This window comes from Pseudomonas sp. FP818 (assembly GCF_030687335.1).
In the GTDB taxonomy this organism is placed as follows: Bacteria; Pseudomonadota; Gammaproteobacteria; order Pseudomonadales; family Pseudomonadaceae; genus Aquipseudomonas; species Aquipseudomonas shahriarae.
In genome coordinates this window covers 3,420,435-3,476,408 of sequence record NZ_CP117427.1, presented here as the reverse complement: position 1 = coordinate 3,476,408, position 55,974 = coordinate 3,420,435, and the positions used below count along the sequence as shown (strand labels likewise).

General features: G+C 59.4%; 56 protein-coding genes and 1 tRNA gene (2 of these 57 running past the window's edge). 18 read left to right on the top strand and 39 right to left on the bottom strand.

Going from position 1 to position 55,974, the window contains the following annotated elements; all coding sequences use genetic code 11:
• The 20 genes from nuoL to PSH80_RS15405 form a co-directional block, all read right to left on the bottom strand.
• On the bottom strand, positions 1–1,010 hold the 5' portion of the coding sequence (gene nuoL, locus PSH80_RS15500; protein ID WP_029293339.1) for an NADH-quinone oxidoreductase subunit L. 844 nt of this gene lie to the left of the window's left edge; only the first 1,010 of its 1,854 coding nucleotides appear in the window; its start codon is at positions 1,008–1,010; the stop codon falls past the left edge of the window.
• Positions 1,007–1,315, bottom strand: a complete 309-nt coding sequence (gene nuoK / locus PSH80_RS15495; protein ID WP_003174727.1) for an NADH-quinone oxidoreductase subunit NuoK — start codon at positions 1,313–1,315, stop codon at positions 1,007–1,009. The genes nuoL and nuoK overlap by 4 nt, the downstream gene beginning before the upstream one ends.
• 2 nt (positions 1,316–1,317) lie before the next feature.
• Positions 1,318–1,821, bottom strand: coding sequence for an NADH-quinone oxidoreductase subunit J (gene nuoJ, locus PSH80_RS15490; protein ID WP_017476146.1), 504 nt, complete (start codon positions 1,819–1,821; stop codon positions 1,318–1,320).
• A 9-nt stretch (positions 1,822–1,830) separates the two neighbouring features.
• Positions 1,831–2,379, bottom strand: a complete 549-nt coding sequence (nuoI, locus tag PSH80_RS15485; protein ID WP_003174725.1) for an NADH-quinone oxidoreductase subunit NuoI — start codon at positions 2,377–2,379, stop codon at positions 1,831–1,833.
• Positions 2,380–2,390: 11 nt separating this feature from the next.
• A complete protein-coding gene (gene nuoH / locus PSH80_RS15480) occupies positions 2,391–3,398 on the bottom strand; it encodes an NADH-quinone oxidoreductase subunit NuoH (RefSeq protein ID WP_198799369.1) in 1,008 nt (335 codons plus the stop codon).
• A complete protein-coding gene (gene nuoG / locus PSH80_RS15475) occupies positions 3,395–6,109 on the bottom strand; it encodes an NADH-quinone oxidoreductase subunit NuoG (protein ID WP_128593589.1) in 2,715 nt (904 codons plus the stop codon). The genes nuoH and nuoG overlap by 4 nt, the downstream gene beginning before the upstream one ends.
• A 135-nt stretch (positions 6,110–6,244) precedes the next feature.
• Positions 6,245–7,600, bottom strand: coding sequence for an NADH-quinone oxidoreductase subunit NuoF (gene nuoF / locus PSH80_RS15470; protein WP_057441397.1), 1,356 nt, complete (start codon positions 7,598–7,600; stop codon positions 6,245–6,247).
• A complete protein-coding gene (gene nuoE, locus PSH80_RS15465; protein ID WP_057441399.1) occupies positions 7,597–8,094 on the bottom strand; it encodes an NADH-quinone oxidoreductase subunit NuoE in 498 nt (165 codons plus the stop codon). The genes nuoF and nuoE overlap by 4 nt, the downstream gene beginning before the upstream one ends.
• 2 nt (positions 8,095–8,096) lie before the next feature.
• Positions 8,097–9,881, bottom strand: coding sequence for an NADH-quinone oxidoreductase subunit C/D (gene nuoC, locus PSH80_RS15460; protein ID WP_033896875.1), 1,785 nt, complete (start codon positions 9,879–9,881; stop codon positions 8,097–8,099).
• A 72-nt stretch (positions 9,882–9,953) separates the two neighbouring features.
• Complete coding sequence (locus PSH80_RS15455) at positions 9,954–10,628, bottom strand: NADH-quinone oxidoreductase subunit B family protein (RefSeq protein ID WP_012724951.1); 675 nt, start codon at positions 10,626–10,628, stop codon at positions 9,954–9,956.
• Between the two features lie 10 nt (positions 10,629–10,638).
• Positions 10,639–11,052: an NADH-quinone oxidoreductase subunit A gene (locus tag PSH80_RS15450; RefSeq protein WP_003219575.1), complete on the bottom strand. Its 414-nt coding sequence runs from the start codon at positions 11,050–11,052 to the stop codon at positions 10,639–10,641.
• Positions 11,053–11,723: 671 nt separating this feature from the next.
• Entirely contained in the window at positions 11,724–13,049 is a 1,326-nt protein-coding gene (gene aceA / locus PSH80_RS15445) for an isocitrate lyase (protein ID WP_003219577.1), read from the bottom strand.
• Positions 13,050–13,558: 509 nt separating this feature from the next.
• A complete protein-coding gene (locus PSH80_RS15440) occupies positions 13,559–14,284 on the bottom strand; it encodes a secretin N-terminal domain-containing protein (protein WP_057960015.1) in 726 nt (241 codons plus the stop codon).
• Between the two features lie 240 nt (positions 14,285–14,524).
• Positions 14,525–14,947, bottom strand: coding sequence for a GNAT family N-acetyltransferase (locus PSH80_RS15435; protein WP_057441403.1), 423 nt, complete (start codon positions 14,945–14,947; stop codon positions 14,525–14,527).
• Entirely contained in the window at positions 14,940–16,109 is a 1,170-nt protein-coding gene (locus PSH80_RS15430) for a cupin domain-containing protein (protein ID WP_115128480.1), read from the bottom strand. The genes PSH80_RS15435 and PSH80_RS15430 overlap by 8 nt, the downstream gene beginning before the upstream one ends.
• A gap of 84 nt (positions 16,110–16,193) precedes the next feature.
• Positions 16,194–17,564 (bottom strand): adenylosuccinate lyase, encoded by a 1,371-nt coding sequence (gene purB / locus PSH80_RS15425; RefSeq protein ID WP_038441746.1) that lies wholly within the window; start codon positions 17,562–17,564, stop codon positions 16,194–16,196.
• Between the two features lie 125 nt (positions 17,565–17,689).
• Positions 17,690–18,313 carry a high frequency lysogenization protein HflD gene (gene hflD, locus PSH80_RS15420; RefSeq protein WP_005789104.1) on the bottom strand — a complete coding sequence of 208 codons (624 nt, stop codon included), beginning with the start codon at positions 18,311–18,313 and terminating at the stop codon, positions 17,690–17,692.
• Positions 18,310–19,434 carry a tRNA 2-thiouridine(34) synthase MnmA gene (mnmA, locus tag PSH80_RS15415; protein ID WP_169990596.1) on the bottom strand — a complete coding sequence of 375 codons (1,125 nt, stop codon included), beginning with the start codon at positions 19,432–19,434 and terminating at the stop codon, positions 18,310–18,312. Before mnmA ends, hflD begins: the two co-directional genes overlap by 4 nt.
• A gap of 59 nt (positions 19,435–19,493) precedes the next feature.
• Positions 19,494–19,940, bottom strand: coding sequence for an NUDIX hydrolase (locus PSH80_RS15410; RefSeq protein WP_128593586.1), 447 nt, complete (start codon positions 19,938–19,940; stop codon positions 19,494–19,496).
• Between the two features lie 212 nt (positions 19,941–20,152).
• Complete coding sequence (locus tag PSH80_RS15405) at positions 20,153–22,378, bottom strand: NADP-dependent isocitrate dehydrogenase (RefSeq protein WP_115128477.1); 2,226 nt, start codon at positions 22,376–22,378, stop codon at positions 20,153–20,155.
• A gap of 495 nt (positions 22,379–22,873) precedes the next feature.
• Between PSH80_RS15405 and icd the strand changes: the two genes are divergently transcribed.
• On the top strand, positions 22,874–24,130 hold the full coding sequence (icd, locus tag PSH80_RS15400) for an NADP-dependent isocitrate dehydrogenase (RefSeq protein ID WP_057441442.1): 1,257 nt from the start codon (positions 22,874–22,876) through the stop codon (positions 24,128–24,130).
• 79 nt (positions 24,131–24,209) lie between these two features.
• On the opposite strand, the gene cspD is transcribed toward icd, so the two are convergent.
• On the bottom strand, positions 24,210–24,500 hold the full coding sequence (gene cspD, locus PSH80_RS15395; protein ID WP_120734442.1) for a cold shock domain-containing protein CspD: 291 nt from the start codon (positions 24,498–24,500) through the stop codon (positions 24,210–24,212).
• 223 nt (positions 24,501–24,723) lie between these two features.
• Here cspD and clpS point away from each other — a divergent pair, with 223 nt between their 5' ends.
• Positions 24,724–25,092, top strand: coding sequence for an ATP-dependent Clp protease adapter ClpS (gene clpS, locus PSH80_RS15390; protein WP_029293391.1), 369 nt, complete (start codon positions 24,724–24,726; stop codon positions 25,090–25,092).
• A 29-nt stretch (positions 25,093–25,121) separates the two neighbouring features.
• Positions 25,122–27,392, top strand: coding sequence for an ATP-dependent Clp protease ATP-binding subunit ClpA (clpA, locus tag PSH80_RS15385; RefSeq protein ID WP_057445275.1), 2,271 nt, complete (start codon positions 25,122–25,124; stop codon positions 27,390–27,392).
• Between the two features lie 211 nt (positions 27,393–27,603).
• Here the strand turns inward: clpA and infA are convergent, their stop codons facing one another.
• The 3 genes from infA to aat all read right to left on the bottom strand — a co-directional run bounded on the left by infA (position 27,604) and on the right by aat (position 29,366).
• On the bottom strand, positions 27,604–27,822 hold the full coding sequence (gene infA, locus PSH80_RS15380) for a translation initiation factor IF-1 (protein ID WP_002553999.1): 219 nt from the start codon (positions 27,820–27,822) through the stop codon (positions 27,604–27,606).
• A gap of 100 nt (positions 27,823–27,922) precedes the next feature.
• The gene (locus tag PSH80_RS15375) at positions 27,923–28,630 is read right to left on the bottom strand and encodes an arginyltransferase (protein ID WP_120733463.1); all 708 of its coding nucleotides are present in this window, start codon (positions 28,628–28,630) and stop codon (positions 27,923–27,925) included.
• 55 nt (positions 28,631–28,685) lie between these two features.
• The gene (aat, locus tag PSH80_RS15370; RefSeq protein ID WP_057441414.1) at positions 28,686–29,366 is read right to left on the bottom strand and encodes a leucyl/phenylalanyl-tRNA--protein transferase; all 681 of its coding nucleotides are present in this window, start codon (positions 29,364–29,366) and stop codon (positions 28,686–28,688) included.
• Positions 29,367–29,887: 521 nt separating this feature from the next.
• On the opposite strand from aat, the gene PSH80_RS15365 reads away from it, so the two are divergent.
• Genes PSH80_RS15365 through cysG form a run of 6 tightly spaced genes read left to right on the top strand, consistent with a single transcriptional unit; the run spans position 29,888 to position 37,376 of the window.
• Positions 29,888–32,296 (top strand): DNA translocase FtsK, encoded by a 2,409-nt coding sequence (locus PSH80_RS15365; protein WP_057441416.1) that lies wholly within the window; start codon positions 29,888–29,890, stop codon positions 32,294–32,296.
• Positions 32,297–32,353: 57 nt separating this feature from the next.
• Positions 32,354–32,977, top strand: coding sequence for an outer membrane lipoprotein chaperone LolA (gene lolA, locus PSH80_RS15360; protein WP_057960009.1), 624 nt, complete (start codon positions 32,354–32,356; stop codon positions 32,975–32,977).
• Between the two features lie 10 nt (positions 32,978–32,987).
• A complete protein-coding gene (locus PSH80_RS15355; RefSeq protein WP_305417371.1) occupies positions 32,988–34,313 on the top strand; it encodes a replication-associated recombination protein A in 1,326 nt (441 codons plus the stop codon).
• Entirely contained in the window at positions 34,310–34,684 is a 375-nt protein-coding gene (gene crcB / locus PSH80_RS15350; protein WP_057441422.1) for a fluoride efflux transporter CrcB, read from the top strand. The genes PSH80_RS15355 and crcB overlap by 4 nt, the downstream gene beginning before the upstream one ends.
• 16 nt (positions 34,685–34,700) lie before the next feature.
• Positions 34,701–35,981, top strand: coding sequence for a serine--tRNA ligase (serS, locus tag PSH80_RS15345; RefSeq protein ID WP_057441423.1), 1,281 nt, complete (start codon positions 34,701–34,703; stop codon positions 35,979–35,981).
• The gene (cysG, locus tag PSH80_RS15340) at positions 35,982–37,376 is read left to right on the top strand and encodes a siroheme synthase CysG (RefSeq protein WP_305417367.1); all 1,395 of its coding nucleotides are present in this window, start codon (positions 35,982–35,984) and stop codon (positions 37,374–37,376) included. It abuts the gene before it with no gap.
• 66 nt (positions 37,377–37,442) lie between these two features.
• Here the strand turns inward: cysG and PSH80_RS15335 are convergent, their stop codons facing one another.
• The 7 genes from PSH80_RS15335 to PSH80_RS15305 all read right to left on the bottom strand — a co-directional run bounded on the left by PSH80_RS15335 (position 37,443) and on the right by PSH80_RS15305 (position 41,653).
• The gene (locus PSH80_RS15335; protein ID WP_170044282.1) at positions 37,443–38,438 is read right to left on the bottom strand and encodes a glutathione S-transferase family protein; all 996 of its coding nucleotides are present in this window, start codon (positions 38,436–38,438) and stop codon (positions 37,443–37,445) included.
• An 88-nt stretch (positions 38,439–38,526) separates the two neighbouring features.
• Positions 38,527–39,528: a glycosyl transferase family protein gene (locus tag PSH80_RS15330; protein WP_305417364.1), complete on the bottom strand. Its 1,002-nt coding sequence runs from the start codon at positions 39,526–39,528 to the stop codon at positions 38,527–38,529.
• Positions 39,525–39,860 carry a TusE/DsrC/DsvC family sulfur relay protein gene (locus PSH80_RS15325; protein WP_169961316.1) on the bottom strand — a complete coding sequence of 112 codons (336 nt, stop codon included), beginning with the start codon at positions 39,858–39,860 and terminating at the stop codon, positions 39,525–39,527. Before PSH80_RS15325 ends, PSH80_RS15330 begins: the two co-directional genes overlap by 4 nt.
• Positions 39,857–40,150: a sulfurtransferase complex subunit TusB gene (gene tusB / locus PSH80_RS15320; protein WP_128593583.1), complete on the bottom strand. Its 294-nt coding sequence runs from the start codon at positions 40,148–40,150 to the stop codon at positions 39,857–39,859. Before tusB ends, PSH80_RS15325 begins: the two co-directional genes overlap by 4 nt.
• Positions 40,150–40,500: a sulfurtransferase complex subunit TusC gene (gene tusC / locus PSH80_RS15315; RefSeq protein ID WP_169961315.1), complete on the bottom strand. Its 351-nt coding sequence runs from the start codon at positions 40,498–40,500 to the stop codon at positions 40,150–40,152. The genes tusB and tusC overlap by 1 nt, the downstream gene beginning before the upstream one ends.
• Position 40,501: 1 nt before the next feature.
• Entirely contained in the window at positions 40,502–40,894 is a 393-nt protein-coding gene (gene tusD, locus PSH80_RS15310) for a sulfurtransferase complex subunit TusD (protein ID WP_057960002.1), read from the bottom strand.
• An 87-nt stretch (positions 40,895–40,981) separates the two neighbouring features.
• Positions 40,982–41,653, bottom strand: coding sequence for a Bax inhibitor-1/YccA family protein (locus PSH80_RS15305; RefSeq protein ID WP_029293588.1), 672 nt, complete (start codon positions 41,651–41,653; stop codon positions 40,982–40,984).
• A gap of 152 nt (positions 41,654–41,805) precedes the next feature.
• On the opposite strand from PSH80_RS15305, the gene PSH80_RS15300 reads away from it, so the two are divergent.
• Positions 41,806–41,896: transfer RNA gene (locus tag PSH80_RS15300), tRNA-Ser, on the top strand.
• 232 nt (positions 41,897–42,128) lie between these two features.
• On the opposite strand, the gene PSH80_RS15290 is transcribed toward PSH80_RS15300, so the two are convergent.
• Entirely contained in the window at positions 42,129–42,491 is a 363-nt protein-coding gene (locus PSH80_RS15290) for a ligand-binding protein SH3 (protein ID WP_128593582.1), read from the bottom strand.
• Positions 42,492–42,842: 351 nt separating this feature from the next.
• Between PSH80_RS15290 and PSH80_RS15285 the strand changes: the two genes are divergently transcribed.
• Positions 42,843–44,096 (top strand): ferric reductase-like transmembrane domain-containing protein, encoded by a 1,254-nt coding sequence (locus tag PSH80_RS15285; protein ID WP_198818261.1) that lies wholly within the window; start codon positions 42,843–42,845, stop codon positions 44,094–44,096.
• 142 nt (positions 44,097–44,238) lie between these two features.
• On the opposite strand, the gene PSH80_RS15280 is transcribed toward PSH80_RS15285, so the two are convergent.
• From PSH80_RS15280 to PSH80_RS15270, 3 genes are all read right to left on the bottom strand, one after another.
• Positions 44,239–44,802, bottom strand: coding sequence for a histidine phosphatase family protein (locus tag PSH80_RS15280; RefSeq protein WP_128593581.1), 564 nt, complete (start codon positions 44,800–44,802; stop codon positions 44,239–44,241).
• 498 nt (positions 44,803–45,300) lie between these two features.
• The gene (locus PSH80_RS15275; RefSeq protein WP_128593580.1) at positions 45,301–46,140 is read right to left on the bottom strand and encodes an endonuclease; all 840 of its coding nucleotides are present in this window, start codon (positions 46,138–46,140) and stop codon (positions 45,301–45,303) included.
• 68 nt (positions 46,141–46,208) lie between these two features.
• The gene (locus PSH80_RS15270) at positions 46,209–46,676 is read right to left on the bottom strand and encodes a helix-turn-helix domain-containing protein (RefSeq protein WP_169990001.1); all 468 of its coding nucleotides are present in this window, start codon (positions 46,674–46,676) and stop codon (positions 46,209–46,211) included.
• A gap of 71 nt (positions 46,677–46,747) precedes the next feature.
• On the opposite strand from PSH80_RS15270, the gene PSH80_RS15265 reads away from it, so the two are divergent.
• Positions 46,748–47,269: a DUF2938 domain-containing protein gene (locus PSH80_RS15265; protein WP_057959915.1), complete on the top strand. Its 522-nt coding sequence runs from the start codon at positions 46,748–46,750 to the stop codon at positions 47,267–47,269.
• On the opposite strand, the gene PSH80_RS15260 is transcribed toward PSH80_RS15265, so the two are convergent.
• From PSH80_RS15260 to PSH80_RS15250, 3 genes are read right to left on the bottom strand one after another with little or no spacing between them, the layout of a single operon-like run.
• Positions 47,222–47,470, bottom strand: a complete 249-nt coding sequence (locus tag PSH80_RS15260; RefSeq protein WP_057959914.1) for a DUF6434 domain-containing protein — start codon at positions 47,468–47,470, stop codon at positions 47,222–47,224. The two genes, PSH80_RS15265 and PSH80_RS15260, sit on opposite strands and share 48 nt — an antisense overlap.
• Positions 47,471–47,524: 54 nt before the next feature.
• Positions 47,525–48,046 carry a GNAT family N-acetyltransferase gene (locus PSH80_RS15255; RefSeq protein ID WP_216312087.1) on the bottom strand — a complete coding sequence of 174 codons (522 nt, stop codon included), beginning with the start codon at positions 48,044–48,046 and terminating at the stop codon, positions 47,525–47,527.
• A gap of 50 nt (positions 48,047–48,096) precedes the next feature.
• Positions 48,097–48,702 (bottom strand): hypothetical protein, encoded by a 606-nt coding sequence (locus tag PSH80_RS15250; RefSeq protein WP_057959912.1) that lies wholly within the window; start codon positions 48,700–48,702, stop codon positions 48,097–48,099.
• 145 nt (positions 48,703–48,847) lie between these two features.
• Between PSH80_RS15250 and PSH80_RS15245 the strand changes: the two genes are divergently transcribed.
• Positions 48,848–49,051: a hypothetical protein gene (locus PSH80_RS15245; RefSeq protein WP_057959911.1), complete on the top strand. Its 204-nt coding sequence runs from the start codon at positions 48,848–48,850 to the stop codon at positions 49,049–49,051.
• Between the two features lie 214 nt (positions 49,052–49,265).
• Positions 49,266–49,598 (top strand): DUF2790 domain-containing protein, encoded by a 333-nt coding sequence (locus tag PSH80_RS15240; RefSeq protein WP_057959910.1) that lies wholly within the window; start codon positions 49,266–49,268, stop codon positions 49,596–49,598.
• A 314-nt stretch (positions 49,599–49,912) separates the two neighbouring features.
• Here the strand turns inward: PSH80_RS15240 and proP are convergent, their stop codons facing one another.
• Entirely contained in the window at positions 49,913–51,415 is a 1,503-nt protein-coding gene (gene proP, locus PSH80_RS15235; RefSeq protein WP_057959909.1) for a glycine betaine/L-proline transporter ProP, read from the bottom strand.
• A gap of 273 nt (positions 51,416–51,688) precedes the next feature.
• Between proP and PSH80_RS15230 the strand changes: the two genes are divergently transcribed.
• From PSH80_RS15230 to PSH80_RS15215, 4 genes are all read left to right on the top strand, one after another.
• Complete coding sequence (locus PSH80_RS15230) at positions 51,689–53,023, top strand: EAL domain-containing protein (RefSeq protein ID WP_057959908.1); 1,335 nt, start codon at positions 51,689–51,691, stop codon at positions 53,021–53,023.
• Between the two features lie 381 nt (positions 53,024–53,404).
• On the top strand, positions 53,405–54,070 hold the full coding sequence (locus PSH80_RS15225) for a response regulator transcription factor (protein ID WP_057959907.1): 666 nt from the start codon (positions 53,405–53,407) through the stop codon (positions 54,068–54,070).
• Positions 54,071–54,183: 113 nt separating this feature from the next.
• Positions 54,184–54,849: a response regulator transcription factor gene (locus PSH80_RS15220; RefSeq protein WP_057959906.1), complete on the top strand. Its 666-nt coding sequence runs from the start codon at positions 54,184–54,186 to the stop codon at positions 54,847–54,849.
• On the top strand, positions 54,846–55,974 hold the 5' portion of the coding sequence (locus PSH80_RS15215; RefSeq protein WP_081044264.1) for an ATP-binding protein. 1,259 nt of this gene lie beyond the right edge of the window; the window shows 1,129 of its 2,388 coding nt (coding positions 1–1,129); its start codon is at positions 54,846–54,848; its stop codon lies off the right edge, out of view. The genes PSH80_RS15220 and PSH80_RS15215 overlap by 4 nt, the downstream gene beginning before the upstream one ends.

Genomic DNA, 55,974 nt, shown 5'->3' with positions numbered 1-55,974 from the left:
AGGTGGAAGATCGCGCCGTCCCAGGCGCCGACGCCCAGGGCCAGGAACATGTAGCCGATCTGGCTCATGGTCGAGTAAGCGAGGATCCGCTTGATGTCGGTCTGCACCAGCGCGGCGAAGCCGGCCAGCACCAGGGTCACGCCACCCACCAGGCCCACCAGGTGCAGGATTTCCGGCGCCAGGGTGAACAGGCCGTGGGTACGGGCGATCAGGTAGACACCGGCGGTCACCATGGTGGCGGCGTGGATCAGTGCCGAAACCGGGGTAGGACCGGCCATGGCGTCTGCCAGCCAGGTTTGCAGTGGCAGTTGTGCCGACTTACCGACAGCGCCGCCCAGCAGCATCAGGGTCGCCAGGGTGATCCAGAAGTCGCCGACCTGGAATTTCTGCGGTGCCAGCACCAGCAGTTCCTGGATATTCAGCGTGCCCACCTGTTGGAACAGGATGAACAGGCCGATGGCCATGAACACGTCGCCGATCCGGGTCACGACAAACGCCTTGAGTGCCGCGTTACCGTTGTTGCGGTTGCTGTAGTAGAAACCGATCAACAGGTACGAGCACAGGCCCACGCCTTCCCAGCCGAAGTACAGGAACAACAGGTTATCGCCCAGCACCAGGAACAGCATGCTGGCGATAAACAGGTTGGTGTAGGCGAAGAAGCGCGAGTAACCGGCCTCACCGCGCATGTACCAGGACGCGAACAGGTGGATCAGGAAGCCCACGCCCACCACCACGCCGAGCATGGTGATCGACAGGCCGTCGACGTAGAGGGCGAAGTCAGGCTTGAAGCCTTCGACCGCCATCCACTGCCACAGCACCAGGGTGTAGTGACCCGCTTCTGGTGGCGCAACGTTGAATTGCCAGATGACGTAGGCGGCGACAATCGCCGACAGGCCAATGGAACCCACGCCGACCAGGGCCGAGAGGTTTTCCGACCAGCGTCCACGGGAGAACGACAGCAGCAGGAAACCGATCAGGGGAAATACGAAAGTCAGAAAGATCATGTTCATCCGCGCATCTCACTGGCAGCGTCGATATCAAGCGTGTGGAAGCGACGATACAGTTGCAGCAGGATCGCCAGGCCAATACTGGCCTCGGCGGCTGCCAGGCTGATCACCAGGATGAACATCACTTGCCCATCCGGCTGGCCCCAACGCGCACCCGCCACGATGAAGGCCAGTGCAGCAGCGTTCATCATGATTTCCAGGCTCATCAACACGAACAGAATGTTACGGCGAACCATCAGGCCGACCAGGCCAAGGCAGAACAGGATGCCGGCGACCGCCAGACCATGCTCCAAAGGGATAGCAGGCATCGTCATTGCTCCTTGGCTTCGTTGCGGCCCAAGTGGAAGGCAGTGATGGCTGCAGCGAGCAGCAGCATCGAAGCCAGTTCGACCACCAGCAGGTACGGGCCGAACAGGCTGATGCCCACGGCCTTGGCGTCTACGGTGGTGTGGCCGATGGCCTGGCCGCTCTGGTGAGCGAACAGTACATACAGCAGTTCAGCCAGCAGCAGCGCCGCCAGGATCACCGGGCCAAGCCAGATGCCGGGCTTGAGCCAGACGCGCTCCTGGGCGACCGAAGCCGGCCCCAGGTTGAGCATCATCACCACAAACACGAAAAGCACCATGATGGCGCCAGCGTAGGCGATCACTTCCAGGACACCGGCAAACGGTGCGCCGAGGCTGAAAAAGGTCATGGCCACGGCGATCAGCGAAATGATCAGGTAGAGCAGGGCGTGCACGGGGTTGGTGTTGGTGATCACGCGAAGCGTGGACACCACTGCAATACCCGATGCGAAATAGAAAGCGAATTCCATCTTTCTTCCTTAAGGCAGCAAGCTCTTCACGTTGATCGGCTCGGCTTCGTTTTGTGCGGCGCCCTTGGGCTTACCGGCAACGGCCATACCTGCAACACGATAGAAGTTGTAATCAGGGTTTTTACCGGGACCAGAGATCAACAGATCTTCTTTCTCGTACACCAGGTCCTGACGTTTGAACTCGGCCATCTCGAAATCCGGTGTCAGCTGGATTGCGGTGGTCGGGCAAGCTTCCTCGCAGAGGCCGCAGAAAATGCAGCGCGAGAAGTTGATGCGGAAGAAGTCCGGGTACCAGCGACCGTCTTCGGTTTCAGCTTTCTGCAGGGAGATACAGCCAACCGGGCACGCCACGGCGCACAGGTTGCAGGCTACGCAACGCTCTTCGCCATCAGGGTCGCGGGTCAGTACGATACGGCCGCGATAACGCGGCGGCAGGTACACCGCTTCTTCCGGGTATTGCAGGGTGTCGCGTTTGCGAAAGCCATGGCCGAAAACCATCACCAGGCTTCGCAACTGGGTACCGGTACCCTTAACGATGTCGCCAATATATTTGAACATGGGTCAAATCCTCACTGAACCGCGCCCGCTGGCGTGTTCAACAACACAACGGCAGCAGTCACCAGCAAATTGATCAGGGTCAGCGGCAGGCAGAAGCGCCAGCTGAAATCCATCACCTGGTCGTATCGTGGACGCGGAATGGAAGCGCGCAGCAGGATAAACAACATGATGAAGAACGCGGTCTTGAGGAAGAACCAGAAGAACGCCAACTGCGGCAGGATGCCGAACGGACCGTGCCAGCCGCCGAAGAACAGCGTGACCAGCAGGGCCGAGATCAAGATGATGCCGATGTACTCACCGACGAAGAACATGCCCCATTTCATGCCGGCATATTCAATGTGGTAACCGTCGGCCAGTTCCTGTTCCGCTTCGGGCTGGTCGAAAGGGTGACGGTGAGTCACGGCCACGCCAGCGATGAAGAAGGTACAGAAGCCGAAGAACTGCGGAATGATGAACCACAGGTTCTGTGCCTGGTACTCGACGATGTCGCGCATGTTGAACGAGCCCACCTGCACCACGATGCCCATCAGCGCCAGGCCCATGAACACTTCGTAGGACACAGTCTGGGCCGAGGCCCGCAAGCTGCCCAGCAGGGCGAACTTGTTGTTACTGGCCCAGCCGGCGAACAGCACCGCGTAGACCGACAGACCGGCCATGGCGAAGAAGAACAGCAAGCCGATGTTCAGGTCCGCCACGCCCCAGGTCGGGGTGATCGGGATGATCGCGAAGGCGATCAGCAAGGCGCTCATGGCCACGACCGGTGCCAGGGTGAAGATCACCTTGTCGGCAAACGGCGGGGTCCAGTCTTCCTTGAAGAACATTTTCAGCATGTCGGCAGCGATCTGGAACATACCAAATGGGCCAACGCGGTTCGGACCGTAACGGTCCTGCCACCAGCCCAGCAGGCGACGTTCGACGAAGCTGAGCAGGGCGCCCGCGACGACCACGGCCAACAGGATCACGATGGCCTTGACGACCGAGATGATCACGTCGATCACTTCAGGGGTGAACCAGATCATTGCGCTGCCTCCTGCAGACCGTCAACGGTTTGGCCAAAGATCGCAGGAGGAATCCCGGCGAGGCCTTTTGGCAGTGCAACCAGGCCAGCACCCAGCTCGTCGTTGATGCGCAGCGGCAGACGCAGGGTCTGGCCGGCTACGTTCACGCTGAGCAGGGCACCGTCGTTGACGCCCAGGCGATCGGCTTCGGACTTGGCCACGGACACGTAGGCTTGTGGAATGCGCTCTTGCACCGGTGCGGCTTTGGAAGAGGTCTCTTCGCTGCCGAACAGGTGGAAGAACGGCACAACCTGCCAGGTGCCCTGGGCCGGGTTGAACGGACGCGGTACTGCAGCGAACCAGTTCAGCGAATCGCCGGTGCTTTCGATCAGGCGGGTGCCTGGGTCGCCAGCGCGGATATGACCACCGACTTCGTCCTGGAACTTGTTCCAGGCCTGCGGCGAGTTCCAGCCCGGCGACCAGGCAAATGGCACCTGCTGACGGGGCTCGACCGAACCCGAGTAGCCTTCCATGGAGAAGGCGAACGCGGTGTCGTTGTCTTGCGGGGTACGCGGTTCGTGCACGCTGATATCAGCGCGCATGGCGGTACGCCCGGAGTAACGCAGCGGTTCACGGGCCAGCTTCATGCCCTTGATGCGGAACGCGGCGGACGGTGCGGCATCGACGATACGCGCCAACTGCGGTGCGCTCGCGGCGACGGCTGCGGTGACGTGGTCGAGCTGGGTCCAGTCGATCGGCTGGTTCAGCAGGGTTGCGCGCAGGGCATGCAGCCAGCGCCAGCCTTCGTGAACCAGGATGCTGGCGTCCATGTACTTTGGATCGAACACCTGGAAGAAGCGCTGGGCGCGGCCTTCCTGGCTGACCAGGGTCCCGTCGCCTTCGGCGAAGGTGGCGGCTGGCAGCACCAGGTGGGCGCGGTCGCTGGTGGCGGTCTTCTGGTGATCGGCGACGATCAGCACTTTGGCAGCATTCAGCGCGGCATCGACCTTGGTCGCATCGGTGCGGGTGTACAGGTCGTTTTCCAGTACCACGATGGCGTCCGCAGTGCCGTCGATCACGGCTTGCAGGGCACTGTCCAGGGACTCGCCACCGAGCATGGCCAGGCCAAGGCTGTTGGCTTCCGGCACGACCAGGCTGATGGAGCCGTTCTTCTCGCGCAGCTTCAAGGCTTTGGCGATGTTGGCGGCGGCCTCGATCAGCGCCTTGGAACCCAGCGAGGTACCGGCAATGATCAGTGGACGCTTGGCCGCCAGCAGGGCATCGGCGATGCGCTGGGCCAGGGCTGCAGCTTCTGCGTCCAGGCCTTCGACGGCAGGGGCGCTGGCGTCGAGGGCGTGGGCCACGGCGAAACCGATGCGAGCCAGGTCGTCGGGCGCTGCGTGTACGCATTCTTCGGCGATATCGTCGAGCTTGGTTTCAGCCAGGCTGGCGATAAACAGCGGGTTCAGCGCGTGCTGGCCGATGTTTTTCACCGCGGCGTCGAGCCACGGCTGGACGCGCATGGCGTCGGCCATTTCTTCGGCCTTGCCTTTGACCGACTGGCGCAGCGACAGGGCGATACGTGCGGCGGTCTGGGTCAGGTCTTCACCGAGCACGAAAGTCGCGTCGTGGTCTTCGATGTCGCGCATGTTCGGTACTGGCAGCGGGCTGTCATTGAGCACTTGCAGGACCAGGCGAATGCGCTCCAGCTCACCGGCTTCGATACCGCTGTAGAAGTGCTCGGCGCCTACCAGCTCGCGCAACGCGTAGTTGCTTTCGAGGCTGGCGCGTGGCGAACCGATACCCACGATGTTGCGCCCGCGCAGCAGGTCAGCGGCTTTATCCAGCGCCGCGTCCAGGCTCAGCTTGGCGCCATCGGCCAGCAATGGCTGGCGAGGGCGGTCTTCGCGGTTGACGTAGCCATAGCCGAAACGGCCACGGTCGCACAGGAAGTACTGGTTGACCGAACCGTTGAAGCGGTTTTCGATGCGACGCAGTTCGCCATAGCGCTCGCCCGGGGAGATGTTGCAACCGCTGGAGCAGCCATGGCAGATGCTCGGCGAGAACTGCATGTCCCACTTGCGGTTGTAGCGCTCGGAGTGGGTCTTGTCGGTAAACACACCGGTCGGGCAGACCTCGGTGAGGTTGCCGGAGAACTCGCTTTCGAGCACGCCGTCTTCAACGCGACCGAAGTACACGTTGTCGTGGGCGCCGAATACGCCCAGGTCGGTGCCGCCGGCGTAGTCTTTATAGAAGCGCACACAGCGATAGCAGGCGATGCAGCGGTTCATTTCGTGGGAAATGAACGGGCCGAGGTCCTGGTTCTGGTGGGTACGCTTGGTGAAGCGATAACGGCGCTCGTTGTGGCCGGTCATCACCGTCATATCTTGCAGGTGGCAGTGACCGCCTTCCTCACAGACCGGGCAGTCGTGGGGGTGGTTGGTCATCAGCCATTCGACAACGCTGGCGCGGAACGCCTTGGATTCATCATCGTCGATGGAAATCCAGGTGTTGTCGGTGGCCGGCGTCATGCAGGACATAACGATACGACCACGGGTGTCGTTTTCGTCGGTGTACTGCTTGACCGCACACTGGCGACAGGCACCGACGCTACCAAGCGCGGGGTGCCAGCAGAAATAAGGGATGTCGAGGCCTAGTGACAGACACGCCTGTAACAGGTTGTCCGCCCCATCGACTTCGAGCGCTTTGCCGTCTACGTGGATAGTGGCCATGGTTCAAAGTTCTTCGTTGGCCCGTTGTCAGCGGGCGTGGCTAATGGAATCTTGTTATTCATGTGCATCAACACAGCCTTCAAGGCGTCAGCACATGACAAGGCGAAGGGCACGGACCCTTCGCCTATTGAAGCGTTACGCGCCGACTACGATCGGCTTTGCCAGAGGCGGGACGGCGGCGCTTTTGGGCGCGATGCCGGCTTCGAACTCCGAGCGGAAGTACTTGATTGCGCTGCCCAGTGGCTCCACGGCGCCCGGTGCGTGAGCACAGAAGGTCTTGCCCGGGCCGAGGAAACCCACGAGGCCCAGCAGGGTCTCGATATCCCCCGGCTGGCCTTCGCCTTTCTCGATCGCCATCAGGAGCTTGACGCTCCATGGCAAGCCATCGCGGCACGGGGTGCAGAAGCCACAGGATTCGCGAGCGAAGAACTGCTCCATGTTGCGCAGCAGCGAGACCATGTTCACGGTGTTGTCCACCGCCATCGCCAGGCCGGTACCCATCCGGGTGCCCACCTTGCCGATGCCGCCGGCATACATCTGTGCGTCGAGGTGCTCGGGCAACAGGAAACCGGTGCCGGCGCCGCCTGGCTGCCAGGCCTTGAGGGTGTAGCCGTCGCGCATGCCGCCGGCGTAGTCCTCGAACAGCTCACGGGCGGTCACGCCGAATGGCAGTTCCCACAGGCCAGGGTTCTTGACCTTGCCGGAGAAGCCCATGAGCTTGGTGCCCATGTCTTCGCTGCCTTCGCGGGCCAGGGATTTGTACCAGTCCACGCCGTCGGCGATGATCGCCGGCACGTTGCACAGGGTCTCGACGTTGTTCACGCACGTAGGCTTGCCCCACACGCCAACGGCGGCAGGGAAGGGCGGCTTGGAGCGTGGGTTGGCGCGGCGGCCTTCGAGGGAGTTGATCAGGGCGGTTTCTTCACCGCAGATATAACGCCCGGCGCCGGTATGCACGAACAGTTCGAAGTCAAAACCCGAACCGAGGATGTTCTTGCCCAACAGGCCTGCGGCCTTGGCTTCGGCCACGGCACGGTTCAGGTGCTTGGCGGCGGTGGTGTATTCGCCACGCAGGAAGATGTAGCCCCGGTAGGTTTTCAGCGCACGGGCACTGATCAGCATGCCTTCGATCAGCAGATGGGGCAGTTGCTCCATCAGCATGCGGTCTTTCCAGGTGTTGGGCTCCATCTCATCCGCGTTGCACAGCAGGTAACGGATGTTGATGGATTCGTCTTTAGGCATCAGGCCCCACTTCACACCCGTGGGGAAGCCTGCACCACCGCGACCTTTAAGGCCTGCGTCCTTCACGGTCTGGACGATATCGTCCTGGGCCATGTCGGCAAAGGCTTTGCGCGCTGCGGCGTAACCGTTCTTGGCCTGGTACTCGTCAAGCCATACCGCCTCGCCGTCGTCACGCAGGCGCCAGGTCAGCGGGTGAGTCTCGGCCGAACGCTTGATCAGGTTGGCGGGACCAAAGGAAGTCAGGGTCATGGGTAGCCCTCGAGCAATTGGGTGACGCCAGCAGCCTGGACGTCGCCGAATGTGTCGTCGTCGATCATCAACGCCGGCGCCTTGTCACAGTTGCCCAGGCAGCACACCGGCAGCAGCGTGAAGCGACCGTCTGCAGTGGTTTGGCCCAGGCCGATGCCCAGCTTGCTCTGGATCGCGTCGACCACCGACTCGTGGCCACCGATGTAGCAGACCATGCTGTCGCACACGCGAATGATGTGGCGGCCGACCGGCTGGCGGAAGATCTGGCTGTAGAACGTCGCCACGCCTTCCACATCGCTGGCCGGGATGCCGAGGATCTCGCCGATGGCGTAGAGGGCACCATCGGGCACCCAGCCACGTTCCTTCTGGACGATCTTCAAGGCTTCGATAGACGCCGCGCGCGGGTCTTCGTAGTGATGCAGCTCGTGCTCGATGGCCGAGCGCTCGGTTTCACTCAAGGTGAAACGGTCTGTCTGGATAAGCGTGCTGTTCATGCTTAGCGGTCCACGTCGGCCATAACGAAATCGATACTACCCAGGTACGCAATCAAGTCCGCGACCATCTCGCCTTTGATCACCGAAGGGATCTGCTGCAAGTGGGCAAAGCTTGGGGTACGAATCCGGGTGCGGTAGCTCATGGTGCCGCCATCGCTCGTCAGGTAATAACTGTTGATACCCTTGGTCGCTTCAATCATCTGGAAGGACTCGTTGGCCGGCATGACCGGGCCCCACGAGACTTGCAGGAAGTGCGTGATCAGGGTTTCGATGTGCTGCAGGGTGCGCTCTTTAGGCGGCGGCGTGGTCAGCGGGTGATCCGCCTTGTACGGGCCGGCCGGCATGTTGCGCATGCACTGCTCGATGATTTTCAGGCTCTGGCGCATTTCTTCGACGCGCACGATGCAACGGTCGTAGGCATCGCCGTTGGCCGCCAGCGGGACTTCGAACTCGAAGTTCTCGTAGCCGGAGTACGGGCGCGCCTTGCGCAGGTCGAAATCGCAACCGGTCGAACGCAGGCCAGCACCGGTGACACCCCACTCCAGGGCCTCCTTGGTGTTGTACTGGGCGACGCCGATGGTCCGGCCCTTGAGGATGCTGTTATCCAGCGCAGCCTTTTGGTACTCGTCCAGACGCTTGGGCATCCAGTCGATGAATTCCTTGACCAGGCGCTCCCAGCCGTTCGGCAGGTCGTGGGCCACACCGCCGATGCGGTACCAGGCCGGGTGCAGGCGGAAGCCGGTGATGGCTTCGATGACCTTGTACGCACGCTGACGGTCGGTGAAGGTGAAGAACACCGGGGTCATGGCGCCGACGTCCTGGATATAGGTACCCAGGAACAGCAGGTGGCTGGTGATCCGGAAGAACTCGGCCATCATGATGCGGATGGTGTCGACGCGGTCCGGAACCTTGATCCCGGCCAGCTTCTCGACCGAGAGCACGTACGGCAGGTTGTTCATCACGCCGCCGAGGTAGTCGATACGGTCGGTGTACGGGATGAAGCTGTGCCAGGACTGGCGTTCGGCCATTTTCTCGGCACCACGGTGGTGGTAGCCGATGTCCGGTACGCAGTCGACGATTTCTTCGCCGTCCAGTTGCAGGATGATGCGGAAGGCACCGTGGGCCGAAGGGTGGTTCGGGCCCAGGTTGAGGAACATGTAGTCCTCGTTGGTGCCGGAGCGTTTCATGCCCCAGTCTTCCGGACGGAAGCGTGCCGCTTCTTCTTCAAGCTGTTGCTTGGCCAGGTTGAGGCTGAACGGATCGAATTCGGTGGCGCGGGCAGGGAAGTCCTTGCGCAGCGGGTGACCTTCCCAGGTTGGCGGCATCATGATGCGCGTCAAGTGCGGGTGGCCCGGGAAGTCGATGCCGAACATGTCCCAGACTTCGCGTTCGTACCAGCTGGCGTTCGGCCAGATACCGGTCACGGTCGGGATGCTCAGGTCGCTTTCCGACAGGGCGACCTTGATCATCACGTCGCTGTTACGTTCCAGCGACATCAGGTGATAGAACACGGTGAAATCAGCGCCGCTCGGCAGCCCCTGGCGCTTGGTGCGCAGACGCTCGTCCACGCCATGCAGGTCATAGAGCATGACGTACGGCTTGGGCAGGTTGCGCAGGAAGGTCAGGACTTCGACGAGCTTGGCACGCGCCACCCACAGCACCGGCATACCGGTGCGTGTGGCCTGGGCAGTGAAGGCGTCAGGGCCAAAACGGTTATTGAGTTCGACGACCACATCCTGGTCGTCTGCCTTATAAGGCGGGATGTACAGAGCACTGCCTGTAGTCATGGTTTTTTATCGCTTTCGGTCAACGTAAAGAATGAAGCCAGGTTTTCGTTCTATAAAAGAAGCGGTTCTGGATCAGACTTCGTCGGGGCTGCGCAGGTTGGTGACTGCGATTCGCTGTTCGCGGCGCTGTTCCTTTTGTGACGGCATCTCGGCGCGGTACACGCCTTGATCGCCGACAACCCAGGACAGTGGGCGACGCTCCTTGCCAATCGACTCCTGCAGCAGCATCAAGCCTTGCAGGAAAGCTTCAGGGCGGGGCGGGCAGCCAGGCACGTAGACGTCCACGGGCAGGAACTTGTCGACCCCCTGAACCACGGAGTAGATGTCGTACATGCCACCGGAGTTGGCGCACGAACCCATGGAGATAACCCACTTCGGCTCGAGCATCTGCTCGTAGAGACGCTGGATGATCGGCGCCATCTTGATAAAGCAGGTACCGGCGATAACCATGAAATCCGCCTGACGCGGCGATGCCCGGATAACCTCGGCGCCAAAGCGCGCGATGTCGTGGGGCGCCGTGAAGGCGGTGGTCATTTCCACGTAGCAGCACGAAAGGCCGAAGTTGTACGGCCACAGGGAGTTCTTACGCCCCCAGTTGACCGCGCCACTCAGCACGTCTTCCAGCTTGCCCATGTAGATGTTTTTGTGGACTTGGTCTTCTAACGGATCGGAGACGGTTTCCCGCTCGCCGATGGGGTACTGATCGTTAGGAGCATCCGGGTCGATCCTGGTGAGATTGTATTGCATCGCCAAAGCCTCATTGTTTCAGCTTCGCTTGCCGCTTGCGACGAGCTTCCGGAGCCCAGTCAAGGGCGCCCACTCGGAACAGGTAGACAAGACCTGCCAACAGAATTGCTATGAAAACGAGAGCTTCGACGAATCCGGTCCAGCCGCTTTCGCGGACGGACACAGACCAGGCAAAGAGAAAGAGGGCTTCGATATCGAAGATCACGAACAGCATCGCGACCAGATAGAATTTGGCTGAGAGCCGCAAGCGGGCGCCACCTGTAGGTAGCATGCCGGACTCGAACGGTTCGTTTTTGCTGCGGCCCCAGGCTTTTGACCCGAGGAGGCTGGAAACACCGAGCATGAAGGCGCAGAGGCCGACAACACCGAGGAGGAAAATGGCAAAGCCCCAGTTGTGGGCCATGAGTCCTGTCGCTTCGGTCATGCTGGAAATCCTTAACAGAGAGCAAAGGTCTCTGAGCTCGAAAAAGTAACGACGCAGTGACGATATGTCGCAGCGCAATCAATCGCGGTGATTTTATGGCTAAACACCTAGCAAGTAAAATTCCTGTGGCTAAATTATTCGCTGAAATAAGGACATAGTGCACCTTTGTGGGGCTGTAGCCCAGACGCTGCGGGCATTAGCTTGATTTTAATCAATTGTGTTTTGTTTAGGGTGTAACGAAGTTTTATTGCTCTAAATGATAATGAATATTGTTTGCGAGAGTTTTAAGCGGGTGTTGAGTGCGTCGCGGGGAAAGTTGTTGTTACTTGCCCGTATGGCGCAAGTTGCCAGCGCGCAACTTTTAACTGATTTTTCCTAAGCCAATACCGCTCTGGATCAAGGTTTTGCTCAAAAAGTCGTTTTGACTCGGTTTCTGTGGGAGTCGGGCTTTTCGGATCGCCGCATCGCCGCGATGGCGGTGGGGCATTAGGCAAATGGGTGGCTGAAACGCCGCTACCGCAGGCAGGCCAGCTCCCACATCGGGTTTCGGGAGGGGGGCAGTAACCTTTCGCCCAGGCAAAAAAAACGCCCCGAACCAGTCGGGGCGTCAGATCGTGCGGCACTGCGGTTAGCTTTCTATCGGGCCCGCAATGGCCGTGTACTCAGGTCACTTAGTGAAACTGTTCTTCTTCGGTCGAGCCGGTCAGCGCGGTCACGGACGAGGTGCCGCCCTGGATCACGGTGGTCATGTCGTCGAAGTAGCCGGTGCCCACTTCCTGCTGGTGCGCCACGAAGGTGTAGCCTTTGGCGGCGTCAGCGAATTCCTGCTCTTGCAGCTTCACGTAGGCAGTCATGTCGTTGCGGGCGTAGTCGTGCGCCAGGTTGAACATGCTGTGCCACATGTTGTGAATGCCGGCCAGGGTGATGAACTGGTGCTTGTAGCCCATGGCGGACAGTTCGCGCTGGAACTTGGCGATGGTCGCGTCGTCCAGGTTCTTCTTCCAGTTGAAAGAAGGCGAGCAGTTGTAGGACAGCAGTTGGTCCGGGTATTCCTTCTTGATCGCCTCGGCGAAGCGACGGGCTTCGTCCAGGTCTGGCTTGGCGGTTTCGCACCAGATCAGGTCGGCGTACGGTGCGTAGGCCAGGCCGCGGGCAATTGCTTGATCCAGGCCGGCGCGTACCTTGTAGAAGCCTTCCTGGGTGCGCTCGCCAGTCACGAACGGCTGGTCGTACGGGTCGCAGTCCGAAGTCAGCAGGTCAGCAGCGTTGGCGTCGGTACGGGCCAGGATGATGGTCGGCGTGCCGGCAACGTCAGCTGCCAGACGGGCAGCGGTCAGCTTCTGTACGGCTTCCTGGGTCGGAACCAGTACCTTGCCGCCCATGTGGCCGCATTTTTTCACGGAAGCCAGTTGGTCTTCGAAGTGCACGCCGGCGGCGCCTGCTTCGATCATGCTTTTCATCAGCTCGTAGGCGTTCAGTACACCACCGAAACCGGCTTCGGCGTCAGCCACGATTGGCGCGAAGTAGTCGATGTAGCCTTCGTCGCCCGGACCTTTACCGGCTTTCCACTGGATCTGGTCGGCGCGGCGGAACGAGTTGTTGATGCGCTTGACCACGGTCGGCACGGAGTCCACCGGGTACAGCGATTGGTCAGGGTACATGGACTCGGCGGAGTTGTTGTCCGCAGCCACTTGCCAGCCGGACAGGTAGATCGCCTGGATACCGGCCTTGACTTGTTGCACAGCCTGGCCGCCGGTCAGGGCGCCCATGCAGTTGACGAAATCTTTCTCGGGGCGGAAGGACGGCTTGGCGCCCTGGGTAACCAGCTTCCACAGCTTCTCGGCGCCCAGTTTTGCAAAGGTGTGCTCAGGTTGAACCGAGCCGCGCAGGCGGACGACGTCAGCAGCGGAGTAAGCGCGAGTCACGCCTTTCCAGCGTGGGTTTTCAGCCCAGTCTTTTTCAAGGGCTGCAATTTGCTGTTCGCGTGTCAGTGCCATGGGGAAAAACCTCGTCGCGTCTTTTGTGGAAAAACTACTGGGTTGAAAATTCCGTTTTGCCAGCCACGCATTCAGTACGTGGTTATGGCTGCTCGCTGACCAGAAGCTTAGGCGGTCAAGTTGGGCTTGGCGGGGAAGGCGACGGGATGAACGATAGGCTCAAGGGAGAAAGTGAGCAGGTAGAGGCGAACCGAGAACAGTCTTCGGGCGTCGTGGGCCTTTGTACGATCCAACAGTGTGTTGCCGGGTTACCTGGTTAGCTTCCGTCCCTCGGGACAACTTCGTTCCAGTCGCAACCTCGTCAAACACGCCTTGTGGGCGGTACAGACACGAATCGGCTCAGGTGGGTAACTTGGAGCGACGATCCGAAGGCCCTTGCCAGGGCCCCTGATTAGCGGGAGCGAGGCCATCATGCCCATGCTTTTTTGGATCGTCAAATGTTTTGTAGTGCTTTTTTTATGGCACTACATCTTTGGTCTAATACGACTAATCAGTCAGTTTTTGGTGCTTCAGTTCAAGGTGTCGACTTTGACCCGCACTGTCAGGTCATCCCGGCCCTGGGTCGAGTAGGTGCGGGTCGCGCCCTGTTTGTCGGCCTGGGTCTGGCGATTGATGCCGGCCAGCGTGATCCACTCACCCAGGCGCCCGCTGACGGTTGTGTCGGTACTTTGCACGTTCACTACATCGGGACGCTCCTGGCTCATGCGGTCACGATTGGTGCTGATGCTCAGGTGCACGGTCTCGCCGGTGACGCTGGCGGTGACATAGAAGCCCTGGGTGACGTTGCGGTACTGGGTCTGGTTTTGCGGGCGGCCATAGGCGTCGGGCTGGGTGGTGGTCAGTGGCACGCTCTGGCCGACCTGGATCAGTGCGGGCACGCCTTCGCTGGCCTGGATCTGCTGGATCCCGCCGTCACGGCTTTCGGTGCTGTAGGTGATGACCTGGCGGTTGGCCTGCTGATTGTTTTCGTTGGTGTCGACGGTGATCAGCAAGCGTTTGGAGGGTGTATCCAGTTGTGCGAGCAGGGCGCGCAGGGCCTGGATCTTGTCGGGCTCGGCATTGACGATCAACTGATTGCCGTAGGCGCTGACAGTGCCGTCCTTGCCAATGAAATTCTGCGCCACGGGTAACAGGTCGGCGCTGGCGCGGTTGTTCAAGGGTACGACTTCGGTGGCTGCCATTGCCGAAAAGCTGACGGCCATGAGCAGGCTGGCGACTAGGGTGCGTAGGGACATGTCCGTTATCTCTGCAAGTCATTTGGGCTTGATGGTGCCAGTTTATCGGCCCGGCGGGGCGCAAGTTGAATCGTAGACGGCAAAAGGCCCTGGCATCGGTGGATGGCAGGGCCTTTTTGGGGGGCTGCTAATGACGCCTTCGCGAGCAAGCCCGCTCCCACTTTTGACCGCATTTCAGGGGTCGAGCTCGATCAAGTGTGGGAGCGGGCTTGCTCGCGAAGGGAGCGACTGGGTCTAAAGTCAGCCCTCGCGCTCCATATCAACATGGGGAATCCCGACTTCCAGGAATTCCCCGCTGACGATCTTGAACCCCAACCGCTCATAGAACGGCGCGGCATACACCTGTGCACTGAGGAACTGCCGGCTCTGGCCGCGTTTCTCGGCCTCGCCAATCACCGCTTCCATCAGTTTGTCGCCGACCTTCAGCCCGCGCCAGTCCTTGAGGACTGACACGCGACCGATCTCGCCGCTGGGCAGCAGGCGCGCCGTGCCAATGGGGAAGTCGCCTTCGAACGCGAGGAAATGCATGGCCCCGGCGTCGTCTGCGTCCCATTCCAGCTCAGGTGGAACCGATTGTTCAGCGATAAATACCGCTTCACGAATGCGCCGAATCTCGGCGATATCCTTTTGCCAGTCCGCGACACTTACGTGAATTTTATTCATCGGCAAACCCCAGGCTTCCTTGCTTGACCAGTTCGCACAGCAGGTCGCGGCCATCTTCATCAACCAGCCACGGGCCCAGGTTGTCGACGTGCAGGGCGTCGGCCGCGCAGATCAACTTCAGCAGTTCGCGCAGTTTGCCCGGCAGGTAACGGCTCTGGCCGCTGGCGAACAGCAATACATCGTCGTCCACTTCCGACCAGGCCAGGCGCGCGCTCGGGTTGCGGATCAGGACTGCACCGTCTTCCAGGCTGCTGATCACTTCATCCTGCGCCAGCTCTTCGGGGCCGGCGACCAGTTCCGGGTAGCGCGGCTCGGTCATGAATTGGCCGAACCAGGTCAGCAGCATGCGCTCGTCGCTCATGTGCTCGGCCAGCAGGCTTTTCAGGCGGTCGAGGGCGTCGCTCTGGATCTGGTGCGGGTCACTGACGGGCTGGACATCGGCGTCGGTGTAGCGCTCTTCATCCGTCAGGTACTGGCTGAGGAAGTCGGTGAAGTGGGTCAGCACTTCGGCGGCGCTCGGTGCGCGGAAGCCGACCGAGTAGGTCATGCAGTCATCTTCGGCGATGCCGAAGTGCGCCAGGCGCGGCGGCAGGTAGAGCATGTCGCCAGGCTCCAGCACCCATTCGGCGCTCTCTTCGAATTCGGCGAGGATGCGCAGGTCGGCGTGTTGCAGCAGCGGGCTCTCCGAGTTGCACATCTGGCCGATCTTCCAGTTGCGCTTGCCTTGGGCCTGCAGCAGGAACACATCGTAGTTATCGAAGTGCGGGCCTACGCTGCCACCAGGGGCGGCAAAGCTGATCATCACGTCGTCGATGCGCCAGCTTGGCAGGAAGCGGAACTGCTCCAGCAGCTCGGCCACTTCCGGTACGAACTGGTCGACCGCCTGCACCAGCAGGGTCCACTCGCGCTCGGGCAGGGTGCTGAAGGCATCTTCGGCAAATGGGCCGCGACGCAGCTCCCACGGGCGCTCGCCGTGCTCGATCACCAGGCGCGACTCGACTTCTTCTTCCAGCGCCAGGCCGGCCAGTTCGTCGGCGTCGATCGGGCTTTCGAAATCAGGGATGGCCTGGCGGATCAGCAGTGGTTTTTTCTGCCAGTAGTCGCGCAGGAATTCCCGTGCCGTGATGCCGCCCAGAAGTTGAAGAGGAATATCAGGATTCATGTGTAACCTATTGAAAAAAAGCACTTTTCAGACGGGAATAAAAACGCCCGGCGCTGCCGGGCGTCTTAAGGGGTCAAGCCGCAATCAGATGCGTTTGGCTTGGTCTACAGCGTTGCCGATGTAGTTGGCCGGGGTCAGCAGTTTCAGCTCGGCCTTGGCCGCAGCTGGCATGTCCAGGCCGTCGATGAAAGTTTGCAGTGCTTCAGGGCTGATGCCCTTGCCGCGTGTCAACTCTTTCAGCTTCTCGTACGGGTTTTCGATGTTGTAGCGGCGCATCACGGTCTGGATCGGCTCGGCCAGGACTTCCCAGCAGGCGTCCAGGTCAGCGGCGATTTTCTGCGCGTTGAGCTCCAGCTTGCTGATGCCTTTGAGGCTGGCTTCGTACGCGATCACGCTATGGGCAAAGCCCACGCCGAGGTTGCGCAATACGGTGGAGTCGGTCAGGTCGCGCTGCCAGCGGGAGATCGGCAACTTGCTGGCGAGGTGCTGGAACAAGGCGTTGGCGATGCCCAGGTTGCCTTCGGAGTTTTCGAAGTCGATCGGGTTGACCTTGTGCGGCATGGTCGACGAGCCGATTTCGCCTGCGATGGTGCGCTGCTTGAAGTAGCCCAGGGAGATGTAGCCCCAGATATCGCGATCGAAGTCGATCAGGATGGTGTTGAAGCGCGCAATGGCGTCGAACAGCTCGGCGATGTAGTCGTGGGGTTCGATCTGCGTGGTGTACGGGTTGAAGCCCAGGCCCAGCTCGTCTTCGATGAAGGCGCGGGCGTTGGCTTCCCAGTCGATCTCAGGGTAGGCCGACAGGTGGGCGTTGTAGTTGCCTACGGCGCCGTTGATCTTGCCCAGCAATGGCACGGCAGCCACTTGCGCGATCTGGCGCTCCAGGCGGTACACCACGTTGGCCAGTTCTTTACCCAGGGTGGTCGGCGAGGCTGGCTGGCCGTGGGTGCGCGACAGCATCGGCACGTCGGCGAAGCGGATGGCCAGTTCGCGGATGGCGTTGGCGGTCTGGCGCATCAGTGGCAGCATCACGTCATCACGGCCTTCGCGCAGCATCAGGGCGTGGGACAGGTTGTTGATGTCCTCGCTGGTGCAGGCAAAGTGGATGAACTCGCTGACCTGGGCCAGTTCCGGCAGCTTGGCCGCTTGTTCTTTGAGCAGGTACTCGATGGCTTTGACGTCGTGGTTGGTGGTGCGCTCGATCTCTTTCACACGCTCGGCGTGCTCCAGGGAGAAGTTTTCCGCCAGGGTGTTGAGTACCGCGTTGGCTTGCGCAGAAAACGCCGGCACTTCGCTGATGGCGGGGTGAGCGGCCAGGCGCTGGAGCCAGCGCACTTCAACCAGTACACGAGCACGGATCAGGCCGTATTCGCTGAAAATAGGGCGCAGGGCCTGGGTTTTGCCGGCGTAGCGGCCGTCAACAGGGGAAACCGCAGTGAGCGAAGAGAGCTGCATGGGGTGTTCTCGGACAGTCGGGCAACGAAATGGGGCGCGTATCATACATGAAAAAATCCGCCGGTCCGTTGCCAACTGACCGGCGTATTACGCGTAACGGCTTGAAAATAGCCCGTGGCTGCGACTTATTCGTTGCGCATCAACGGGTAAAGCTCTTTGAGCAATTTGCGACGGCTGATGACCAACTGCCAACGATGACCGCCCAACTGTCGCCACAACCGCGCCGAACGGATACCGGCCAGCAGCAGGGCGCGGATTTTCGAGGCGTTGTTGGGCTGTTGCAGGTTGCGCATGTCGCCGTGGACCTGGATCCGCTGGCGCAAGGTGCTCAAGGTGTCCTGGTACAAAGCGCCACAGGCGGCGATCACGTTCTCGTGGGCCGGGCCGAAGTGCTCGACCTGGGACTGGATCTGCGGCAGGCGCTTGCCGATGGTTTCCAGCAGGTCGTCGCGCTTGGCCAGTTGCCGCTCAAGGCCGAGCATCGACAAGGCATAGCGCAGCGGCTCGCGTTGCAGGGTGCTGGGGTCGCGCTCGAGGGCGCCGATCAGCGCGCGATAACCTTCACGCAGGCTCAGGTCGTCGCCGCCGTACACATCCAGGGTGTCCTTCGGGTCGACCACCAGTAGGCTGCCGAGCATGCAGGTCAGGCCGGCCTCGGTGACCTGGCCGGTCTTGGCGATCTTGTCCACCAGCACTGCGGCGAGAAACACGCCGCCCAATGCCGTCAATTGCTCCTGGGTCGGGCTCATGCCGGGGTGCTCCAGGGTTCGGCGACTTCAATCACGCCGCCCCCCAGGCAGATCTCACCGTCGTAGAACACTACGGACTGGCCGGGCGTGACCGCACGTTGCGGGTCATCGAAGGTGGCACGGTAGCCATTGGTGGTTTTTTCCAGGGTGCAGGGCTGGTCGCTCTGGCGATAGCGCACCTTGGCGGTCAGGCGGCGCGGAGCGCTCAGGTCGATCGGGTTGACCCAATAGATCTCCGAGGCCAGCAGCGCGCCGGAGAACAGCAGGGGATGCTCGTTGCCCTGGCCGACGATCAGCACGTTATGTTGCAGATCCTTCACCAGCACGTACCACGGCTCTTCACCGGCGTCCTTCAAGCCGCCAATACCCAGGCCCTGGCGCTGGCCGATGGTGTGGTACATCAGGCCGTGGTGACGGCCGATGACTTCGCCTTCGGTGGTCTTGATCTCGCCCGGTTGCGCCGGCAGGTACTGCTTGAGGAAGTCACTGAAGCGGCGTTCGCCGATAAAGCAGATCCCGGTGGAATCCTTCTTCTTGGCGGTGGCCAGGCCGTGTTTCTCGGCAATCTTGCGTACTTCGGGCTTTTCCAGTTCGCCCACCGGGAACAGGGTCTTGGCGATCTGTTCACCGCCGACGGCGTGCAGGAAGTAGCTCTGGTCCTTGTTCGGGTCCAGGCCCTTGAGCAATTCGGTGCGGCCATCAACATCGCGACGGCGCACATAGTGGCCAGTGGCGATCAGGTCGGCGCCGAGGATCATGGCGTAGTCGAGGAACGCCTTGAACTTGATTTCGCGGTTGCACAAGATGTCCGGGTTCGGCGTGCGACCGGCCTTGTATTCGGCCAGGAAGTGCTCGAACACATTGTCCCAGTACTCGGCGGCGAAGTTGGCGGTGTGCAGCTTGATGCCAATCTTGTCGCACACGGCCTGGGCGTCCGCCAGGTCGTCCATGGCGGTGCAGTATTCCGTTCCATCGTCTTCTTCCCAGTTCTTCATGAACAGGCCTTCCACCTCATAACCCTGCTCCATGAGCAGAACGGCGGAAACGGAAGAATCCACGCCGCCGGACATACCGACGATGACGCGCTTCTTTTGTGTGTCAGAAGGGGCTGGATCACGCATAGGATTTCAACGGGTGTCTTTAAAAAGGACGCGATTCTAGCAGGCCCGAGCCCGCAAGGCTAAAGAGAAGGACGGATCAATTCGAGACTGTGGCAGTGGCCGGCCAGATAATCGTCAATACAACGCATGATCAGCTCGCTGCGCCAGTCATCGCGCAAGGCCATCAACTCGTCACGGGTCAGCCAGCGGGCGCGCACGATGCCTTCGTCCAGTTGATAGTCCGGGTGGTGTTGCAAGGCCTTGGCGACAAAGCACACGCGCTGGTAGGTCACGCCATTGCTGGGAGCGGTGTACAGATAGATGCCGACGATGCCGGTGGCTGCGACGTCCCAGCCGGTTTCCTCGAGGGTTTCGCGCACGGCGGCTTCGGTCAGGGTTTCGTGCGGGTCGAGATGGCCGGCAGGCTGGTTGAGCACGGTGCGGCCGCCCTTGAGCTCTTCGACCATGAGGAAGCGGCCATTGTCTTCGACGATGGTGGCGACGGTGATGTGGGGTTGCCAGGTCATAGCGGCCTCGAATTCGGTGGGGTTGGGCCTAATCAGTGTGGGAGCTGGCTTGCCTGCGATGGCGGTGGCTCGGCTACATCTGTACCGACTGGCAGACTGCTATCGCAGGCAAGCCAGCTCCCACATTTGCTCGGGTTTTTTCATTAAAGCGGTGTTGGACACAAAGACAAACCCCGGCACATGGCCGGGGTTTGTGATGTCGCCCTACAGCATTACTTCAATGCAGCAATCGCCGCATTGAGGGTAGCGCTCGGACGCATAGCCTTGCTGGTCAGCTCAGGATTCGGCGCGTAGTAGCCGCCGATGTCCACTGGCTTGCCCTGCACGGCGTTGAGTTCGGCAACGATGGTTGCCTCGTTCTCGGCCAGGGTTTTTGCCAGTTGAGCGAACTGCGCCTGCAGCGCGGTATCTTCAGTCTGGGCGGCCAGGGCTTGTGCCCAGTACAGCGCCAGGTAGAAGTGGCTGCCGCGGTTGTCGATGTTGCCGACTTTGCGCGATGGCGACTTGTTGTTGTCGAGGAACTGGCCGGTGGCCTGGTCCAGGGTCTTGGACAGTACCAGGGCTTTCGGGTTGTTGTAGTTCACACCCAAATGCTCAAGGGAGGCTGCCAGGGCCAGGAACTCGCCCAGGGAGTCCCAACGCAGGAAGTTTTCTTCCAGCAGTTGCTGCACGTGTTTTGGAGCCGAACCGCCAGCGCCGGTTTCGAACAGGCCGCCACCGTTCATCAGCGGCACGATCGACAGCATCTTGGCGCTGGTGCCCAGTTCCATGATCGGGAACAGGTCAGTCAGGTAGTCGCGCAGTACGTTGCCGGTCACCGAGATGGTGTCCAGGCCCTTGCGGGTGCGTTCCAGGGTGAACTTCATCGCGTCGACCGGCGACATGATGCGGATGTCCAGGCCTTCGGTGTTGTGGTCTTTCAGGTAGGCCTGAACTTTCTCGACCACGACGCCGTCGTGGGCGCGCAGCGGGTCCAGCCAGAAAATTGCTGGCGTGTTGCTGGCGCGGGCGCGGTTGACGGCCAGTTTGACCCAGTCCTGGATCGGCGCGTCTTTGGTCTGGCACATGCGGAAGATATCGCCGGCTTCAACCGACTGTTCCATCAGCAGCTTGCCCTTGCTGTCGGTGACGCGGACTACGCCGTCAGCCTTGATCTGGAAAGTCTTGTCGTGGGAACCGTACTCTTCGGCTTTCTTCGCCATCAGGCCAACGTTTGGCACGCTGCCCATGGTGGTTGGGTCGAAGGCGCCATTAGCCTTGCAGTCTTCGATGACCGCCTGGTAGATGGTGGCGTAGCAGCGATCCGGGATCACGGCCTTGGTGTCGTGCAGCTGGCCGTCGGTGCCCCACATTTTGCCGGAGTCACGGATCATGGCTGGCATCGAGGCGTCGACGATCACGTCGCTCGGCACGTGCAGGTTGGTGATGCCTTTGTCGGAGTTGACCATCGCCAGGGAAGGGCGAGCGGCGTAGACCGCCTGGATGTCGGCTTCGATCTGCGCTTGCTGGTCGGCCGGCAGGGCCTTGATGCGAGCGTACAGGTCGCCGATGCCGTTGTTCAGGTTGAAGCCGATCTGTTCCAGCACGGTAGCGTGCTTGGCCAGGGCGTCTTTATAGAACTCGGCAACGATCTGGCCGAACATGATCGGGTCGGAGACCTTCATCATGGTGGCTTTCAGGTGAACCGACAGCAGTACGCCTTGTTTCTTGGCGTCTTCGATTTCGGCGGCGATGAAGCTGCGCAGGGCGTTCTTGCTCAGCACGGCGCTGTCGAGGATCTCGCCGGCCAGTGCGGTGGTCTTTTCTTTCAGGACGGTGGTGCTGCCATCCTTGCCGATCAGTTCGATCTTGACCGCATCGGCGGCTTCGATCTGTACGGCTTTTTCGCTGCCGTAGAAGTCGCCGTTGCTCATGTGAGCGACGTGGGACTTGGAGTCAGCAGCCCAGGCACCCATTTTGTGCGGGTGCTTGCGCGCATAGTTCTTGACCGATAGTGGGGCGCGGCGGTCGGAGTTGCCTTCGCGCAGGACCGGGTTTACGGCGCTGCCCTTGACCTTGTCGTAACGTGCACGGGTTTCTTTTTCCGCGTCGGTGGTTACGGTTTCCGGGTAGTCCGGCAGGGCGTAGCCCTGGGCCTGCAGTTCCTTGATCGCGGCTTGCAGCTGCGGGGTCGAGGCGCTGATGTTAGGCAGCTTGATGATATTGGCTTCGGGGGTCACGGCCAGGGCGCCCAGTTCGGCGAGGTGGTCCGCAACGGCCTTGGTGCCCAGTTGCTCGGGGAAGCTTGCGAGGATGCGCCCTGCGAGGGAGATATCGCGGGTTTCCACTTCAATATCAGCGGAAGCGGTGAAGGCCTCTACGATAGGCAGCAGTGAATAGGTGGCGAGGGCTGGGGCTTCGTCGGTGAAGGTATAGATGATCTTCGAGCGGGTGGGCATATTCGGATTAACTCTCTTCTTTGCTAAAAGCGTGCGCGGAAACTCGAGATGCGCCGGGTAAAGCGCGTTCGTTCAAAGTCATCCATGAGCCGAATGTCGATGTTTCTTCGCGGTGATGTTGGGTTGCATCAGTCGAGCGTCAAGCGGGTGGGCTACGGTGGCAGCCCGGCTTTTTCAGGCGCAGGTGCTCGATATAGAGCGGTCGGCCGTCGTGACTCTTTGGTCAGCGGCGGCATTATACATAGGTCGCTATGCTTACGCCGAGCCTTCATACAAAAGGTGGATCGTCCATTGGTCTAAAGGTCGCATGGACCGGATTGCGCCTAAAGTCGCACGCAGTGCTCAAGTTTGGCGTTTTTCCCTTTTGTTTCAAGGTTGTAGGCGACTAAATCTATCGTTTTCGCAGCAAATGTACCGGGCGCAAGGTTCCAGTCCACATTCAACTGGAGTAGGCTCGGGCACAGCCAGATGTTCAATCCACAAACGGAGTTCAGCATGGGATACAAGAAGATTCAGGTTCCGGCAGTCGGCGACAAAATCACCGTCAACGCAGACCATTCTCTCAATGTTCCTGACAACCCGATCATTCCCTTCATCGAAGGTGACGGTATTGGCGTCGACATCAGCCCGGTGATGATCAAGGTGGTCGATGCAGCTGTTAACAAGGCTTACGGCGGCAAGCGCAAAATCTCCTGGATGGAGGTGTATGCCGGCGAGAAGGCGACTCAAGTTTACGACCAGGACACCTGGCTGCCCCAGGAAACCCTGGACGCGGTCAAGGACTACGTGGTTTCCATCAAGGGCCCGCTGACCACGCCGGTCGGTGGCGGTATCCGCTCGCTGAACGTTGCCCTGCGCCAGCAGCTGGACCTGTACGTCTGCCTGCGTCCGGTGCGTTGGTTCGAAGGTGTGCCAAGCCCGGTCAAGAAGCCCGGCGATGTGGACATGACCATCTTCCGTGAGAACTCCGAAGATATTTACGCCGGTATCGAGTGGAAGGCCGGTTCGCCCGAAGCAACCAAGGTCATCAAGTTCCTCAAAGAGGAAATGGGTGTCACCAAGATCCGTTTCGACCAGGATTGCGGGATTGGCATCAAGCCGGTTTCCAAAGAGGGCACCAAGCGCCTGGCGCGCAAGGCCCTGCAATATGTAGTGGATAACGACCGTGAGTCGCTGACCATCGTGCACAAAGGCAACATCATGAAGTTCACCGAAGGTGCCTTCAAGGAGTGGGCCTACGAAGTGGCGGCCGAAGAGTTCGGCGCGACCCTGCTCGATGGCGGGCCGTGGATGCAGTTCAAGAACCCGCGCACCGGCCGCAATGTGGTGGTCAAGGATGCGATTGCCGACGCCATGCTCCAGCAGATCCTGCTGCGCCCGGCCGAATATGACGTGATCGCCACCCTGAACCTCAATGGTGATTACCTCTCCGATGCCCTGGCGGCAGAAGTGGGCGGTATCGGTATTGCACCGGGCGCCAACCTGTCCGACACCGTGGCGATGTTTGAAGCCACCCACGGTACTGCGCCTAAGTACGCGGGCAAGGACCAGGTCAACCCGGGTTCGCTGATTCTGTCGGCGGAAATGATGCTGCGCCATATGGGCTGGACCGAGGCGGCCGACTTGATCATCAAGGGCACCAACGGGGCGATTTCGGCCAAGACCGTGACCTATGACTTCGAGCGCCTGATGGACGGCGCCAAGCTGGTGTCGTCGTCGGGCTTCGGCGATGCGTTGATTTCGCATATGTAAGTCGAAGGCTATGAAAAACGGCCATCCTGATTGCTCGGGATGGCCGTTTTTTTATGCGTGGTATCTGCTCGGTGGCGGATCAGGCCGTTTGTTTCTTTTTCGAATGAGCGGATTTATCTGCCTTGTCGTGCCTGTCTTCGTTGGTTTTTCCAGGCTCGGCTGCGCAGATGGCGACAGCATGCAGGCCCTTGGGTCCCTGGACGATTTCAAAGGACACTAATTGACCTGCTTTAAGGGTCTTGTATCCGTCCATCGTGATCGCCGAGTAATGCGCAAAAAGATCATCCTCTTTGCCGTCTTCGTTAATGAAGCCGTAGCCCTTGGCATTGTTGAACCATTTGACCTTGCCACTGATCTTGACGCCAGACATACCCATATCCCTCTGCACCAGACTCCATCACTGGAGTATCATCCAGTTTATCCGTCCTAACCCGAATAAATAAGGTTGACTGCGCGGACCTTTTTTACCCACTGTGGGTTCTATTGGTTGTAACACCGTTTTGCCGATAGTCAAGGTGACCAGTCGGTCGGAGTTGAATTTCTGACAGGTCGCCCCCATCACTGTAAATGCACAACAGACGAACCTTTCTTTCATGCATGCATTCAGCCAGATTCGACTAACATTCAATCAGGATCGCCCGGATCATCTAGAAGACGATGACGGTTCTGCAGGCATCGCTGTTCAAGAGGCCAAGCCTGCTTTACAGGCGCCGCCGATGTACAAGGTGGTTTTGTTCAATGATGACTACACGCCGATGGATTTCGTCGTCGAAGTACTCGAGGTGTTTTTTAATCTGAACCGCGAGTTGGCGACCAAGGTAATGCTGGCCGTTCACACAGAAGGACGGGCAGTATGTGGAGTGTTTACCCGCGACATCGCCGAGACCAAGGCCATGCAGGTCAACCAGTACGCCAGGGAAAGCCAGCATCCGCTACTCTGTGAAATCGAGAAGGACGGTTAACTCCGACCACTTGGGTATGAGGTGAAGCTATGTTAAACCGCGAGCTCGAAGTCACCCTCAATCTTGCCTTCAAGGAGGCCCGTTCGAAGCGTCATGAATTCATGACCGTCGAACACCTGCTGCTGGCACTTTTGGATAACGAAGCTGCCGCCACCGTTCTGCGTGCGTGCGGCGCCAACCTCGACAAACTCAAGCATGACCTGCAGGAGTTCATCGACTCCACCACGCCACTGATCCCCGTGCATGACGAGGACCGTGAGACCCAGCCAACCCTGGGCTTCCAGCGGGTGTTGCAGCGTGCTGTCTTCCATGTGCAGAGCTCCGGCAAACGCGAAGTGACGGGCGCCAATGTCTTGGTTGCCATCTTCAGCGAACAGGAAAGCCAGGCCGTGTTCCTGCTCAAGCAGCAGAGCGTGGCGCGCATTGATGTCGTCAACTACATCGCCCACGGCATCTCGAAAGTGCCAGGGCATGGCGATCATTCCGAGGGTGAGCAGGATATGCAGGACGACGAGGGCGGTGAGTCTTCTTCTTCAAGCAACCCGCTGGATGCCTACGCCAGCAATCTCAACGAACTGGCGCGCCAGGGGCGGATTGATCCGCTGGTGGGGCGTGAGATGGAAGTTGAGCGTGTTGCGCAGATCCTCGCGCGTCGTCGCAAGAACAACCCTTTGCTGGTGGGCGAGGCGGGCGTGGGCAAGACCGCGATTGCCGAAGGCCTGGCCAAGCGCATTGTTGATAATCAGGTGCCTGACCTGCTGGCCAACAGCGTTGTCTACTCCCTGGACCTGGGCGCGCTGCTCGCCGGGACCAAGTACCGTGGCGACTTTGAAAAGCGTTTCAAGGCGTTGCTTGGCGAGCTGAAAAAGCGTCCGCAGGCGATCCTGTTCATTGATGAAATCCACACCATTATTGGCGCCGGTGCGGCTTCCGGTGGGGTGATGGATGCGTCCAACCTGCTCAAGCCGCTGCTGTCTTCGGGTGATATCCGTTGCATCGGCTCGACCACGTTCCAGGAGTTTCGCGGGATCTTCGAAAAAGACCGTGCACTGGCGCGTCGCTTCCAGAAAGTCGACGTGTCCGAGCCTTCGGTCGAAGACACTATTGGCATCCTGCGGGGCCTGAAAGGGCGTTTCGAAGCGCACCACGGCATCGAGTACAGTGATGAGGCGCTGCGTGCGGCCGCCGAGCTGGCCTCGCGCTACATCAATGACCGGCATATGCCCGACAAGGCCATCGACGTGATCGACGAAGCCGGGGCCTACCAGCGCCTGCAGCCGGTAGAGAAGCGCGTGAAGCGCATCGAAGTGCCGCAGGTCGAGGATATCGTGGCGAAAATCGCGCGAATTCCGCCAAAACACGTCACCAGCTCCGACAAAGAGCTGCTGCGTAACCTGGAGCGCGACCTCAAGTTGACAGTGTTTGGCCAGGATGCGGCGATTGACTCGCTGTCGACGGCGATCAAGCTGTCCCGGGCTGGCCTCAAGTCGCCGGACAAACCGGTGGGTTCGTTCCTGTTTGCCGGGCCTACCGGCGTCGGCAAGACCGAAGCGGCGCGGCAGTTGGCCAAGGCCATGGGCATTGAGCTGGTGCGGTTCGACATGTCCGAATACATGGAGCGGCACACCGTGTCGCGCCTGATCGGTGCACCTCCGGGCTATGTCGGCTTCGATCAGGGCGGTCTGTTGACCGAGGCGATTACCAAGCAGCCGCACTGCGTACTGCTGCTCGATGAAATCGAAAAGGCCCACCCGGAAGTCTTCAACCTGCTGCTGCAGGTCATGGACCACGGGACCCTGACCGACAACAACGGGCGCAAGGCGGACTTCCGCAACGTGATCGTGATCATGACCACCAACGCCGGTGCCGAGACGGCCGCGCGGGCTTCCATTGGCTTTACTCATCAGGATCACTCTTCCGACGCCATGGAAGTGATCAAGAAGAGCTTCACGCCGGAATTCCGCAACCGCCTGGACACCATTATCCAGTTTGGTCGCCTCAGCCATGAGGTGATCAAGAGCGTGGTGGACAAGTTCCTTACCGAGCTTCAGGCGCAGCTGGAAGACAAGCGCGTGCAGTTGGAGGTGACGGAGGCGGCACGCAGTTGGATCGCCGAGGGCGGCTACGACGCGGCAATGGGCGCCCGCCCAATGGCGCGTCTGATCCAGGACAAGATCAAGCGGCCATTGGCCGAAGAGATCCTGTTCGGCGAGCTCTCCGACCATGGTGGCGTGGTGCATATCGACTTGAAGGATGGCGAGCTGACCTTCGACTTCGAGACCACTGCTGAAATGGCCTGATCGCAACACAACAAAAAGGCGCTTCGGCGCCTTTTTGCTATTTCTCAAGCGCTGCAATCAAAATGTGGGAGCGGGCTTGCCCGCGATAGCGGTGTATCGGTGCCAGATGTATTGCCTGACACACAGCTATCGCGAGCAAGCCCGTTCCCGCATTAATTTTATAGCGCGCACAAAAACGCCCGGCATAACCGGGCGTCTTGTATTGACTTGTTTAGCGAGCGCGGTAAGTGATGCGCCCTTTGCTCAAGTCATAGGGCGTCAGCTCGACGCGCACTTTGTCACCGGTAAGAATACGAATGTAGTTCTTGCGCATCTTGCCGGAGATATGCGCGGTTACGACGTGCCCATTTTCCAACTCCACACGAAACATGGTGTTGGGCAGGGTGTCGACGACAGTGCCTTCCATTTCGAAGCTGTCTTCTTTCGACATGCAGTAAAGCCCTCGGTATCCAGTGAATGGCCCGGTGCAACTGCGCCAGGCAAAAGCGGCGTGCATTGTGCCCGAAAAAGGGTGTTTAAGCCAAGGGGTTCTAGTTAAGCGTGACCCATCTTTGATTAATTAGCAGCTCAATGGGCCGATATTGGGTCTTGTAATTCATCTTTTTGCAGTTTTTTATCCAGTATCCGAGGTACACCGCGTCCAGGTTTTGCCGGGAGGCTTCACTGATTTGCCACAAAATCGCAAAGCGCCCGAGGCTGCGGCGCTCTTCGGCGGGTTCGTAAAAGGTGTAGACCGCCGATAAGCCATTGGGCAGCAGGTCGGTGACCGCGACCGCCAGCAGCTTTCCCTCAAGGCGGAATTCGTAAAAACGCGAGAACGGCAGGTCGCGCACCAGGAACGTGGAAAACTGATCACGACTGGGTGGGAACATGTCACCGTCGGCGTGGCGTTGTTCGATATAGCGCTGGTACAGGTCGAAGTACTCTTCGCTGAAGCCGGGCTTGGCGGGGGTCACGATCAGGTCGGCATTGCGCTTGAGGATGCGTTTTTGATTGCGATCGGCTAAAAATTGCGCCACGGGGATACGCGCCGGCACACAGGCGTTGCAGTTTTGGCAGTGCGGCCGGTACAGGTGGTCGCCACTGCGCCGAAAGCCCATCTCTGACAGGTCGGCATACACATGCACGTCCATCGGCTGGCTGGGGTCGAGGAACAGCGTAGTGGCCTGTTCTTCGGGCAGGTAGCTGCAAGAGTGGGGTTGAGTGGCATAAAACTTCAAGCGCGCCAACTCGGTCATGATCAACCCTCGGATAAGCTTTGAAATAAGTGTAAGCCAGGTGCGCGCATGTCGCCTAAGAAACCCACGGCCCACTGCTGGCTTGATCAAGATGGTCGCGCAGGTAACCGGCAAAGTCGCTGCGGGGAATGGCGCGGGCGCCGAGGCTGTGCAGGTGATCGGTGGGCATCTGGCAGTCGATCAGCACAAAACCCCAGGCCTGCAATTGCCTGACGAGCGTGGCAAAGCCATATTTCGAGGCATTGTCTGCGCGACTGAACATCGACTCGCCAAAAAACAACTGGCCCATGGCCAGGCCATACAGGCCGCCGACCAGTTCGCCCTGGTCCCAGACTTCAACGGAATGGGCGTAGCCCCGTTGGTGCAGTTGCAGATAGGCGTTCTGCATGGCTTCGGTGATCCAGGTGCCGTCTGCATAGCTGCGTGGCGCAGCACAGGCCTGTATGACAGCGGCGAAGTCCTGGTCGAAGGTGACCTCGTAGCGTTGCTGGCGCAGCAGCTTGGCGAGGCTGCGGGACACGTGCAGTTCGGCGGGGAACAGCACCGTGCGTGGGTCTGGCGACCACCACAGGATGGGCTGGCCTTCGGAGAACCAGGGGAAACAGCCGTGGCGATAGGCCTGAACCAGGCGGTCGGCGGACAGGTCGCCACCGGCAGCCAGCAGGCCGTTGGGTTCACGCATGGCTTTGGCCAGCGGTGGAAACGTCAAGGTGTTGCGTTGCAACCAGGTGAGCATGGTATTCAGGCTTACAGAAGGGGAGGGCGGTGACAGGCCGGGGCCCGCCGCGTTAAGCAGTGATTATTGTGGAGCCGGCGCCACTCGGCCAGCCCGATCATGTAATCCGTACCCTGATGCATGAGCGGGTGTTTCTGCAACTCTATAGCGGTGATGCGGTCGTAATCGCGTCATGTCGCCATCCGTTGAGCGGGAATGCTGGGTAAAGCTTGTCCAGTCTGATAAAAACAGCTCATAAGCCTTTGTCAGTAAAGACAATGCATGCTCAAATTGAAATGCATCGGCAATGCGCCGGATGATGCTCCATGAGCGAAGCCGGCAGCGTGGCAACGGGCACACAAACCCGTACAATGGCGGCACTATGTCCTTGTGGGCTGGCGTTAACGTCGGCGCATGATTCAATCTCGGAGTGTTAAAGGACGCTTGACGACGCTCATTCACTTTTCATCTGTCCGGATTGGGCAGTATTTTTATAGTCATTCAACTGTTGGACGCGCTTAAGGCGCAGGAAAAGACCCGTTTTGAAGAAATCCGCCGCAGCACCCAAAACAGCAGTAGTACCGGCCTGGCGCCAGCACCTGCACTATCGGCTCAAGGAAGGCGCGCTGATTGCCATCGGTGCTTTATGCCTGTTCCTGATGATGGCCTTGCTGACCTATGGCAAGGACGATCCGGGCTGGAGCCATAACAGCAAGATCGACGATGTGCAGAACTTCGGCGGGCCTGTGGGCTCCTACAGCGCCGATATCCTGTTCATGATCCTGGGCTATTTCGCCTATATCTTCCCGTTGTTGCTGGCGATCAAGACCTGGCAGATCTTCCGCCAGCGCCATGAGCCGTGGCAGTGGAGCGGCTGGCTGTTCTCCTGGCGCCTGATCGGCCTGGTGTTCCTGGTGCTGTCGGGCGCGGCCCTGGCGCATATTCACTTCCATGCACCGACCGGCCTGCCGGCTGGCGCGGGCGGTGCCTTGGGCGAAAGCCTGGGTGACCTGGCCCGCAGGACCCTGAATATCCAGGGCAGCACGCTGACGTTCATTGCCCTGTTCCTGTTTGGTCTGACGGTATTTACCGACTTGTCGTGGTTCAAGGTCATGGACGTGACCGGCAAGATCACCCTCGATCTGTTCGAGTTGTTCCAGGGTGCCGCCAACCGCTGGTGGGCCGCCCGTGTGGACCGCAAGCGCATGGTCGCGCAATTGCGTGAAGTCGACACCCGGGTCAACGAAGTGGTGGCCCCGAGTACGCCGGATCGCCGTGAGCAGGCCAAGGTCAAGGAGCGCCTGATCGAGCGCGAGCAGGCCCTGACCAAGCACATGTCCGACCGCGAGAAGCAAGTGCCGCCGGTTATCGCCCCGGCGCCGGTCAAGGCGCCCGAGCCAAGCCATCGCGTGCAAAAGGAAAAGCAGGCGCCGCTGTTTATCGACAGCGCCGTCGAGGGCACTTTGCCGCCGATCTCGATCCTCGATCCGGCGGAAAAGAAGCAACTCAACTATTCCCCGGAATCCCTGGCGGCCGTCGGCCATCTGCTGGAAATCAAACTCAAGGAGTTTGGCGTCGAAGTGTCGGTGGATTCGATCCACCCCGGCCCGGTGATTACCCGTTACGAAATCCAGCCGGCCGCAGGGGTCAAGGTCAGCCGTATCGCCAACCTGGCCAAAGACCTGGCGCGCTCCCTGGCGGTTACCAGCGTGCGGGTGGTGGAAGTGATCCCCGGCAAAACCACCGTGGGTATCGAGATTCCCAACGAAGACCGGCAGATCGTGCGCTTCTCCGAAGTGCTATCGACCCCGGAATACGACAACTTCAAGTCGCCGGTCACCCTGGCCCTGGGGCACGACATCGGCGGCAAGCCGGTGATCACTGACCTGGCGAAAATGCCCCACCTGCTGGTTGCCGGTACCACCGGTTCCGGTAAGTCGGTGGGTGTGAACGCGATGATCCTGTCGATCCTGTTCAAGTCCGGCCCGGAAGACGCCAAGCTGATCATGATCGACCCGAAGATGCTCGAACTGTCGATCTACGAAGGCATCCCGCACCTGCTGTGCCCGGTGGTGACCGACATGAAGGACGCCGCCAACGCCCTGCGCTGGAGCGTGGCCGAGATGGAGCGGCGCTACAAACTGATGGCGAAGATGGGCGTGCGTAACCTGTCCGGCTTCAACGCCAAGGTCAAGGAAGCCCAGGACGCCGGCACGCCGCTGACCGACCCGCTGTACAAGCGCGAAAGCATTCACGATGAAGCGCCGCTGCTGACCAAGTTGCCGACCATCGTGGTGGTGGTCGACGAATTTGCCGACATGATGATGATCGTCGGCAAGAAGGTTGAAGAACTGATCGCGCGTATCGCGCAGAAGGCCCGTGCGGCCGGGATCCACTTGATCCTCGCGACCCAGCGGCCGTCGGTGGATGTGATCACCGGCCTGATCAAGGCCAACATCCCGACCCGCATGGCGTTCCAGGTGTCGAGCAAGATCGACTCACGGACCATCATCGACCAGGGCGGTGCCGAGCAACTGCTGGGCCATGGTGACATGCTCTACATGCCGCCCGGCACCAGCCTGCCGATCCGCGTTCACGGTGCATTTGTGTCCGATGACGAGGTGCACCGCGTGGTCGAGGCGTGGAAACTGCGGGGTGCGCCGGAATACAACGACGATATCCTGGCGGGTGTCGAAGAAGCCGGCAGCGGTTTCGACGGTGGCAGCGGTGGCGGCGACGATGATGCCGAGACTGACGCGCTGTACGACGAAGCGGTGGCATTCGTGCTGGAAAGCCGTCGCGCCTCGATCTCGGCGGTGCAACGTAAACTGAAGATCGGCTACAACCGCGCCGCGCGTATGATCGAGTCCATGGAAATGGCCGGCGTCGTTACGGCCATGAACACCAACGGCTCGCGCGAAGTCATCGCGCCAGGGCCGATGCGCGACTGACCTCGCGCCGCGTGGCAGCACGCGGCGCGCCTTTCACATCATTCTATGAGGACTCCCATGCGTCTTATCCGCATGCTGTTGTTGCCGGCATTGGCCCTGACCGCGTTTTCGGCCCACGCCGACCAGGCATCCGTCGCGAGCCTGACCAACTTGCTGGACAAATCCAAGACCCTGACCGCGCGCTTCTCCCAGTTGACCCTGGACGGTGGCGGTACGCAGTTGCAGGAAACGGCCGGTGAAATGGCCGTGCAGCGTCCTGGCTTGTTCTTCTGGAAAACCGACGCGCCCAATGAGCAGACCATTGTCTCCGATGGCAAGAAAGTCACGCTGTGGGACCCGGACCTGGAGCAGGCGACCATCAAGACCCTCGACCCACGCCTGAGCCAGACCCCGGCCTTGCTGCTGTCGGGTGATGTGTCGCAGATCAGCGAGAGCTTCGAGATTACCTCCAAGCAACAAAGCAACGTGATCGACTTCACCCTCAAGCCCAAGTCCAAGGACACGCTGTTCGACAGCCTGCGCCTGTCGTTCCGCAATGGGGTGATCAACGATATGCAACTGATCGACAGTGTCGGCCAGCGCACCAATATCCTGTTCACCGGGGTCAAGGCCAATGAGTCGGTCCCGGCCAAGACGTTCAAGTTCGACATCCCCAAGGGTGCCGATGTGATCCAGGAGTAAAAAGCCGCCCATGGACCTGTTTCGCAGTGACCCGATTGCCCAGCCATTGGCCGCGCGCCTGCGCTCGACCAACCTGGATGAGTATGTCGGGCAGGAGCACTTGCTGGCTCGTGGCAAGCCGCTGCGCGAAGCTCTGGAGCAGGGTGCCCTGCACTCGATGATCTTCTGGGGGCCGCCGGGCGTGGGCAAGACCACCCTGGCGCGGCTGCTGGCGAAGGTCTCCGATGCACACTTTGAAACGGTCTCGGCGGTATTGGCCGGGGTCAAGGAAATCCGCCAGGCGGTGGAAGTCGCCAAGCAACAGGCCGGGCAATACGGCCGGCGCACTATCCTGTTTGTCGACGAAGTGCATCGCTTCAACAAGTCGCAGCAAGATGCGTTCCTGCCTTACGTGGAAGACGGCACGCTGATTTTTATCGGTGCGACCACGGAAAACCCCTCGTTTGAGTTGAACAACGCTTTGCTCTCGCGAGCGCGGGTGTATGTGCTCAAAAGTCTCGATGAAGCGGCGATGCAGAAGCTGTTGCAGCGGGCGCTGAGCGAGGACAAGGGGCTGGGCAAGCGCCACCTGAGTCTGGGTGACGAGGGTTTCAAGATCCTGTTGGCGGCGGCAGACGGCGATGGCCGGCGGTTTCTCAACCTGCTGGAAAACGCCTCCGACCTTGCCGAAGACAATAGTGAGATTGGCGTCGACCTGCTGCAAAGCCTGTTGGGCGATACCCGGCGGCGTTTCGACAAGGGCGGCGAAGCCTTTTACGATCAGATTTCCGCGTTGCACAAATCCGTGCGCGGCTCTAACCCGGACGGCGCGCTGTACTGGTTCGCCCGCATGATCGACGGCGGCTGCGACCCGCTGTACCTGGCCCGGCGCGTGGTGCGCATGGCCAGCGAGGACATCGGCAACGCCGACCCGCGGGCCCTGAGCCTGTGCCTGGCGGCCTGGGAAGTCCAGGAGCGCCTGGGCAGCCCGGAAGGTGAGTTGGCGGTGGCGCAAGCCATCACCTACCTGGCCTGCGCGCCGAAAAGCAATGCGGTGTATATGGGCTTCAAATCGGCATTGCGCGCCGCGGCCGAGCACGGCTCGCTGGAAGTCCCTTTGCACCTTCGTAATGCACCGACCAAGCTGATGAAACAATTGGGTTATGGCGATGAGTACCGCTACGCCCACGATGAACCGGATGCCTATGCCGCCGGTGAAGACTACTTTCCCGACGAGCTTGCCCCGCAACCGTTCTACCAGCCGGTGCCCCGTGGCCTGGAGTTGAAGATCGGGGAAAAGCTCAACCACCTGGCGCAACTTGATCGCCTGAGCCCCAAACAACGGAGAAAACCATGATTCCCTTGGTGGTCGCAGTCTCTGTTGGCGGTGTGGCCGGTACCTTATTGCGCTTTGCCACCGGTAATTGGATTAACGCCAATTGGCCGAAACACTTCTATACCGCGACGCTGGCCGTTAATATCGTGGGCTGCCTGTTGATCGGCGTGTTGTACGGCCTGTTTCTGTTACGCCCGGAGGTGCCTGTTGAGGTGCGCGCCGGGTTGATGGTGGGCTTCCTTGGCGGCCTCACCACCTTTTCATCCTTTTCACTGGATACCGTGCGCCTGCTGGAAAGTGGGCAAGTGCCGCTGGCGATAGGCTATGCGGCCATCAGTGTATTCGGCGGGCTGCTCGCCACCTGGGCCGGCCTGTCCTTGACCAAACTTTGATAAACGAGAGACCGACATGCTCGATTCCAAACTGTTACGTAGCAACCTTCAGGACGTAGCGGACCGCCTGGCATCCCGTGGCTTTGCCTTGGATGTTGCGCGCATCGAAGCGCTGGAAGAACAGCGCAAGACCGTCCAGACCCGCACCGAAGCACTGCAGGCTGAACGCAATGCGCGCTCCAAATCCATCGGTCAGGCCAAGCAGCGTGGCGAAGACATCGCGCCGTTGATGGCGGACGTCGAGCGTATGGGCAGCGAGCTGTCTGACGGTAAGGTCGAGTTGGACAAGATTCAGTCCGAGTTGGATTCCATCCTGCTGGGCATTCCCAACCTGCCGCATGAGTCGGTACCGGTCGGCGAAGATGAAGACGGCAACGTCGAAGTGCGCCGCTGGGGTACGCCAAAAGCCTTTGATTTCGAGATCAAGGACCACGTCGCCCTGGGCGAATTGACCGGCGGCCTGGATTTCGAAACCGCCGCCAAGATGTCCGGTGCGCGCTTTGCTCTGCTGCGCGGTCCGATTGCGCGCATGCACCGGGCCCTGGCGCAGTTCATGCTCAACCTGCACACCGGCGAACACGGGTACGAAGAGGCTTATACCCCGTACCTGGTTCAGGCGCCGGCGCTGATGGGCACCAGCCAGCTGCCGAAGTTCGAGGAAGACCTGTTCAAGATCAGCCGCGATGGCGAAGCCGATCTGTACCTGATTCCGACTGCCGAAGTGTCGCTGACCAATATCGTGGCCGGCGAGATCCTCGACGCCAAACAGCTGCCGATCAAGTTCGTGGCCCACAGCCCGTGCTTTCGCAGTGAAGCTGGTGCCTCGGGGCGTGACACCCGCGGCATGATCCGCCAGCACCAGTTCGACAAGGTCGAGATGGTACAGGTGGTCGAGCCGTCGACCTCCATGGAAGCCCTGGAAGGCCTGACTGCCAACGCCGAGCGCGTCCTGCAACTGCTGGAGCTGCCGTATCGCGTATTGGCGCTGTGCACTGGCGACATGGGTTTCAGCGCGGTGAAGACCTACGACCTGGAAGTGTGGGTGCCGAGCCAGGATAAATACCGCGAGATTTCTTCGTGCTCCAACTGCGGTGATTTCCAGGCCCGACGCATGCAGGCGCGTTTCCGTAACCCGGAAACCGGCAAGCCGGAGCTGGTCCACACCCTTAACGGTTCGGGCTTGGCGGTAGGTCGTACCCTGGTTGCCGTTCTGGAGAACTACCAGCAGGCCGACGGTTCGATCCGTGTACCTGAAGTGCTCAAGCCGTACATGGCGGGCGTTGAGGTCATCGGCTAAATGGAATTTCTGCCACTGTTTCATAACCTGCGCGGCAGCCGTGTGTTGGTCGTCGGTTGTGGGGAGATTGCCTTGCGCAAGTCCCGGCTGCTGGCCGATGCCGGCGCGGTATTGCGGGTGGTTGCTCCCCTGATTGAAGATCAGTTGCGTGAACTGGTGCAGGGCAGTGGCGGTGAACTGATTGTGCGCGGTTATCAGGAGGCGGACCTTGATGGCTGCACCCTGATCATCGCTGCAACCGACGACGAGCCGCTGAACGCGCAAGTGTCCAGCGATGCCCGGCGGCGGTGTGTGCCGGTCAATGTGGTGGACGCGCCAGCCTTGTGCAGCGTGATCTTCCCGGCGATTGTCGACCGCTCGCCCTTGGTGATTGCAGTCTCCAGTGGCGGCGATGCGCCGGTGCTGGCGCGTTTGATCCGCGCCAAGCTGGAAACCTGGATTCCTTCCACCTACGGTCAATTGGCCGGGCTGGCCGCGCGCTTTCGTGCCCAGGTCAAGGGTTTGTATCCCGATGTTCAGCAACGCCGGGCTTTTTGGGAAGAGGTTTTCCAGGGCCCGATTGCTGATCGGCAACTGGCGGGGCAAGGTGATGAAGCCGAGCGGTTGCTGGTGGAAAAAGTCAACGGCAAGCCGCCCCATGCACCAGGTGAGGTGTATCTGGTGGGCGCAGGCCCCGGTGATCCGGACCTCCTGACCTTTCGCGCGCTGCGTTTGATGCAGCAAGCCGATGTGGTGCTGTATGACCGCCTGGTGGCCCCCGCGATTCTTGAGCTGTGCCGACGGGATGCCGAGCGGGTCTATGTCGGCAAGCGCCGCGCCGATCACGCGGTACCGCAAGAGCAGATCAACCAGCAACTGGTGAACCTGGCCAAGCAAGGTAAGCGTGTGCTGCGCCTCAAGGGCGGCGACCCGTTTATTTTTGGGCGCGGCGGCGAAGAGATCGAAGAGCTGGCGGCCCATGGCATCCCGTTCCAGGTGGTGCCGGGCATTACCGCGGCCAGTGGTTGCGCGGCTTACGCTGGCATCCCTTTGACCCATCGCGACTATGCGCAATCGGTACGCTTCATCACCGGCCACCTGAAAGATGGCACCTCGGATTTGCCCTGGAATGACCTGGTGGGGCCGTCGCAGACCCTGGTCTTCTATATGGGATTGGTGGGCTTGCCGGTCATCTGCGAGCAACTGATTCGCCATGGTCGTTCGGCGGACACCCCGGCTGCGCTGATCCAGCAAGGCACCACGTCCAACCAGCGTGTGTTTACCGGCACCCTGGCCGACCTGCCGCGCCTGGTGGCGGAGCATGAAGTGCATGCGCCGACCCTGGTGATCGTAGGCGAAGTGGTGGTGTTGCGTGAGAAATTGAAGTGGTTTGAAGGCGCCCAGTCCCAGGTATAACCTGTTCGCCCGGCTGCACACAGACCCACTGTGGGAGCCGGGCTTGCCCGCGATGAGGCTGGCGCATCAGCGCCAGATCTCTTTACCGCTCAATCCTTCTCGATCATGTTTGCTATCAAACGTCTGCAACGGCCCCTTCGGCACGATCCCTGTCGGATTGATCGTCCGGTGGCTGGCATAGTAATGCCCCTTGATATGCGCAAAATCCACGGTCTCGGCCACCCCCGGCCATTGATACAGCTCTCGCAACCAATTCGACAGATTCGGATAATCTGCTATCCGTCGTAGGTTGCATTTGAAGTGGCTGTAATACACCGCGTCAAACCGAATCAGCGTGGTAAACAGCCGCACATCGGCCTCTGTCAGGTATTCACCGGCCAGGTAGCGCTGCTGGCCCAGGTGTTGTTCCAACTGATCCAACTCGGCAAACACCTCATCAAATGCGCTTTCATACGCCTGCTGCGAGGTGGCGAAGCCTGCGCGATACACACCATTGTTCACGGCGGGATAGATCCGCTCGTTCAACGCGTCGATGGTCGGGCGCAGCGGTTCGGGGTAGAAGTCCAGGGTGTTGCCGGTCAGCCCGTTGAACGCGCTGTTGAACATGCGGATGATCTCTGCCGACTCATTGCTGACGATGCGATTGAGCTTCTTATCCCATAAAATCGGCACCGTGACACGCCCGGTGTAGTCGGCGGTATCGGCGGTATAGCGCTGGTGCATGAAGGCAAAGTCATCGAGCTTGTCGCCAGTGGAGCCGTGGGCCTTGTCGAAGGTCCAGCCATTCTCCAGCATCAACCAACTGACCACCGACACGTCAATCAGGCTTTCCAGGCCTTTGAGCTTGCGCAGGATCAGAGTGCGGTGCGCCCACGGGCAGGCGAGGGAAACATAGAGATGGTAGCGGCCAGCCTCGGCCTTGAAGCCGCCATCCCCGCTCGGGCCAGGTTGGCCATCGGCGGTGACCCAGTGCCGGCGTTGCGCCTGTTCCCGTTGGAAGGCGCCATCTGCGCTACTTTCGTACCACTGGTCGTGCCAGTGTCCTTCAATCAGCAAACCCATGACTGACTCCTTGGCTAGTAAGCGTTGGAGTGCAGTCTAATCGTCTGGGTTCGAACAAATAGCGCAAAGGGTCGGGGTTAATTATCGACTAGTTCGATGTGTTGCGCGCACCCCAATACTGTTGGGCCAGTTCGAAGGCCTGTTCCCGTGGGTGCCCCAGGCCGCGCAGGGCCAAGGCCATGGTGGCGATCAGCGCTAATTGCGGGTAGCTGTCTTGTACCTCACCACGCCACAGGGCCTTTAGATGTTCGGGGTCGAGACTGGCGGGCTTGACGTGGCGCTGGGCGGAGAGGGCAGGCCACTCCTCGTCCCAGCTTGCGCCGCCGGTGGTGCCGTACAAGTGGCTGGTGGTGTCGGGATTGATCTCGATCTCGCCGCCATCGCCCTTGATCACAATGGTGTTGTCACCCAGCAGGCCACTGGCATCGCGGTGTACCCCCTGGTAGCCGGGATGGAAGATGCTTTGCAGGCCGCAGCGTGCGCCCAGCGGGTTGAGGATGCGGGCCAGGGAGTGAATGGGCGAGCGCAGGCCGAGGATATTGCGCAGGTCAATCATGCGTTGCAACTGCGGGGCCCAGTCGCCCAGTGGCATAAATGCCAGGTTGCCTTGTTCCAGAGCGGTCTCGACCTGTTGCCAGTTGCGGCACAGTGGAATCTGCAGCTCACCCAGCAACTGTTCGGTGTACAGCCGGCCGGCCGTATGGGCACCGCCGCCGTGCATGAAAATCCGCACGCCGTTCTGCGCCAGGCACTTGGCGGCCAGCAGGTACCACGGCAGGTGGCGTTTTTTCCCGGCATAGGTGGGCCAGTCGACATCCACCTTCAGTGCTGGCGGGCTGAGCCGCTCGCGCAGGGCCTCGGTGAAGCCGGCGAGCTCCTCCGGGCTTTCTTCCTTGTGGCGCAGCAGCATCAGGAACGCACCGAGCTGGGAGTCCTCGACTTTCTCGTCGAGCAGCATGCCCATGGCTTCCCGGGCTTCTTCGCGCGTCAGGCTGCGGGCGCCGCGCTTGCCTTTGCCGAGGATCCGCACAAACGGCGCAAAGGGGTGTTCGGCGGGAGTTTCGGTGATCAACGGGGCAAAGTCGGTCATAAGCAATTCGTCGGCCTGGGCAGGCCCGCCAGCTTGGCGGCAAGTTTGGCGGGAGTGCCTTTGAACAGTCGGTTGAGGTGCAGGCTGTTGCCCTTTTCCGGGCCCAGCTTCAAGGCGGTGTACTTGATCAGGGGGCGGGTGGCCGGGGACAACTGGAACTCCTGGTAAAAACCCCTGAGCAGCTTGAGGATTTCCCAGTGTTCGTCGGTCAGTTCCAGCGCTTCGGCGCTCGCCAGGGCATTGGCCACCTCGACTGACCAGGCATTCAGGTCAACCAGGTAGCCGTCCTTGTCCAGCTCAAGGGTGTGGGTGCCTACAGTCAGGGTGTTCATAGCCAGGTGTTGACCTTGTCATGGTCGATCGACAGCTGCACAAAACCTGGGTAGTCGACACTCCTGGCCCACTGCGGCAACGCCAGGCCGCGGGCCTGGGCATCTTCGGCAAGCACGAAGATGGCCAGGGCCTTGGCTTGCAGGGCCTGGAAGGGGGCGCTACCGGGTTGCAGGGCATAGATTGCATCGCCGCACAGCAGGATCGCATCTTGCGCGCCACACAGGCGTAGGCAACTGCCGAGGCGGCTGTCGGTAAACGGGGAGTGGGACAACACATGCAAGGTCGACATCAGAGGGTCATCACCTGATCGTAACGGTCAATCATCTGGGAAATCTGTTCGCTGCTCAGTGGCTGCGCGCTATCAGGGGCGGTCAACCCACGCTCCGCCAGGCTGTGGCTGCATGCGAACACGTCGTCGATGCCAAACAGCGAGAGGGCCTGCAGGTTGGCCGTCACATCCTTTTGTTGCAAGGCCTTGGCATCTTGGGCGGTTGCCAGTTGAAACACCCCGTCATCGAGAAACAGCAGCCCGATCGGCAAGTCGAATGCGCCGCCGGCCAGCACCACATCCAGTGCTTCCCGCGCACTGGGCCCGGACCATGGCGCCTGGCGGCTGATGACTAACAAGGATCTGGACATTTCATGGCCCTCCAAAGCAGATCAGGCGGTCGGCGTCCTGAATGGCGTCGTGCAACTGCCCCAGGCCTGACAGCGCCCACGGCGCGTCCAGATTCACCGCACTGCGCTGGTAGCGCGCAGCTTCCTCGGCATTCAACACCCCTCGGCGCAGCGCCGCCGCAATGCAGACCACGCCGTCAAGCTGATGCTCGCTGACGAAGGCGCGCCATTGTTGGGCGATATCCTGCTCATCCTGGGGCGTGACCACCGAATTGGCAGCGCTGTAGACGCCATCCTGATAGAAAAACAGCCGCACAATCTCATGCCCGCCGGCCAACGCCGCCTGGGCAAACTGCAGGGCGCGGCGCGAGGAGGGCGCATGGGCGGCGGAAAAAAGCGCAATCGCGAACTTCATGGAACACTCTGTAGGCAAACCTTTGCCAATGATAAAGCCGCAGGCAACAAAAAGCCCGCCGAAGCGGGCTTTTTGATGAGGCTGGGATCAGTCGTCGCGGCTCATGATGCCGAAGATCTGCAGCAGGCTGACAAACAGGTTGTAGATCGATACATACAGGCTGATGGTCGCCATGATGTAGTTACGCTCGCCGCCATGGATGATGGCGCTGGTCTGGAACAAAATGCAGACCGAGGAAAACAGCACAAAACCGGCGCTGATCGCCAATTGCAGGCCGCTGATCTGGAAGAACATGCTCGCCAGCACGGCCGCCAGCAACACGAAGAAGCCAGCCGTGATGAAACCGCCGAGGAAGCTCATGTCCTTACGGGTGATCAGCACATAGGCCGACAGGCCACCAAACACCAAGGCCGTCATGGCGAATGCCGAGCTGACCACTTCCGCGCCGCCCTGCATACCCAGGTAACGGTTCAGGATCGGGCCCAGCAGGAACCCCATGAAACCGGTCAGGGCAAACGCCGACACCAGGCCCCAGGCCGAGTCGCGCAGTTTGTTGGTGAGGAAAAACAGGCCGTAGAAGCCGATCAATACCACGAAGATATTCGGGTAGCCGACACGCATCTGCTGCGCCACATACGCCATCACGCCGCTAAATGCGAGGGTGAGGGCGAGCAAGCCGTATGTATTGCGCAGGACGCGGCTAACCTCTAGCTGCTCAGCCTGCACGTTGCTATTAACTGCGTAATCCTGTTCGCGCATGGCGACACTCCTTCAGTTTTGAAACGTTCAGTCGCAAAGATCATAACAGACGCTCTGTAACAAGCTATGCAGAGAGTTTGACAGTGTGTTTCATTCGGGTATTATGGCGCCCGCTGAGACAGGATGGGCTATTATAATCCTGTGTTGCGCAAGGGAAATTGGCAGAGTGGTTGAATGCACCGGTCTTGAAAACCGGCGAACGTTAATAGCGTTCCCAGGGTTCGAATCCCTGGTTTCCCGCCAAGATTCATACGAAAGCCCCGCGATTGCGGGGCTTTTGTGTTTCTGGGGGTTGGCTATGGCGGGCTTGTATTTGCTCGGTGTTCCATAACTATTATGGAACCGTTCCAGAACTTTTCTATGTTGACGGCTTCGTAGTGGCGCCGAGCCTTCTGTAAGCGCGCTTTGTGATTTCCTGATTGCTGAGCCCCAGCAGCAGGCTTGCGTCGCCGATATCCACGATTCCAGAGATGATTCAATCTTGCAGCCGGACCTTATCTAAGGGCACCCACCCAGTTGCACCGTCTGAAATCCGTACCGCCCATAACCAACCGTTCAATTGACGATTACCTTGCAGTACTTGTCCCTCGACAACATCCAACTCTCTGTTAGTGAAGTCCTCCAGCATCTTTGCGGAGCCGTCCACGTGGCGATCAAGGAGTTGCGCTGGTACAAAGCCAGGTTCTTGGGCCGGGGCAGTGCAAAAATACCAGTCAGGCCAGCCTTCGGGACCATCATATCGCTCCCCAACCAAAACGCCGTCCCCAGTTCGGAGGGTCATAGGTTCAGGAAATTCGCTGACATGTGAGTGAATTACCACATAGCTTGATTCGATCACTATCGCCTCTTTGGTTGGTGTTCGCACGGCGCAGCAGTTGCTCTCCATCGATACAGTTTCCACTCGCTCGACCAGTGCGCCAAGCTCGTTCAGGCAGCCTGGCTACGATAAGGCGGATCCAGAGATTGTTGCCGGTGGAGCCCTACACTGGACGACCCACAGAAACCCCGCTCCCGAAGACCGCTGTGGCGAGCGAAATCGCGCACGGCTGGGTTCATTCGCATGTTCTCTCTAGATATGACCTGGGTCATCCCCCTATTTCAGTAGCCTGCTAACGTATCAGGCCGCTGACGGTTTCAGGGAGGATGAGGTTCAGCCTACGACACCATATTCATAACGGGAGCGTTCACGGTGAAGAGCTGGCACTGCATACTCGGTATCTTAGTGATTACGACACTAACGCTGCTGATTGAAATACCTGTTGATACCTGGCTCACTTCGGCAACTCTCAGCCTGATACTTGGAGCGTGCGCACTGGTTTATATGGCGGCTTCCTGCCTGTTGGCCAGTCGCTGGAGGGCAGTTGAGAATCTATTCGGCGGCTTGGACCGGGTCTATGAGTCACACAAGTGGCTAGGTATCTGGGCGCTTGTATTTGCCACGTATCACTTTGTATTCAAGGCAAATCTGGATGCCTGGAACAGCGTGCCTATTCTGGAATTGCCAAAATACTGGACGCGGCTAGTGCGCCAGTTGAGCTATGTAGCACTAGGTCTGATCGTACTTCTTGCGTTGAATCGCAATATTCCTTACAGCCTGTGGCGGTGGTGGCACAAGCTCTCCGGGCCATTGTTTCTGGTCGTGATTTTACATTGGTTAAGCTTCAAGTCGCCGATCACTTTGTTCAGCCCTTCAGGCCTCTGGTTGGCGCTGTCCTGCGGGTTGGGTGTGCTGGCAGCCCTTTACAAACTGGTTCTTTACCCCTTTTTTGCCCGTGCTGGCGAGTACAAGGTGAAAACCGTCAATAGGGGCAACAGGGCGCTGCATTTGACGCTGGAGCCCATCCATAAAGGATTTGACTTCAGTGCCGGGCAGTTTGCGTTTCTGGCCATGCAGCAAAAAGGGTTGCGTGAGCCTCACCCTTTCACGATCGCTAGCGCCAACGGTCCGAATGGGCAAATTGAGTTCATTATCAGAGGGCTTGGGGATTACACCAAAAAGCTCTGCGAGTGTGCGAAAGCCGGAATGCTTGCCACTGTCTACGCCCCTTATGGAAGATTTAAACGGGTCTCTCACGCCGAGCGGGAAATCTGGATCGGCGCCGGTGTGGGGATTTCGCCTTTTATTTCCTGGTTGCAAGATCCGAATGCCAAAGACTTCGAAAAGGCAACGCTGGTCTATTGTTTCACCCCCTCGCGCGCCTTCCCGCCGTCCGAAGAGTTGGAAAGTATGGCCACCATGCGTGGTGCGCAATTTGTTCGTAATACGGGGGGGACTGAGCAGTTGGCTGAAACCTTGAGTGACGCGGTGGCTCAAACCAAACCGCACCAAATTCATATCAGTTTTTGCGGCCCCAAAGGACTACTAAGCAAGGTGTATGAACTAATGGATCTCCATCGAATTCCGAAAGCTAATCTTCACTTCGAACTTTTCGACTTCCGTTGATTCGGTAGACTGCCTACTGCAGGTCATGCCAGCTGTTCATCCAGCTCCTGGGGGAGCAGCTAGGCTGCAATCCCTGGAGGCTGTTAGATGATCCGTAAAAACCAGCTTCTACGAAGCGCGCGTGGCGTTCTCTCGACGGGCCTTACTGCTGATTCATCTGATAGACCACTGCGCTCCAGTAGCGGTTTCCGTTACGAATCTGGCGAGTCCAGCCGTTAACCTCGAGCTGCTTGCCGATCATTCGATTCATAAATCCATGACCGAGCAACAGGACTGGCCCGGCGCTGGAAAGGTCTTGAAGTTGTCGAGCTGCCATGCCGGCCCGTAGCCTGGCCTGGCGGGCTGATTCGACCGTTCCCGAGAAACCGCACAACCAGGAAATACGCAGGATAAACGCCCACGTAAACCCAGAGAGCTTCGGCAGTCTCCAGCGGCCATGGGGCAGTTGTGCCTCACAGAACACCGGGTCTACCACTGTAGGCTGAAGACACAACGCCCGTACGGAGGAAAGCGCTCGAGGGGCACTACTCGATACGATTACTCGAGCGGTCGCCGCCAGTTGCATGCTCGCCTGCGGGGCGGGCTGGCGGGTGATTTCAGATAAGTTGTAGTGTTCGATCCAGTGTTTCATTTCGAATAATGAAACCTTGCCGAGCATGGTCAGGTTCGGCTGGCCATGGCGCATCAGGATGATCTCCCTGTTCATTGTGTTCACGTCCTTGTCTTGCCGCACATTGAGCCGAAAGGGTATCAGCTAGCCAGCAGGTTTGTGGAGCCACCATCATTAAATCAGGCCATCGGATAAGGGCAATCAGCTATTAGCCTTTCTGTGCGAGTTCCTCCGCCAGGGGATCAATGCTGACTTTTTCTTTGTTTTTATTGTGAGAGAGGGTTTTTATGCCTGACCGCTTCTCTGATGCTTTATTGGTTTAATTAAATAAATCCGTCCCCCTAACATGGCTCACATGCCCAGAGTGGGAATGGTCACCTGGCCACACTCTATGAGTTGGCCAGCGGTTACTTGCAGCCCATCATTGGGTTTTGCGGCGTACCCGGCAAGAAAGCCGGCGGCCACCAAGGCGATACAGAGCAGGGATCTTCTGAGAATCATCGGGAATTCGCTGAGTTGTTGGTATGAAAACATGCAGCACTGATTCCCGATTATGAAAAAGGTTCCTGGCGCACGGGCTCTGCAAGGCACCACCTACGACAGCACCACCACACGGGCGCTCTCGAACAGCACCGGACGGACAAGAATTTTGTAGCTGTCAGCATCGAAGGACTGCGGCGGGAGGGCCGGCGCCAATCGGGCTTCGGCCTCCGAGGCATAAGTCCCGATGTACCGCCAGTTGTCCACGACGTGGTATTGCTCCATCTGGCCATGGCGTTCGTGCAGCGCAATGGCCGCGGGGTATGGCCAGCGGTGGACGGCCCAGTGCGCCAATGCCTGCAGCAAACGTTCGGTATGGGCTGCATGGGTTTCGTCGCCCCGGCATGCCCCGGCGCATTTACGGATCTGCGCGCGGAAACAGCCCTTTGCGTTGGCTGGCTCTATACCCAACAAGCTATGACAGAGGCGATGCTCGTCGGCGAGCAGCATCAACGCTTCGATTGCCATGCGCCGGGTGCGGAACAGTCCGTACAACTGTGGCCCCTCAGCTAGCGCGGTGGTGTCGATGATCTCGAGTTTGCCTTGGTGCATGCGCAGCGAGCACAGGCGTCGCTGCCTGCGCAGGCGCTTGTTCTTCAGGGGCTGCAGCTCTTTGATCAGGCGCGACTCCAGCAACAGTGCACCGATTTCCCCAGCGGTCTGCTGGTACTCGATCCGCTGTGCCTGACGCAGCATGCGCGCTTCTTCGGGAGTGCGCAGGTGTGCCAGCAGACGGCTGCGGATATCGACACTTTTACCGATATACAGCGGCATCGAATCGCCTTGCGCGTAGAAAAAATACACGCCGGGCGCACGCGGCGCAGCTTCGGCCTGGGCGCGAAGGTGGGCAGGGTATTCGAAGGGCAGGGCAGGGGGCATCGGTCGTAGAGGCATGCCAAATATAGTGCGGCATCAACTGGCGAAACGGGGTGCCGCTGGTCGGGCACGTTGGTGGACACGCCTCAGGGGGTTCGACCCCCTTTGATCTTGGCGGTCTTGAGGTGTGATTGAGACCTGTTGCTGGTATTTCTCCTCACGCTGCCCGTCTTCACAGCGCTCAGGATTTTTTGAAAGTTCGCGCACTCGATATGCCGCGCCGCAGGGCAGGCCGCAGCACGCCGCAGTCCATCACGTATGGCGCTGAGCTGCTGGATCGTATGGTCCAGCTCATCAGCCTTTTCGGCCAGTCGCTGATGGTCAATGGCCGGCTGGCCATCCGCGTCCAGCATGGTGGCGATATCGTCCAGGGAAAACGCCGCAGACTGGCCGAGGGTGATCAATGACAGGCGTTCAAGTACATCCGCAGCAAATACCCGGCTCAGGCCACGGCGACCTATGGAGCGGATAAGGCCTTTTTCCTCGTAGTACCGCAGGGTCGAAGACGGTAGGCCGCAGCGGCGTGCCACTTCACCGATATCCATTTCTTTCATGCTTGACCTCAAGTCGACTTGAACTTGCAGACTGCCGGGATCAAAACCGGCCAAAGGCAAGAGGAAATAACATGGAAACCGCTGAGATGGTACTGCGTATGGTGCTGGTTGGGCTGGGGGCCACGTTGATCATGGACCTGTCAGCGTTGATTCAAGCACGGGTATTTGGCAGCGCATCGCTGGACTACAGGCTTGTCGGCCGTTGGCTGGGCCACATGCCCAAAGGACAGTTTCGCCACGCCTCGATTGTGGCTGCGCACCCTACCCGACATGAAAGCCTGATTGGCTGGGGGTTCCACTACGTCACCGGTGTTGTCTTCGCGATGGTGCTTCTGGCATTCCAAGGGCAGGCCTGGCTCTGCAGCCCCTCGCTGATGCCCGCGTTACTGACGGGCTTGATCAGCGTGCTTGCACCGTTCTGCATCATGCAGCCCGCCTTTGGTTTCGGCTTCGCCGCTTCCAAGACGCCGACACCGAACCGAGCCAGGCGCCGAAGCCTGCTTGCCCACCTCACGTTTGGTGCCGGGTTGTTTGTGGCGGGCTGGTTACTGATCCAACTCTTTCCCGGGTCGGTGTGCCTGGGGCAAGGATGATCGAGTCCGATTCCACTGATCCGCCACGTCCCCCATGGTCAAGGGCTCGCTACTCTTGATCCAGGCCATGAACGCCCGATCGAACTTGAATGACTCCCCGCACTCGCCGATCAGGAACTGGCGCACCTTCTGTGTATTCCTGTAGTGCTTGTCCAGTGGGGTGGTGCGGGTGATGGGGCCGGAGTGCCAGTCGAAGCTCATTGCCATTCCTTGGGTGATGTAACGCGTTGCGGGTATGAGAAGCGTGACCCTTGTCTACCGGGAAAGATCGCAGCGCATTACAACCATCCCGATGTCGGCCTTGTCGGTACTGAACGGGATTTCGCCGAGTGCCTCAAATCCGCAGTTTTCATAAAAGCGCTGTGCACTGGTATTGGACTTCAGCACATCCAACCAGATAGCGCCTTCCTTACGGTCTTTTGCGTACTGGTGGATAAGCTGCAAGAGTTGCTTTCCGTAGCCTTTGCCCGCCTGTGACTTGAGGAAGTAAATTTTCTGTAGCTCACTGCCAACCTGACCAGGCAGGGGCATAGGTTTGGACCAGTTGACCTTTGAAAAGCCTACGGCGTGGTTGGTTTCGTCAAATGCGATGAGCCAGCAGTGATGGGCAGGCGACTCGATGGATTTCTGCATTTCGCGGGTCGAGAAATCTTCGTTCAGGAAGTTCTGCATGCCCGCAGCGGTCCAGATTTCAGAGAAATGCTCTCGGTATGTCTTCATGCCGAGTTCCTGAAGGAGGGGGATGTCTTCTATGGTTGCTTCCCGAATGCTGATCACTGCACTGCTCCTTGCCTGAATTGTCGGACGCAGGTCCTGAATTTTTTCACTCAACAGTTAAATACCGGTGCATAGCGCTCTTCGCGTTTCTTGAAGTGAATCGGCGCCATCGGCACTTTTTCACCGTTCACAAATATAGCCGGGAAGGTGAGGGTGAAATCATCCATATCGCCCTTGCCCAGGGCCGTGCCCTTGCCGCTGCTGCTGGATTGCTTCTTGGGGTCAAAGCCGGTTTTCAGTTGTTCGATACTGACTTGATAGGTCTCGCCTGTCGCCAGCGTAACAGTGACCAACGGCGAATCGGCGCTGACCCACAGCGGCGGGTCAGTTTGTTTGTAAGCCGCCCGGCGTTGATCCGGGGTGTCCAGGTTGCGCAGGCGTGGGGGGATGTAAAGCCGGCCAAACAGGCGCAGTTCTGTGTCGGTTGAGCGCAGGTTGCCTGGCCAGCTGGATGTTCCGGGCGGTGCTACATAGACCAATACGTGCACCCAATCGAGTTCTTCCGAGAGCGGGGCGTAGCTCATTGCGGCTTTCGGGCCGGGGCAGGTACGTTCGAGTAACGCATGGGTGCCCACTGCCGATTGGGGATGCAGATACGGCCCGCTGCTGCATCCAGCGAGCAGCGCCAAGAGGGGGTAGAGGATGTATTGCTTCATCGGGGGCCTACTCCATTTGCTGTACGGGCGACTATGCCATTTCTGCGGTTGATTCTCATCAGCTCTGTGCAGCATTATTCTGGTGTTTTTCAGGATCGGCGGGTGTAAGTGTGCGGATGCCGTCACCATTTCCAGGGATAAACCAATGAAGTACCTGCGCACCTTGAATGCCGCAATGGAACGCTTTCTGAGCCGGTTTACCCCCACGCAATTCCTGTGCGCCGCCATTGCGTTGACCGCGCTCAACTTCTTATTGGACTACACCGTTGCTTCGTACACCTCTATCTACCTGTCCATGCTCAGCGGTTGGCTGTTTGCCATGAGCTTTCTGAGGTTCCGGGCCCAGTGATGGCGCTGTTTGAGCCTTACCTGAACGGTGATGAGCCTGGAGTCACCCTCGGGGTAGCACAACTGGCCGCGTCGGCGCTTAGTCGGTGATGCTTGTTGCCGTTGCAGGCACTGTTTGGTTGCGGATAACAGAAAGGTAATCATCAAGCTACCTTGCTGACAGGGTCGGTTCGTTAATCTCAAGCCTGGAATGAGTGACTTGAGAGGTAAACCCGATGAACCTGTTGAAACTGAGTATTGCTGCATTGGCGTTGTCATTGTCTACGGTCGTGCTCGCCACGGGAGGCAGTGATCGTGCATTTGAGGCGTTGATGAGCGATAACCAGAAAGCCATGGAGGCTTACGCGTTAAAACATGGCAAGGACCGGCCAGTGGTCCAGGACTATCGCTACGGGATGAAACTGGACATCGCCAAGGTGGTCAGCGTGACCCCGCCGATCCGCTCCTGTGACATCGTACCGTCGCGGATGACCTACGAAGATTCGAGCGGCAAGCTCAACACCATCGAATATAAAGTCATGGGGCTGTGCCGTAACAATGGCCGCTGAAAGGACGCCGCGGCGGGCCCTGCGCCGCAGGGGAGTAACGCACCGTCTGCTCAAGAAAATGGCCCCACACGTCGGGTTTTTCTCATAGGGGCCGTCCAGTTCAGGCAAGCCAGCTCCCACATCGGATTTGTGGTGGGACCACAATTCTCTGCCCCAATGAGGTCCCCTGTGGGAGCGGGCTTGCCCGCGATGACGGTGTACCAATCACTATAGTGGGTGGCTGACCCGCCGACATCGCAGGCAAGCCAGCTCCCACATTGGATTTGTGGTGGGACCACAGTTCTCTGTCCCTATGAGATCCCCCGTGGGATCAGTCAGTCAATCCGCGGATGCTGTTGCGCCAGGTTCTTGCGCTTGGCCTCCAGCTCGGCGATCTGCTCGTCGAGGTCTTCGATTTTCTGTTCGATATTGTCGTGGTGTTCCTGCAACAGCTCCCGAGCTTCTTCAATATCCGACGCCGCCGGCGCCGCGCCGCGCAGGGGTTTGTTGGCGGTTTCCTTCATGGTCAGGCCGGTGACCAGGCCTACCACGGCAATGACCATCAGGTAGTAGGCGGGCATATACAGGTCGTTGGTGCTTTCCACCAGCCAGGCCACGGCAGTCGGGGTCAGGCCGGCGATCAGCACCGAGATGTTGAATGCACTGGCCAGGGCGCTATAGCGGATATGGGTGGGGAACATCGCCGGCAGGGTAGACGCCATCACGCCGATAAAGAAGTTCAGCACCACTGCCAGTATCAGCAAGCCTGCAAAGATCAGCCCCAGCTTGCCGCTGTTGATCAGCATAAAGGCCGGAATCGCCAGGGCCAGCAGGCCGATGCTGCCAGCGATGATAAAGGGCCGGCGTCCGACCTTGTCGCTGATAAAGCCGATCAAGGGCTGCACGAACAGCATGCCCACCATGATCGCGATGATGATCAGCACGCCATGGTTTTCGCTGTAGTGCAGGTTGTGTGTCAGGTAGCTGGGCATGTAGGTGAGCAGCATGTAGTAGGTGACGTTGGTCACCGCCACCACGCCGACACAGGTCATCAGGCTGCGCCAGTGTTGGGTGGCGATTTCCTTGAACGACACGCGCGGGCCGCGTGCCAGGCCTTCGCGGTCACCTTGTTCGAGCTTCTCGACATGCTGCTGGAAGGCCGGGGTTTCCTCCAGGGCGTGGCGCAGGTACAGGCCGATCATGCCCAAGGGTAGGGCGAGGAAAAACGGCAGGCGCCAGCCCCATTCCAGGAACTGTTCTTCACCCAGTACCGACGAGATCCCGACTACCACGCCGGCGCCGAGTACAAAGCCGGCAATGGAGCCGAAGTCCAGCCAGCTGCCGAGAAAGCCGCGCTTGCGGTCGGGTGCGTATTCGGCGACGAAGATCGAGGCACCGGTATATTCCCCGCCCACCGAGAAACCCTGGGCCATTTTGGCCAACAGCAACAGGATCGGCGCCCAGATGCCTATCGAGGCATAGGACGGGATCAGGCCGATGGCAAAGGTACTGAGGGACATGATCACGATGGTGGCCGCGAGGACTTTTTGCCGCCCGTATTTATCCCCCAACGCACCGAAGAACAGGCCCCCCAGGGGGCGGATCAGGAACGGCACGGAAAAGGTTGCCAACGCTGCGATCATCTGTACGCCAGGGTCGGCGCCGGGAAAGAACACCTTGCCCAGTACGAAGGCGACAAAGCCATACACGCCGAAGTCGAACCACTCCATGGCATTGCCCAGCGCCGCGGCGGTGATCGCCTTGCGCATCTTGGCGTCGTCGACAATGGTGATGTCTTTCAACCCGATAGGGCCGACACTTTTCTTGCGCGATTTCATACAGGTCACTCTGTTGCTGATCGGTGTCGATGCCATTGTTTTAATGGCATGGTCTATTGGGTCAGATACATGAGGACACTAAATAATTCATCGCTCGACGTTATTTTTCACTAGCGCGCCTATCAGCGCGCATTGGCCAGCTCTGATCCCTACCGATCAGCGCTTCGTTGTGGGTCTCCCCGCGAACAAGGGTACTTTTAGTCCCAGTCCTATTTGCATCTTTTTTGGTACTGCTAAGCTTTTTTTCTGGAAAAGTATCGGGAAATTTTTGTCATGATCGTAAATGCCGCCGTGTCTGAGGAGTTCAACGCCCTACGCGTTATCACGTTGGCAGCTGACGTCACCTGTGCCGATCGGTTAGCCGGCGCGCTGAGCAGTATGGGCGTTACAGCGCTGACCAATGCTCAATCGTTGAAGGACGTGGAGGCATGGCTGTTGGAACAGCCGGTGGACGTCATCGTCTGCGAAATTCTCCCGGGATGTGATGATGGGCTGATGCTGCCAAGCCTGCTCAAGGGGCTGCACGAAGCCGGTGCCGTGGCGCAGTTGCCGAGTATCTTCTGGACCGGCAAAGCCACCTTGAATGCCCAACTGCGCGATGTGAAAGGGGGCAGCGTGACTGCCCCGCATACTGGCACCCAGCAGTTCTGGATCAAGTACATGGGGGGGGTGGCCATCAGTGCGTTGGAGTCTCATGCACGATTGGCCCGGGCTGCAGGGATCCTGGTGGAAATTCTGCGTGAAGGCGCAACCCTGGAACTGGGCGATGCCTTGCGAGCCGTGGTGCTGACCCGGGCGAAACCGGACCCGCAGTTGTGCATGACCACATTCGACGCCTTGGCCGAAGATGAAGTGATCAACGCGCTGACCACGGGGGAGGGATTGCGTTTTGTGTTCCAGCCACAATTCGAGCTGTTGAGCCGGCGTGTAGTGGGGGCTGAGGCGCTGGTGCGCTGGAAGCACCCGCGCTTTGGTGAAATCCCGCCGTCGGTGCTGATGCCGTTGGTTAACCGACTGGGCCTGGACCTGTTGCTGTTCAGCCTGGTGGAAATGTGGAGCATCAGGGCGATGCTGGCGCTCAAGCGTGAAAACATCCTGATCCCCATCGCGGTGAATGCATCGGCAAAAACCATTTGCACCCCACATTTTGCCGATCGCCTTGCCACACGGATGCAGCAGGCCGGCTTACCGAACCGTTTGCTGAAAATCGAGCTTACCGAGGACGTACACGAACCGGATGAGCTTCATCTTTCGGCATCACTGACGGCGATCCGCGCCAAGGGTTTCCAGGTGTCCCTGGATGATTTTGGTACCGGCGCGGCTACGCTGAACCTGTTGGCGAACCTATCGTTCGATGAGATGAAAATCGACGGCTCATTCGTGCGTGCTGTAGAGCAGCATTCCTCATCACGCAAGGTGATTGCGGGCATCGTCAGTTGGGCCGGCCTGCTGAATCTGAACCTGGTGGCCGAGGGCATTGAGGATGAGTCCACGATCCCTTTACTGCATCGCCTGGGCTGCCGCGTCGGGCAGGGTTATGCGCTGGCGCGGCCGATGGAAATCGAGGCCTTCTTGAGCTTCCTGATTGAGCGGGGGAAACACCCGTAAAAATATTTCTGTCCGTCTGGCTCTGGGAGGAGGCGGTTTTTAGGAGTGCTCTTATTTCAATTGTTTCGTCATGGCCTTAAATTTCCATCATCGATTTTTTTATATTGTATGCCGCTGGAGTTAACTGCTCTGCCCATTCGATAACCACTGCTGGATGTCTTGAATCTCAAAAAGTCGACTACTTGCCTGGCAACTTAAAGTTTGCCGGTGGGTGTTGTATTGCCTGATCGAAAGTTCGCCTGTTTGTTTTTAATGTGCGATGGCTCAGTTGCACGGATGGAATTGATGTTGTAGGTCCGTCTTCCCTGGCGGCAACTTACCAATGATGAAATAGCGTTATTTTTCATCTTTTTGCTCGTTATACAGAGTGTCCTGTGATCTATGAAACGCTTACAAATTGCTTTGCTGGATGATCATGCAATCGTGCGACATGGCCTGGTCAATCGATTGCTGCAGGAACCTGATTTTGAAGTGGTCGGTGTCTACGCTCGGACGCGTGAACTGTTGGCAGGGTTGGCCAAGGACCCGGCGCAGGTGCTGTTGCTGGACTATGTCCTGGGGCCCAGCGAGTTGGACGGCGTGTTACTGATTCGAGCGTTACGGGTGAAGTTTCCACAATGCCGCATCCTGGTGTTCTCTACGCACCATGACGCCGCTACCGTGATCCTGGCCTTGCGTGCCGGTGCCCGGGGATTTCTCGGCAAGGGTGAAGACATGGGCCAGTTGGTCGACGCCGTCCGGCTGGTGGCGTCGGGGGCGGTTTACCTGAGCCCGGACATGGCCTACAGGGTTGCCGAAGCCACTGCGGTCAACTATGACGGCGAGGCGCGCAATCGCGAGGATGCGTTGCGCTTTGTCAGTCTCTCTGCCCGTGAGCAGGAAGTGATTCGCTGTTATCTGACGGGCATGACCATCACCGAAATTGCTGAGAAATTCAGCCGTAGCATCAAGACCATCAGCACCCAAAAGGCTTCGGCATTTCGCAAGTTGGGTGTGATATCGAACAACGAGCTATTCAAGATCAAGCACCTCATTGAAGGTATCTGAACCTGGCGGGCTGGCGCCGTGTCATTTGCCGGTTATTGCATATACTGTTCTATCGTTGGGTATCCCTGTTTTCGGCAGCGCGGTTTGCGCTGGGTTGAGTGGGCTCGATCATAATGAAATCTATACGTATTGCTTTGTTGGATGATCACGCGGTTGTTCGACATGGTCTGGCCAATACCCTGGCGGCCGAGGCGAACTTTGAAGTAGTAGGCATTTATGAGCGCAGCCGCGACCTGATTGCCGGTCTCGCCACAGCGCCTGCAGACTTGCTGCTACTGGATTTCTCCCTGAGTCCCGAGGAGTTGGACGGCGTGTCATTGATCCGTGCCTTGCGAGTCAAGTTTCCTGCTAGCCACATCCTTGTGTTGTCCACCCATCACGACCCGGCGACCGTGGGCCTGGCCATGCGTGTCGGAGCCCGCGGGTTTGTCGGCAAGGGTGAGGACATGGACCAGTTGGTCAAGGCCATTCGCAAAGTGGCGTCGGGGGCGGTGTACCTGAGTCCTGACATGACCTATCGCCTGGCCGAAACCGTCACCAGTGATACCCGCAAAGGCCCTGGCGAAGTGCCCGACGCCCTGATCCTGGCGGAGTTGACCAGTCGCGAGCAGGAGGTCATTCGTTGTTATCTGGCGGGCATGACCATCACTGAAATTGCCGAGAAGTTCAATCGCAGCATCAAGACCATCAGCACCCAGAAAACCACGGCGTTTCGCAAGCTGGGGGTTACGTCGAACAACGAACTGTTCAAGCTCAACAAAATCATTGGCTCGCCATGAGGCGGTGGTGGCTGGGGGGCGTGCTGTTGTGGTCGCTTGGAGGGACCGTCTTCGCTGCTGGCCCGGTTCAACTGAGCGAGCAGGAGCAGCGCTGGATACAGCAGCATCCGGTGTTGCGGGTGGGCGTGGTCGAAGACCTGATACCTTTTGAGTACATGCGTGATGGCACCCTGCAGGGACGCTCAGCGCATTACCTGCAATTGGTGACCGATGCCACCGGCCTTGAATTCACCTATGTCCCGGGAAAGACCATTGAGATACGCGAGCAAATGCTCCTCGATGGCCAGGTGGATCTGCTGTCCTCTTACTTGCGTTTCAGGACTGAGCCGGCCACCAAGGGCCTTGCCTTGCTGACCTACCAGACCACCTCGCCGATCATCGTGACGCGCTTCGAAGACCCGGATATTTTCGACCTCGACCAACTGCATGGCAAAACCGTGATGGTTCCCGACGTGGATCATTACGAAGAGATCGTCGGAGCATCAGGGATCGAGGTCACGCTGATCAAAAGCAAATCGGCCCTGGAGATGCTGACCCGCGTCCGGGACGGCAGTGCTGACGCGGTCGTTGCCACGGAAATCTTCCTGATGCCTTATCTGTACCGCCAGTTCCAGGGCATCCTGGAGGCTTCAGGTGTGGTCGGCAGCCAGATGCTGGATGTCAGCATGGCGGTTCGCTCGGACCAAGCGCTGCTGCATTCGATCCTCGAAAAAGTCCTGGGCTCGATCACTGCCGAGCAACGCAATGAGATGTACGAGCACTGGTATCACGACCTGGGTCTGGATGTTCCAACCCTGGTTGCCGTCTCCAGCCACTACTGGCATGTACTGATCATGGGGGCGTTGCTGCTGGCCAGCCTGTGTGTGCTGGTCTATCGCGGCCATCTCCGGTGGCGTCAGGCTGTGCGCAACGAGCAGGAAAAAACCATGTTTCTGGCGGTCATGGGCCATGAAATCCGTTCGCCTATGAATGCCGTGCTGGCGGCCATGGAGTTATTGGGGCACACCCGGCTCAATGAACAGCAGCGCCACTTTGTGCACCTTGCCAATGGCGGCGCCAATGCGTTGGTGCGTTTGCTGGATAACGTGCTGGACACGCCAGGCTCGGGTGCGCGGGCGTTGCGCC

Coding starts and splice junctions, on each gene's coding strand:
- nuoK (WP_003174727.1), bottom strand. CDS start 1,315: ATGCCTGCTATCCCTTTGGAGCATGGTCTGGCGGTCGCCGGCATCCTG.
- nuoJ (WP_017476146.1), bottom strand. CDS start 1,821: ATGGAATTCGCTTTCTATTTCGCATCGGGTATTGCAGTGGTGTCCACG.
- nuoI (WP_003174725.1), bottom strand. CDS start 2,379: ATGTTCAAATATATTGGCGACATCGTTAAGGGTACCGGTACCCAGTTG.
- nuoH (WP_198799369.1), bottom strand. CDS start 3,398: ATGATCTGGTTCACCCCTGAAGTGATCGACGTGATCATCTCGGTCGTC.
- nuoG (WP_128593589.1), bottom strand. CDS start 6,109: ATGGCCACTATCCACGTAGACGGCAAAGCGCTCGAAGTCGATGGGGCG.
- nuoF (WP_057441397.1), bottom strand. CDS start 7,600: ATGACCCTGACTTCCTTTGGTCCCGCCAACCTGATCAAGCGTTCGGCC.
- nuoE (WP_057441399.1), bottom strand. CDS start 8,094: ATGAACAGCACGCTTATCCAGACAGACCGTTTCACCTTGAGTGAAACC.
- nuoC (WP_033896875.1), bottom strand. CDS start 9,881: ATGACTACAGGCAGTGCTCTGTACATCCCGCCTTATAAGGCAGACGAC.
- PSH80_RS15455 (WP_012724951.1), bottom strand. CDS start 10,628: ATGCAATACAATCTCACCAGGATCGACCCGGATGCTCCTAACGATCAG.
- PSH80_RS15450 (WP_003219575.1), bottom strand. CDS start 11,052: ATGACCGAAGCGACAGGACTCATGGCCCACAACTGGGGCTTTGCCATT.
- aceA (WP_003219577.1), bottom strand. CDS start 13,049: ATGGCACTGACACGCGAACAGCAAATTGCAGCCCTTGAAAAAGACTGG.
- PSH80_RS15440 (WP_057960015.1), bottom strand. CDS start 14,284: ATGTCCCTACGCACCCTAGTCGCCAGCCTGCTCATGGCCGTCAGCTTT.
- PSH80_RS15435 (WP_057441403.1), bottom strand. CDS start 14,947: ATGAATAAAATTCACGTAAGTGTCGCGGACTGGCAAAAGGATATCGCC.
- PSH80_RS15430 (WP_115128480.1), bottom strand. CDS start 16,109: ATGAATCCTGATATTCCTCTTCAACTTCTGGGCGGCATCACGGCACGG.
- purB (WP_038441746.1), bottom strand. CDS start 17,564: ATGCAGCTCTCTTCGCTCACTGCGGTTTCCCCTGTTGACGGCCGCTAC.
- hflD (WP_005789104.1), bottom strand. CDS start 18,313: ATGAGCCCGACCCAGGAGCAATTGACGGCATTGGGCGGCGTGTTTCTC.
- mnmA (WP_169990596.1), bottom strand. CDS start 19,434: ATGCGTGATCCAGCCCCTTCTGACACACAAAAGAAGCGCGTCATCGTC.
- PSH80_RS15410 (WP_128593586.1), bottom strand. CDS start 19,940: ATGACCTGGCAACCCCACATCACCGTCGCCACCATCGTCGAAGACAAT.
- PSH80_RS15405 (WP_115128477.1), bottom strand. CDS start 22,378: ATGCCCACCCGCTCGAAGATCATCTATACCTTCACCGACGAAGCCCCA.
- icd (WP_057441442.1), top strand. CDS start 22,874: ATGGGATACAAGAAGATTCAGGTTCCGGCAGTCGGCGACAAAATCACC.
- cspD (WP_120734442.1), bottom strand. CDS start 24,500: ATGTCTGGCGTCAAGATCAGTGGCAAGGTCAAATGGTTCAACAATGCC.
- clpS (WP_029293391.1), top strand. CDS start 24,724: ATGCATGCATTCAGCCAGATTCGACTAACATTCAATCAGGATCGCCCG.
- clpA (WP_057445275.1), top strand. CDS start 25,122: ATGTTAAACCGCGAGCTCGAAGTCACCCTCAATCTTGCCTTCAAGGAG.
- infA (WP_002553999.1), bottom strand. CDS start 27,822: ATGTCGAAAGAAGACAGCTTCGAAATGGAAGGCACTGTCGTCGACACC.
- PSH80_RS15375 (WP_120733463.1), bottom strand. CDS start 28,630: ATGACCGAGTTGGCGCGCTTGAAGTTTTATGCCACTCAACCCCACTCT.
- aat (WP_057441414.1), bottom strand. CDS start 29,366: ATGCTCACCTGGTTGCAACGCAACACCTTGACGTTTCCACCGCTGGCC.
- lolA (WP_057960009.1), top strand. CDS start 32,354: ATGCGTCTTATCCGCATGCTGTTGTTGCCGGCATTGGCCCTGACCGCG.
- PSH80_RS15355 (WP_305417371.1), top strand. CDS start 32,988: ATGGACCTGTTTCGCAGTGACCCGATTGCCCAGCCATTGGCCGCGCGC.
- crcB (WP_057441422.1), top strand. CDS start 34,310: ATGATTCCCTTGGTGGTCGCAGTCTCTGTTGGCGGTGTGGCCGGTACC.
- serS (WP_057441423.1), top strand. CDS start 34,701: ATGCTCGATTCCAAACTGTTACGTAGCAACCTTCAGGACGTAGCGGAC.
- cysG (WP_305417367.1), top strand. CDS start 35,982: ATGGAATTTCTGCCACTGTTTCATAACCTGCGCGGCAGCCGTGTGTTG.
- PSH80_RS15335 (WP_170044282.1), bottom strand. CDS start 38,438: ATGGGTTTGCTGATTGAAGGACACTGGCACGACCAGTGGTACGAAAGT.
- PSH80_RS15330 (WP_305417364.1), bottom strand. CDS start 39,528: ATGACCGACTTTGCCCCGTTGATCACCGAAACTCCCGCCGAACACCCC.
- PSH80_RS15325 (WP_169961316.1), bottom strand. CDS start 39,860: ATGAACACCCTGACTGTAGGCACCCACACCCTTGAGCTGGACAAGGAC.
- tusB (WP_128593583.1), bottom strand. CDS start 40,150: ATGTCGACCTTGCATGTGTTGTCCCACTCCCCGTTTACCGACAGCCGC.
- tusC (WP_169961315.1), bottom strand. CDS start 40,500: ATGTCCAGATCCTTGTTAGTCATCAGCCGCCAGGCGCCATGGTCCGGG.
- tusD (WP_057960002.1), bottom strand. CDS start 40,894: ATGAAGTTCGCGATTGCGCTTTTTTCCGCCGCCCATGCGCCCTCCTCG.
- PSH80_RS15305 (WP_029293588.1), bottom strand. CDS start 41,653: ATGCGCGAACAGGATTACGCAGTTAATAGCAACGTGCAGGCTGAGCAG.
- PSH80_RS15280 (WP_128593581.1), bottom strand. CDS start 44,802: ATGAACAGGGAGATCATCCTGATGCGCCATGGCCAGCCGAACCTGACC.
- PSH80_RS15275 (WP_128593580.1), bottom strand. CDS start 46,140: ATGCCTCTACGACCGATGCCCCCTGCCCTGCCCTTCGAATACCCTGCC.
- PSH80_RS15270 (WP_169990001.1), bottom strand. CDS start 46,676: ATGAAAGAAATGGATATCGGTGAAGTGGCACGCCGCTGCGGCCTACCG.
- PSH80_RS15265 (WP_057959915.1), top strand. CDS start 46,748: ATGGAAACCGCTGAGATGGTACTGCGTATGGTGCTGGTTGGGCTGGGG.
- PSH80_RS15260 (WP_057959914.1), bottom strand. CDS start 47,470: ATGAGCTTCGACTGGCACTCCGGCCCCATCACCCGCACCACCCCACTG.
- PSH80_RS15250 (WP_057959912.1), bottom strand. CDS start 48,702: ATGAAGCAATACATCCTCTACCCCCTCTTGGCGCTGCTCGCTGGATGC.
- PSH80_RS15245 (WP_057959911.1), top strand. CDS start 48,848: ATGAAGTACCTGCGCACCTTGAATGCCGCAATGGAACGCTTTCTGAGC.
- PSH80_RS15240 (WP_057959910.1), top strand. CDS start 49,266: ATGAACCTGTTGAAACTGAGTATTGCTGCATTGGCGTTGTCATTGTCT.
- proP (WP_057959909.1), bottom strand. CDS start 51,415: ATGAAATCGCGCAAGAAAAGTGTCGGCCCTATCGGGTTGAAAGACATC.
- PSH80_RS15230 (WP_057959908.1), top strand. CDS start 51,689: ATGATCGTAAATGCCGCCGTGTCTGAGGAGTTCAACGCCCTACGCGTT.
- PSH80_RS15225 (WP_057959907.1), top strand. CDS start 53,405: ATGAAACGCTTACAAATTGCTTTGCTGGATGATCATGCAATCGTGCGA.
- PSH80_RS15220 (WP_057959906.1), top strand. CDS start 54,184: ATGAAATCTATACGTATTGCTTTGTTGGATGATCACGCGGTTGTTCGA.